We start from the raw sequence: 55,864 nt of genomic DNA on the forward strand, positions 1-55,864 counted from the left end.
GGTGGGCACGGCCAGGGCGTCCAGGGAGTTGAAGACGGGGTCCCGGGTCGCGGCCCGGACGCCGAAGTACGTCGGCAGTGCGCCGAGCACCAGCAGGCTCGCCAGCAGCAGGGCGATGGTCCGCAACCGACGTTGCTCGCGGATCTGGTTACGCAGCTCCGACCGGGTACCCGGCACCGGCTCCGACGCGTCGGACGTGCTGCCGGACCGATCCTCGGGATGACCGGGCTCGTCCGGCCGCCCGACACTTGGCCCGGTCCGCGGCTCGACAGCGTCCGGTCGGGCGACCCCGGCCACCGGGCCGGGGCCGCCCGACGGAGATTCGCCCGGCGGTACGGCCACACCGGCCCGTGCCGGAGCACCCGGCGGCGGTACCGCCACACCCCCGCGCGCCGGAGCACCCGGCGGCGGTACGGCCGCACCGGCCCGTGCCAGAGCACCCGGCGGCACGGCGGCGCCCCTGGCGGCCGTGGCCGGACCGGGCCGGTCCGACGGCAACGGCGGTTGCGGTGGCCCGACCTGACCCGGTGCCTGCCGGGACTCGGGCCCGGGACGGCCACCTTCCCCCGGTGCTCCCGTGGGCTGTCCGGAAACCGGGCGGGCCCGGCCCGGAGTCATCGGCGCCCGGGCCGCGGCGGCGGGACGGCCAGCCTCCACCGGACCGGTCGGACCGTCAGGACCGCCAGGCCAGGGACCCGCCCCATGCGGAGTGGGCGGAACCGGTGCGGCGCCCGCTCGTACCCCACCGACCGGCGGCGGCCCGTCGACTCGCGGTCCGGCGTCCGCCGGGGTCACCTCCCCCTGTCGGCCCGGCACCACCGGCAGTCCGCCACTGTGCCGGCCGACCGGACCGGGGCCGGCCGGACGGAGGACGGACGGGGGTTCGGCACCGGGCCGGACCCGCGGGCCCCGAGGTGGCGCGACGGCGCCGTCACCCGGCGACGCCTCGTGCCGCCCGCCGCCGTGTCGGATGCCCGGTCGTTCCGCGTCGAGCCCCGGAGCAGCCGTCGACGCATGGGTCGCCGGCGGCACCCCCGGCTCCTGGCTCGCCGGAATGACACCGGTTGCCGGATCACCGAGCGGCGATCCGGGCGGGCCGGCGACACCGGGACCGAAGCCACCGGCCGGAACGATCGGTCGGCCGCGCTCCGGCCGCCCCGCCGGCCGGAACCGGTCCGCCAGTGAAGCGGCGTGGCCAGGTCGGGTCTCGTCAGCGGCACCGGCGGGCCGTAGCGGCGGCGCACCGGGTACGACACCGGACGCTCGGACACCGGGTACGGCCTGCGCGCCCGGTGTCACGGGCGCACCGGGACCAGGCGTGACGCCGGACGGCTGGACACCCGACCTGGGCATGCCTGCCGGGTCGGCCGGCCCTGGGCCGCCGGCGGCCGGGCGGGCGACGCCGGGCCGGGCCGGCGCCGCCGGCGGGCCCGAGACGCCGGGCAGCGGCGGCGCGTTGCCCGACGCGGGGACGACAACGTCGCCGGGCGACGGCGGTTGGCTGTGCCGCCCTCCCCCGGTCGGCGTCGCCGCGGGCGTCGGAGGGTCGTGTCGACCACCGGACCGGTCCTCGGGCCGGGTTCCCGCCGACCGGGGTCCCGGTGGTGGCTCAACCGGTCCGGCCCCGTGGCGGGGCTGGTGGATCCCGCCGGTCGGCGGCTCGGCACCCGGGTCGGTACCCGGTCGACCGTCGGGTCGGGGGCCGGTCGGCGCGGTCCGCTGGTCCGCCGTGCCCCGCTCCACCGGGACCCCCGGCCACGGGCCGGGGCGCACCGGGCCGGCGGAAGGTGGCACGGCCGCCGACGGGGCGCCCGTGATGCCCCCCGGAGGAGGGCCGGCCGGCGGACCGCCCGGGCGGTCCGGATGCTCGGCGGGGCCGATCGGGGAGCCCGGAGGCGCCGGTGGGAAGACCGGGGCGGTCCGGCCACCCGGGGTGGCCGGATCCGACGGCTCCATCCGGCCCGGCGGAGGTTCGGTCCCGCCGGCCGCCGGCTCCACCCGACCGGGCGACGGGTCCGAGAGTTCCGCCAGGGCACGGTCCCGGGCACTGTTCGACAACCCCTCCGGCGGCGCGGCGGGGATCCCGTCACCCGGGCCGATCGCCGAACGCTGTTCCTTGGCGGTACGCAGGTCGGCGATCCAGCCGAGCTCCTCGCCGCTCACCTCGGGCTGCTCGGGCGCCTCCTCCGACTTGCCCCGGCCCCAGCGGCGCCCCTTGCCCCGTGGGTCCCGCCGCTCGTCGTGGCCGTCCTCGCCCGGGTCCGAACCGCGCGATCTCACTGGTCTGCCTCCCCGACCGACGTTCCGCCGTTGTCCTGCGCCACTCTGTCGTCCCCGATCCCGTCCACCGGCCGGCCGTTCGAGGTGGTGTCCCCGGTACGCCCGTTCTGGTCCGTCCTCGTCGCGGCCGCATCCGGTCCGCCTGCCGTACCGCCGCCGTTGCCGGGCGCCGGGCCGCCCCCGGATGTCGGACCGCCCCCGCCGCCGTTGCCGGGCGCCGGGCCGCCGGAGGGTGGCGCGGCCTGACCCCGGACGATCCGGCGGAGCAACGGCAGCCGGGTGCTCACCGCGCGCTCGGCACCGTGTCCGGTCGGTTGGTAGTAGTCCACCCCGACCAGGTCGTCCGGCGCGTACTGCTGGGTCACCACACCCCGGTGGTCGTCGTGCGGATAGCGGTAGCCGATGCCGTGCCCGAGCCCCCGCGAACCCGAGTAGTGCGCGTCGCGCAACGCCCGGGGCACCGAACCACCACGGCCGGCCCGTACGTCGGCGATCGCGGCCCCGATCGCGGTGGTCGTCGAGTTCGACTTGGGTGCGGTGGCCATGTGGATCACCGCCTGGGCGAGGTTGAGCTGCGCCTCGGGCAGGCCGACGTACTCCACCGCGTGGGCGGCCGCGGTCGCCACACTCAACGCGCTCGGATCGGCCATGCCGACGTCCTCACTGGCGAAGATCACGATCCGGCGGGCGATGAACCGGGGATCCTCCCCGGCCACCAGCATCCGGGCCAGCCAGTGCACCGCGGCATCCACATCGGAGCCCCGCATGCTCTTGATGAACGCGCTGGTGACGTCGTAGTGGGCGTCGCCGTCCCGGTCGTAGCGCACCGCCGCCACGTCGACCGCCTGTTCGGCGGTGGCCAGGTCGATCACCGTACCGCCGAGTGCCGTCGCCGAGCCCGCGGCCGCCTCCAGCGCGGTCAACGCCTTGCGTACGTCACCGCCGGCCAGGCGTACCAGGTGGTCCTCGGCGTCCGGTGCCAGGGTGAGCGCGCCGGCGAGGCCGCGCTCGTCGGCGGTCGCGCGGCGCAGCAGGCCGCGGACGGCGTCGTCGGTGAGCGGTTGCAGGGTGAGCAGCACACAGCGGGACAACAGCGGCGAGATGACCGAGAAGTACGGGTTCTCGGTGGTGGCCGCCAACAGGGTCACCGTCCGGTCCTCGACCGCCGCCAGCAGCGAGTCCTGCTGGGTCTTGCTGAACCGGTGCACCTCGTCGATGAAGAGCACGGTCGGCGGGCCGCCGGCCCGGCGCTCCCGGCGAGCCGTGTCGATCACCGCACGGACGTCCTTCACCCCGGCGGAGAGCGCGGACATCGCCACGAAACGCCGCTCGGTGGCCCCGGCGACCAGGTGCGCGATCGTCGTCTTGCCGCTGCCCGGCGGCCCCCAGAGAATCACCGACATCGGCGCCGCGCCGGTGACCAGTTGACGCAGCGGCGAACCCGGCGCCAGCAGATGGTCCTGCCCGACCAGCTCGTCGAGGCTGGTCGGACGCATCCGGACCGGCAACGGCGCGTCGACGGCCGGTACGGTGAATCCAGCGACGCCGGTCCCGGTCGACGCGGCAGACCCGCCACCGGGATCGACAAGCGAGAATAGGCCGTCGGACTCCATCACGAAGACACTACCGGCCCGGTTTCCGGTGCCGGAAATGCACCGATGACCGGGCCGGTCGTCACGGGGTACGGATCAGCCGCGACCAGGACGGCGGCCCCGGTACCACCGTCCGCCACCGCCCGCGGCGCCCGGACCCCGGCCCACCCCGGCCAGGTAGAGCGCGAGACAGAGCAGGCCGATCACCAGCAGGGTGTGGACGTTGAACAGGTCCGGCGCGCCGAGGTCGGAGTCGAGAAGGTCGAGCAGCAGGGCAAAGCCGAAGACGCCGGCGGCGACGTAGGCGAGCATGTTTTCCTCCCGGTGGGGGTCCCAGTAGGTCGGCCAGGTTGTACCCACCGCCGTCACCGGCCAATCCCGGCCGGGGGTCAACCGGCCGGACCTGGCGCAACCGCCGGCGTGGGTGTCGAAACGCCGTCCGGGTCGGCAGAGTCGGCGGACCGTCGTCCGGCCAGCCAGGCGGGCAGGTAGAGCGGCGCGGCGACCGCGAGCACCACGGCACCGACCACCATCGCGGTACCGACCGAGGTCGCCGCGGCGAGGGCGGTCAGCAGCACCCCGCCGAGCGCGGCCGCGGGCTGGGCCATCATCGAGTTCAGCGAGATGGCGCTGTTGCGGTACGGTCCGTCCACCTGGCGGTGCAGCAGTCCCATGTGCAGCGGGTTCGACGCCCCGTGGATCGCGTAACAGAGCAGGTAGGCGGCGATGATTCCGGCCGGGCCGGCGAGCAGCGCCATGCCGACCACGGTGGCGCCCTGCAGGACCCGCAGCAGTCCCGCGGCCAACGGCGCCCCCAGCCAGCGGGCGACATAGGTGATCAGTGCCGCCCCGCCGGCCGAGGCCAGCCAGGCCGCCGAACCGGTGGGGCCGAGCAGCGCCGCCGCCCGGTCCGGGTCACCGACCACCTCGGAGAGCCGTACCGGCAGCAGTGTCTCGAAGGTGACCATGCCGAATCCCCAGAACAGTTCCACCGCGACCAGGGCGAGGACGATCCGGGACCGGCGCAGCAGTCCGAACGCGCCGCCGATCGCCGTCGGCACGGCACGTACCGAGGTGCGCAGCGTGGCGGCGCCACCCGGTGGGCGTACCTCGACCAGGAGCAGCAGCAGGGCGACCAGTGCGACGACCTCCAGCAGCACGGCCACCAGCACCGGCACGGTGAGGGCACTGAACGGGCCGATCGGGCCGAGGGCCACCAGGCCACCGGCGAGCAGCGCTCCGGCCGCGATGCAGACGCCGAGCACCACTCCCCCGGCGTGGAGGCCGCGCTCGTACTCGGTCTCCGGATCGGCGGCCAGCATGGCGTCGACGTACCAGGATTCGAGCGGACCACTGTCCAACGCCCGGAAGATCCCCTGCAGTACGAAGAGCAGGAAGAACAGGACGAAGGAGTCGGCGAGGACGAGGAGCACCAGCGAGCCGAGGTTGATCAGGGTCGCGGTGACCAGTACCGGTTTGCGCCCCAGCGCGTCGGCGAAGCCACCGGTCGGCAACTCCAGGGCCAGCACCACCAGGCCCTGGGCGGCGGCGACCAGCCCGACCTGCGGCAGGGTGAGGCCCCGTTCGAGCAGCAGCAGGGTGATCACCGGGATCAGCAGGCCGATCGGCAGCCAGCGCAGGCCGTGCAGAATCAGGTAGCGGCGCCTGACCTGGACGGCGGTCAAGGTGCTCACGGCGCCTCCTCCTCGGCGTGGTGGCCGTCGGGTCGGGGTGCGGTGAGTGGCATCGGGCCACGGACCGGGAAGGCGTGCAGATAGAGCAGTACGCGCTCGGTCCCGTTCGGTTCCCCGGTCCCGTCCTTCTCCGCGAGGTTGTCCGGGTCCATCGAGACGAGGCTGTGCCGGTAGCGGTCCAGGACGGCGTGCAACTCGTCGGAGAGTTGCCGGAACTGCCCAGGGGTGAGCCGGAACAGGAAGTCCGAGAAGCCGGCTGTGTCCCGCCACTCGGTCGGGAAGTCGTGCTGGTTTTCCAGCCAGCGCTCGGTTTGGTCGGCGTGGACCCGCAGGGCGTACCGGAACAGCCAGTCGGCCGCCGCACGGGCGTCCGGATGCTGGTCGAAGTCGCTGTTCCGCCAGTGGCTGACCTGGTGCGCCGCCCGCCACCACCGCTGCCGGCCGGTGCCCCGCTCGGCCTCCTCCTCGACGAGCCCGGCGTCGGCGAGCTGGCGGAGGTGGTAGCTGGTGGCGCCGGTGTTCGTGCCGAGCTCCTGGGCGAGCCGGGTCGCGGTGGCCGGGCCCTCGCTGCGCAACGTGGCGAGGAGTCGGGCCCGGAGCGGATGAGCCAGCACCCGGATCTGGGCGGTGTCGAGGTGGACCTGGGACGGTTCAGGGTCGAGGGGCGGCGGGGAGGCGGACATATGATGCACAGTAATTGTGCACAGAGCTTGTGCACAAGTTCTGTGCAGAGAAATTATGCGAGCGGCTCCCGTGCCGCAGGGCAGCAAAGAGCCCGCCCCGGCCGCACGCGGCGGTCGGGGCGGGCTCGGTGTTCGCTGTGTCCTGGAGCGAACCGGCGCCGGGGCGCGGCGGTCAGCCGGGGAAGTCGCCCGGGTCCACGTCGCTGGTACGGGCGTTGCCGCCCGCCGTCGGTGTCAGCGTGATCGTCCAGATCGTGTACTGCGAGGAGGTGGTACTGAACTTGAAACTGTCCTCGAAGCGCTGGAAGTTGCAGTCCCGCCCGAACGCCTTGGCCTTGCCGTCCCAGTCCTTGCCACCGGTCATGTAGATCCGGTACGTGCCGTCACGGACACCGCCGACCGTGATCTTGCCCTTGGCCCGGACGTAGACGCTGATCGCCGCGCTCTTGGACCCGTTCCGGACGACGTTGATGACCGCGTCGGTGCTGCCACCGTTCTCGATCTTCAGCTCGCCGAGCCCGCTCCGGTTCCGCTTGAGGAACTTGCCGTTGCTGAGCCGCCGGTTGGTGTCCGAGGTCTTCTTCGGTACGAACTTCCCCACCTGGTACGCCTGCGCCGGATCCGCGGTCGCGAGCGCCTGCTGCGCGGCGCGCACGTCCTCCGCGGCGGCCTCACGGCTGAGCCGGGCAAGCGCTGAGTAGCCGAGGCACACCTCACCGGCCCCGGCCGCCGACCCGGTCTCGGCCAGCGAGTCGCTCAGGCCCTCCAGCCCGCTGAGCAGGTCGGCGTGCGCGGTGGCGACGTTCGGCGGCGGCACGACCCGGCTCAACGCCTCGATCTGCTGCTCGATGGCGGACTCGATGCCGTCGACCGCCGACCCGACCGCCTTGGGGTTCTTCGCCCCACCGAGCTTGCCGAAGGCGTCGCCGACCGACTTGTCGACCGACGCCAGCAGGGCCTGGTACTCCGGTGGGCTCATCGGTGCGGCACTGGGCGACGCCCCGCCGGCCGGACCCGAACCCGCCGTGTTCTTGGGGTCGCCGGAGTCACGGTTCAACCAGAGCAGCACCGGCACCGCCAGGACGACCAGCAGCACGACCGCGACCGCCCCGCCGACGATGGCGAGAATCTTCCCCCTGCCCGAGCCGCCCGACGGCGCCGGTACGGGCGGGTACGGCCCGAACGGGGCGGGGCCCATCGGCGGACCGGACGCCGGCGGACCCGACATCGGCGGCCCACCGTACGCCCCAGCCGGCGGACCCGACATCGGCGGCGCGCCATACGGTCCAGCCGGCGGACCCGACATCGGCGGCGCGCCATACGGTCCAGCCGGCGGACCCGACATCGGCGCACCATACGGTCCGGCTGGCGGACCGGACGCCGGCGGAGCCGACATCGGCGGCGCGCCATACGGTCCGGCCGGCGGGCCGGACGCCGGCGGCACCGCGCCGAACGGGGTGGTCGGTGGCACCGGGGTCGGCGGCACCGCACCGGCGGCCCCGGGGACGAGCCGGACCTGGAGGTAGGCGTCCCGCGGCGACTCGCCGGGCGCCGTCACCGGGCCGAGCCCCGGCAGCTGCAGAACCGCCCCGTCGGTCATGCCGGCCGGAATCCGGACCGGCACACTCTGTCCCGACCACGGCAGGGTGACGGTCCGGACGGTCTCGGACCCCACCTCACTCGGATCTATATCAATGATCAAATCAGGAGTCGGCGCCATGCTCCGAGTATGCGTGGCGGTGGCAACCCCATTCCCGATGGGTCCCCGGCGATATTCGGCCGGAGACCCATCGGGTGTCGAATCAGTGGAAACCGACCCGAACCACCGGTCAGGAGGGTTCGACCGGAGCCGCGACCCCGGCGGTGCCGCCATGTGCCGGAGCCGTCGGCTTCGGCTTGGCGTCGATCCCGGCCTCGGCCCGCTGCTGCCCGGTGATCGGGGTCGGGGCACCGGTCAGCGGGTCGAAGCCGCCCCGGGTCTTCGGGAACGCGATCACCTCACGGATCGACTCCGCACCGGCGAGCAGCATGCAGACCCGGTCCCAGCCGAAGGCGATACCGCCGTGCGGCGGCGGGCCGTACTTGAACGCCTCCAACAGGAAGCCGAACTTGTCCGTCGCCTCGTCCGGGGTGATCCCGAGCAGGTCGAAGACCCGCCGCTGCACGTCGCCCCGGTGGATACGGATCGAGCCGCCGCCGATCTCGTTCCCGTTGCAGACGATGTCGTACGCGTAGGCGAGCGCCCGGTCCGGCGCCTCCTCGAACCGGTCCACCCACTCGGCGTTCGGTGAGGTGAACGGGTGGTGCACGGCGGTCCAGCCGCCTTCGTCCGTCTTCTCGAACATCGGCGCGTCGACCACCCAGCAGAACGCCCAGGCGCTCTCGTCGACCAGGTCGGCCCGCTTGGCGATCTCGATCCGGGCCGCGCCGAGCAGTTCCTGCGCCTCCCGGGTGTTGGCGCTGGCGGCGAAGAAGATCGCGTCACCGGGCTTGGCCCCGACCACGTCGGCCAGCCCGCCCAGGTGCTCCGCCGACAGGTTCTTCGCCACCGGTCCCCGGGCCTCGCCGGTCTCGGCGTCGAGCACCACGTACGCCAGACCGCGGGCGCCGCGCGCCTTGGCCCAGTCCTGCCAGCCGTCGAGTTCCTTACGGCTCTGCACGGCCCCGCCCGGCATCACCACCGCGCCGACATAGCCGCCGGCGTCGATCGCCCCGGCGAAGACCCGGAACTCGGTGCCGCGCAGGTAGTCGGTCAGCTCGGTCAGCTCGACCCCGTACCGCAGGTCGGGCTTGTCGGAGCCGTACCGGGCCATCGCGTCGTGCCAGGTGATCCGGGGAATCGGCCGGCTGATCTCGTGTCCGGCGAGCTCGCGCCAGAGGGTGGCGACGATCTCCTCACCGAGGTCGATCACGTCGTCCTGGGTGACGAACGACATCTCGATGTCGAGCTGGGTGAACTCCGGCTGCCGGTCGGCCCGGAAGTCCTCGTCCCGGTAGCAGCGGGCGATCTGGTAGTACCGCTCCATGCCGCCGACCATCAGCAACTGCTTGAACAGCTGCGGCGACTGCGGCAGGGCGTACCAGGTGCCGGGCTGCAGACGTACCGGGACCAGGAAGTCGCGGGCACCCTCCGGCGTCGACCGGGTCAGGGTCGGGGTCTCGATCTCGAGGAAGTCGCGGTCGTGCAGCACGGTCCGGGCGAGCTGGTTGGCCTTCGACCGCAGCCGCATCGCCTTCGCCGGCCCGCTGCGCCGCAGGTCCAGGTAGCGGTACTTGAGTCGGACGTCGTCACCGGCCTCGACCTGGTCGTCGACCGGCAGCGGCAGCGGGGCCGCCTCGGAGAGGATCTCCAGTCGGTCGACCGTCACCTCGATCTCGCCGGTGACCAGCTCGGGGTTGTCGTTGCCCTCGGGGCGACGGGTCACCTCACCGGTGACCTGGACGCAGTATTCGTTGCGCAGCGCGTGCGCCGCCGCCATCCCCTCGCGGAACACCACCTGGACCACGCCCGAGGAGTCGCGCAGGTCGACGAAGATCACGCCGCCGTGGTCCCGCCGCCGGGCTACCCAGCCGGCGAGGGTCACCGTGCTGCCGGCATGCGTCGCGCGCAGGGTGCCGGCGTCATGGGTACGGATCACGACAAGTGTCTCCTCACGTGGTACGGGCGTCCGGGAACCGGGCGGTCTGCCCCGACATTCTGTCAGGGCCACCCGATGCTCCCGGCAGCCCACCCGGCCCGCCCTCGGGTGGAGCAGGCCGGCACGGCCGCGCCGGGCCCCCGGCGGTTCGGCCCGGCACGGCCGGGTGGGACGGTTCAACCGGCCCGGCGCGGCGGCACCGGCCGACTCCGCGTCAACGTGCCGGCAAGCACGGTCGCCACCAGCGGTGGAACGACCAGGATCAGCAGCAACGACAGCCACGGGGTACGCCAGTGCGCGCCGGTGTGGAACGCGACGTACCCGGCGGCCGGGCCGAGACCGGCGAGCAGCCCGAGCGGCGTACCGAGGCCGACGACCACCGCGGCCTGCGCGGCGGTGATCCCGCGCCGTACCCGGGGACCGGCACCGACCGCGGTCATCGTGGCGAGATCGTCGCGCAGCTCGGACATGGTGAGTCCGACGGCAACCCCGCTCGCCAGCACCGTCACCATCCCACTGACCACCCCGAGCAGCCAAAACATGGTCCGGCTCTCGGTCGGCCCGGTCCGGACCCGGGCCGGCTCGACCAGCATCGGGGTCGCCGGGACCGGTTCGGCGGCGAGCTGCGCGCGGAGCAGCGCGGTGGTCGCGGCGGCGACTTCGTCCGGTCGGGGCATCCGGGTGGTGTCCACCAGCAGGTCTCCGGGCGTCACGGTGAGCCCGGCCCGTCGTGCGGTGGCCTCGGAGACGAGCACCCCGGGCAGGTCCCGGAAGTACTCGCCGCGCACCGCCACCACCGCCGGTACGGTGACCGGCCCCGGTACGCCCAGCGCGATCGCCACCCGTCCGTCGGCGGCGAGGACGTCGTTGAAGAGCACCGCTCCCCCGCCGCCCAGCGCGTCGAGTTCGGCGGGGCTCGGCTCCCGGCCGGTGACCGCCCGGATCGTCTCGGCGCCGCCGACCGCGATCCGGATCTGGTCGCCGGCCACCCCCATCGGCGTCAACCCGGGCAGGGGGTTGAAGACGCTGCCCGGTGGGACGTCCGGGTCGCTGGCCACCCGAAGCGCGACGGCGCTCCGGGTGGGCAGGGTGGCGGCGAGGCGCGCGATCCCGTCCGCGCCGAGTACGGTCGCGGCCTCGGCGGGCAGCAGCACCTGTCCGTCCCGGGCGTCGCGCCAGACCGCCGCCGCCTCGCCGCGGGCGGCGCCGACCAGTCCCAGGGCCACGCTCCCGGCGACCGCGGCACCGACCGCCGCCACCGCCGCCCCGGTGCGCAACCGGTGCCGGGCGGCGTGCCGGAGCGCGAGCCGCCCGGCGACCGGCAGCAGCGGTGCGACCCGACCGACCACCCGGACCAACGCGGGTGCGGCGGCGGCGACCCCGAGCGGCAACAGCAGACCGCCGACCGCGATCAGTTCGCTCCGTCCGTCCGGGTGCGCCGACCGGAGCAGGATCACCGCGCCGACGCCGAGCAGTACCAGGCCGACCGCCAGCCAGCCCAGATCTGCCCGGGACCGGTCCCGTTGACCGCCGAGTTCGGCCCGGACCGGGTTCCGGGAGACGGACCTGGCCGGCAGGTACGCGGCGGCCATGCCGACCAGGATGGTCACCGCCGCCACCCCGACCACAGACCAGACCGGTACGACAATGTTCCGCAGCGGATGGTCGGAGATCCGCTCGATGACCGGCGCGGCCACCAGCAGGGTGCCCAGCCCGAGCAGCGTGGCGGTCCCGGCCGCGACCGTCCCGAGCAGCAACCCGCCGGCCAGCACGACCCGGCCCACCTGTCGGGGGCTGGCGCCGGCCGCCGCGATCAGGGCGAGTTCCCGGCGCTGCCGTCGGGCGCCGACCAGGAACGCCGCGCCGACGAGCAGCCCCACCTGTGTCGCGGCGAAGCTGACCACCAGTGTCGCGGCGGTCGCCTGGATCGCCAGGTACTCCGCGGTCGGTGTCCGGGTGGCGCGGTCGATGATGCTGAACTCGATGCCGAGCGGGACGATCTCCCCGTCCGGCCCGATCTCGTGCCGCGCTCCGGGCGGCGGCCCCGGCCAGCCCACCCCGTCGGGCAGGTCGACCAGCAGGCTCCGGGTGACCCCGCCGGACAGCGGCGCGTCGGCCGGTACGACCAGCGCGGGCAGCCGCAGTGACCGACTCAGGTCGACGATGCCGACCACGGTCAGCGGACGCAGCGGCAGTCCTGCCTCGATCCGGTCGCCGACCGTGACGTCGAGCTGCTCCGCGAGGGTGCGGGTCAGCGCCACCTCGGTGGCCGCCCGGGGCGCGACGCCGGCTCGGACGACGTACCTGCCGTGGTTGAGCGGGTCGGTCGGATCCGTCGCCTCGTACTCGTAGCTGGTCAGTGCACCGTCGGGAGCGGCGACCACGGTCCGGCCGGTGCCGTGCGGGGCGGTCCGGCCACCGGCGGGTACGAGGTCGGCCAGCGTCTCCAGGTCCGGCTGACCCGCCGACAGCACGAGGTCGGCGGTACCCATCTTGAAGCCGGCGTCCCGGTCCAGGGTGCCCAGGTTGGCCCAGCAGGCCAGCAACACGGTCGCGGCGTAGGCGGGCAGGAACAGCATCGACAGGATCAGTACGCTGCGCCCACGGTGGCGGCGTGCCGACCGTCCGGCGATCCGCAGCGCGGTACGCCACGAGCCGGTGAACTCGCCGGTCATGCCCGTCCGCCCGGTCATGCCCGTCCGCCGAGGAGTTGGTCCGGGGTGGCCCGGGGACCGGTGGAGTCGATCAGCCGACCGTCGCGGAGGAAGATGGTGCGGTCGGCCCAGCCGGCGTACCGGGGCTCGTGGGTGACCAGCACTCCGGCGGCGCCCGCGTCGACGTGGGCCCGGAGCACCTCGAGCACCGCCTCACCGGTTTCCGAGTCGAGCGCGCCGGTCGGCTCGTCGGCGAGGACGAGCCGCCGCTGGCCGATCAGTGCCCGGGCGATCGCGATCCGCTGCTGCTGTCCACCGGAGAGCTGGTCGGGAAAACGGTGGGCCAGTTCGCCGAGGCCGACCCGGGCCAGCGCGGCGATCGCCTCCCGACGGGCAGCCCGGGGGCGTACTCCGGCGAGTTCGCGGGGCAGTGCGACGTTCTCGGCGGCGGTGAGGTCGTTGACCAGGTTGTAGTCCTGGAAGACGTAGCCGATGCGGTCCCGGCGCAGTCGGGCCAGCGCGACGGCGGCCAGATCGGTGAGCGCGGTCCCCTCGACCTCCACGGCGCCCCGGGTGGGAGTGTCGAGACCGCCGGCCAGGGCCAGCAGGGTTGACTTGCCGGAGCCGGATGGTCCCATCACCGCGACCAGTTCGCCCGCCTCGACGTCGAAACTCACCCCGTCCAGCGCCCGTACGTCGGAGTCGCCGGAGCGGTAGGTCCGGCTCACTCCGGTGAACCGCAGCACGACGTCGGTCATCGGACCGGCTCGGTTCCGTCGGTGGCGGGCGTTCGGTGCTCGGCGGACGCGGCGCCGCCACCGGTGACCGCCCCGCCGACGGAGCCGGTGGCGGGACCGGTGGCGTCGGGCGTGGCCGGCCGGGCTGCCCTGCCGGCCGTCCGCGTGCGTCGCTGCCGGCGCAGCATGGTGGCCTCCACGTGGTCGAGCCAGCGGATCTCGCTCTCCAGTCCGAAGACCAGGTGGTCGAGTAGGAGCAACCAGGCGATGTCGTCGCCGTCCCGGTCGGCGTTGCGCCGCAGGTCGGTGAAGTCCCGCATCTGCCGCATCGACTCGGTGCGCTGCGCCTGGACGACGGCGGCCACGTCGACGTCCGGGGTGGCCGCCGCCATGGCGAGTTTGATCGCCAGTTCGCTGCGCGGCCGGTCGGTGTCGGTGACCGGGGTGGCGAACCATTCCGCCAGCGCGCTCCGGCCGGCGTCGGTCATGGCGTAGACGGTGCGCCCCTCGTCGTTGGTGCCCACCTCGGCGACCAGGCCGTCCCGGTCGAGCCGTTCGAGGGTGGTGTAGAGCTGGCCGACGTTCAGCGCCCAGGTGCCGCCGGTCCGCGCGTCGAACTCGGTTCTCAGTTGGTAGCCGTACTTGGGACCGTCGGCGAAGAGGGCGAGCAGTCCCCAGCGCACTGCGTTTCGTTGCATGCCGAGGAACTTACTCGACAAGTACTTACTGAGTAAATAACCACCGCCGACGACACAAAAATTCGAACTGGCGTTCGATCACGGGTTAGGATGGCGGGCATGCCACAGGCCGCCTACCAGCCCTCGATGCTGGACTTCGGGGCCGGGGCCGGGGCTGGCGTCGCGGGCGACGGCGCCGCCCTCGGGCCGCTCGCCGGACGGGTCCGCCGCCACGAGCTCACCCGGGGCGCCTGGGTCGACCACCTGCCCGGCTGGGTCCAGGGCTCGGACGCCGTGCTGACCACACTGCTCACCGAGGTCGACTGGCAGGCCGAACGCCGCCGGATGTACGACGACGTGGTCGACGTACCCCGGCTGCTCCGCTGGTACGGCGCCGGGGAGCCGCTGCCGCATCCGCTGCTGACCGCCGCCCGTACGGCCCTGACCCGGCACTACGCCGCCGAGTTGGGTGAGCCGTTCGTCACCGCCGGCATGTGTCTCTACCGCGACGGGCGGGACAGTGTCGCCTGGCACGGTGACACCCTCGGCCGCTCGGCCACCGTCGACACGATGGTCGCGATCGTCTCCTTCGGGTCGCCACGACCGCTGCTGCTCCGGCCACGCGGCGGCGGGTCGAGTCTGCGCTTCCCCCTCGGTCACGGCGATCTGGTGGTGATGGGTGGCTCGTGCCAACGCACCTGGGAGCACACGATCCCGAAGACCTCCCGGCCGGTCGGCCCCCGGGTCAGCGTGCAGTTCCGGCCCGTCGGCGTCGCCTGAGCCCCGGCATCCTCAGCGCGGCCGGGGAACGTCGTCCGCCCACGGCCCGTCGCCAGGCGTGCGCTCCGGCGCGCTGCTGCTGGAGACGAGGACCCGAAGCTGGTCGATGGTCGCGGACGGGGCGAGGATGGCCGCCCGCCACCGTCGGATCATCGCGGTGGCCTCGCGGACCACCGACCGGAGTTCGCTGATCTCCCGGGTCGCCGCCTCGACCTGGCGACGCGCGCGGACCGTCTCCGCCTCCAGCTCGGCGACCCGCGCCTTCAACGGTTGGACCAGGATCAACGCGGTGTCGGTCAGGACGTCGGCGGCGTCGGCCTTGAACTTGCGGCGTTGCACCAGCACGGTGGCGACGGCCGTGATTCCCCCCGCACCGCCGAGCACGCCGATGACGGAAACCAGGATCTCGACCCAGGGCGGACCGGACGGAGGAGGTGGGCTGGGCGTGGTCACGGTGGATCTCTTTCTACGAGTTCTACGAGCACCGGTACGTCGACCGGGACGTCCGCCTGGTCGGGCCGGGCGAGCCGGCCGAGGTCACGGATGATCTGCACGCCGCGCCACCAGGCGGCGACGGCGACGGCGGCGGTGAAGCTGGCCGCGACGATCCCTGGCGTGCCGACGGTGACCGCCAGGGCGATCGCGTACATGCCGGTGACCGCCCCGAGGCCGACGAGCCCGCCGAGTTCCACGCCGAGCGCGGTGCCGAGTCGTCCCGGCCAACCGAGGCCGAGCAGCCCGACGATCCCCACGGCGACGAGTCCGAACTCCCAGAGCGGTTCCAGGTCACCGGGGATGACGGCGGAGACCGACGGCGGGCTGCCCTCGATGACCGCGAGGACGATCCCGCAGAGCAGCGCGGAAGCCAGGGCCATCACCTCGAACGGATGCCGCGCCGGGCCGATCCGGCCAGGCCGGTCCCGCCCCGGACCGGCGCCGACCAGGAACCGGTTCATGGCAGCACCGGTCGACCGGTGTCGCACCAGACGTTGCTGCCGTGCCAGAGGACGCCAGGCTGCGTCGACCGGAGGACAACTCCGAAGCGGTGGCTCCGACCGAAGACGTTGCGCCTGAAGACCACGTTGGACGCGACCAGCCCGGGACGGAACGTGACCGTGTACGCGCCCCCGTCGCAGTAGTTCTCCTCGAACCGCAGGTGGTGTACCGCGCCACCCACCGACAGACAGGAGTTCACCGACGCCCCCGTACCCGGTTGGTAGCGGCCCAGCCGGTTGTGCCGGACCAGGATGTCGGTCGCGTCGGTGACCTGCAGGCAGTCGTTGTGTGAGCCGGCCGCTCCCACCAGGTCATGGATCCAGCAGTCGACCACGCTGGTCCGCGAGCCGAGCCGGAGCCCGTCCTGGACGTGGTGGATGTTGACCCGCCGGAGGGTGTAGTCGTCGAGGTGGAGGCCGGCGGGCGCCCGGCCCCGCCCATCGATCTCGACATCCTCGACCAGCAGGTTGGCTGCGGAGCCGAGGGTACGGATCGCGAAGCCGGGCCCGTTCGACGTGATCTTCGAGCGGCGGATGACAACGTTCCGGGCGTACACGTTGATGTGGCCGGTGACGTGCAGGTTAGTCACCACCTGGCCGTCCTGCTTGAGCTCGAGGGGTCCCGACGGGGTCAGCACACTGCCGGGTGGTACGCCGGTGCTGGTCGGGCCGGGCCACTGGGTGAGTGGAACGAGTGGTGTGGGCATGGGCTCTCCCGTGAAGACCGTGACGGGCAGGGCATGTGCCGGGCGATTGCCCAACGCCGCTCCGCCCGCCCACTGGTCTTCCGGGGCGCCGCCCCGGGGGCCACTGGCCGGTCCGCCAGGCCGATGATCAAGGATCCCGTCTCCCCGGATACCCCAAGTGTTACAGATGTACCGAGTGCGAGACGTGTGTCGATCAGACGGATCCCGGACAGATCAGTGGCCCCACCCGCTCAGCTCACCGGCGAATAGCCGGGCGGGTGGCCGCCGGGGGCGGACATCCGCGGCGACCGACCGCCGCACCGGCCCGCTGCCGTGTCCGAGCCGCTGCCACGCCGGCCCGCCGCCGTGCCGAACCGCCGCGAACCCCGCGTAACCTCATCGAAATATCTGACTGACACGATCCGTTCAGTTCGTCGCCGTCACGGAGGTGTTGATGTTCCTCACCCGTCACGAGCAGGAACGGCTGATGGTCCACGTGGCGGCCGATCTGGCGTGGCGCAGGCGCGAGCGTGGGCTCCGGCTCAACCATCCCGAGGCGGTCGCCGTGATCACGGCGTTCCTGCTGGAGAGCGCCCGGGACGGGCGTACCGTCGCCGAGCTGATGGAGGCGGGACGGACCGTGCTCGGCCGCGACGACGTACTCGACGGGGTGCCGGAGATGATCGCGGAGGTCCAGGTGGAGGCGACCTTCCCCGACGGCACGAAGCTGGTCACCGTGCACGAGCCGATCCCGTGACCGGGGCGGGCATGATCCCCGGCGAGGTGCTGCCCGGATCGGGCGAGGTGGTTCTCAACCCCGGCCGTCCGGTTCGGACCCTCGCCGTGGTCAACACCGGTGACCGGCCGGTCCAGGTCGGCTCGCACTACCACTTCGCCGAGGCCAACCTTGCGCTGCGCTTCGACCGGGCCGCCGCCTGGGGGCACCGGCTCGCGGTGCCGGCCGGCACCTCCGTACGCTTCGAGCCCGGCATCCATCGTGATGTCGACCTGGTGCCGCTCGGCGGCGCCCGGGTGGTCCCCGGGCTACGCGGCGAGTGCGCCGGCCCGCTCGACGGCGCCGACCCGTCCGGCGACCCCGGGGAGCCGGCGTGACCAGTATCGACCGGCGCCGGTACGCGGCGCTCTACGGTCCCACCGTCGGTGACCGGGTCCGGCTCGCCGACACCAACCTGCTGATCGAGGTCGAGCAGGACCACTGCGGGTACGGCGACGAGGCGGTCTTCGGCGGCGGCAAGGTGATCCGCGAGTCGATGGGGCAGTCCCTGGTCACCCGGGCGGACGGCGCTCCCGACACGGTGATCACCGGTGCGCTGGTGCTGGACCACTGGGGTGTGGTCAAGGCCGACGTCGGGATCCGGGACGGCCGGATCGCCGCACTCGGCAAGGCCGGCAACCCGGACACCATGGACGGGGTCCACCCCGACCTGGTGATCGGGCCGGGGACGGAGATCATCTCCGGAAACGGGAAGATCCTGACCGCCGGGGCGGTCGACAGCCACGTGCACCTGATCTGCCCGCAGCTGCTGGAGACCGCACTGGCCAGCGGAATCACCACGATCATCGGCGGTGGCACCGGGCCTGCCGAGGGGACCAAGGCGACCACCGTCACCCCGAACCCGTGGTACCTCGGCCGGATGCTGGAGGCGCTCGACCCCTGGCCGGTCAACGTCCTGCTGCTCGGCAAGGGCAACACGGTCAGCGAGGACTCGCTCTGGGAGCAGCTGCGTGGCGGGGCCGGCGGCTTCAAGCTGCACGAGGACTGGGGCACCACCCCGGCGGCGATCGACGCCTGCCTGCGGGTCGCCGACGCCTCCGGGGTGCAGGTGGCGATCCACACCGACACGCTGAACGAGGCCGGTTTTGTCGAGGACACCCTGCGGGCGATCGGCGGGCGGTCGATCCACGCGTACCACACCGAGGGGGCGGGCGGTGGGCACGCGCCGGACATCATCACCGTCGCCGCCGAACCGAACGTGCTGCCGTCGTCGACGAACCCGACCCGGCCGTACACCCGCAACACCCTGGACGAGCACCTCGACATGCTGATGGTCTGCCACCATCTGAACCCGACGGTGCCGGAGGACCTGGCGTTCGCGGAGAGCCGGATCCGGCCCAGCACGATGGCGGCCGAGGACGTCCTGCACGACCTCGGGGCGATCTCGATGATCGGCTCGGACTCGCAGGCGATGGGCCGGATCGGCGAGGTGATCATCCGTACCTGGCAGACCGCGCACGTGATGAAGGCCCACCGGGGGGCGCTGCCCGGCGACGGTGCCGCCGACAACCTGCGGGCCCGCCGGTACGTCGCCAAGTACACGATCTGCCCGGCGGTCGCGCACGGCATCGACGGCGAGGTCGGCTCGGTCGAGCCGGGCAAGCTCGCCGACCTTGTCCTCTGGGACCCGGCGTTCTTCGGGGTACGCCCGCACCTGGTGCTCAAGGGCGGCATGATCGCGTGGGCGCAGCTGGGGGACGCGAACGCCTCGATCCCGACCCCGCAGCCGATGCTGCCCCGGCCGATGTTCGGGGCGTACGGCGTGGTGCCGGCCGCGACCAGCCTCGCCTTCGTGGCCCCGGCCGCGATCGACGCGCTGCTCGCCGACCGGATCGGGCTGCGGCGGGCGCTGGCCCCGGTCGCCGACACCCGGTCCCGGGGCAAGGCCGACCTGCCGTTGAACGACGCACTGCCCCGGATCGAGGTCGAGCCGGACACCTTCACGGTCCGGATCGACGGCGAGGTCGTCGCACCGGAGCCGGTCACCGAGCTGCCGATGGCCCAGCGCTACTTCCTGTTCTGAGGCATCGTGACCACCCCTACCGGGTCGCCCGCCCTGGCCACCCTGCTCGTCCTCGCCGACGGGCGGCTGCCGGCCGGCGGGCACGCCCACTCGGGTGGCCTGGAGGCGGCGGTCACCAGCGGCCGGCTCACCGACCTGCCCGGACTCGCCGGGTTCCTGCACGGCCGGCTCGACACCACCGGCCGGATCGGCGCCGTCTTCGCCGCCGCCGCCTGCACCGCAGCCGTGCCGGGCGGCGCCGTGGCGGGTGCCGTCGACCGGCGTCGGCTGGACGAGTTGGACGACGGGTTGGACGCCCGCACCCCGTCCCCGGCACTGCGCCGGGCGTCCCGGGTGCAGGGTCGGGCACTGCTCCGGGCCGGTCGGGCGATCTGGTCGGTCGACCCGGCACACCGGGACCGGCACCATCCGGTCGCGCTCGGCATCGTGGCGGCGGCGGCCGGGCTCACCCCGGTCGAGGCGGCGGTCACCGCGGCGTACGGCTCGGTCAGTGGTCCGGCCAGTGCCGCCGTACGCCTGCTCGGCCTCGACCCGTACGCGGTGCACGCGTTGCTCGCCGTACTGGCCGGTGACTGTGACCGGCTCGCCGTCGAGGCGGTCGCCCGGGCCACCGAACCGGTCGACCTGCTGCCCGCCGACTCCGCGCCGCTGCTGGAGATCGGTGCCGAGATCCACGCCAGCTGGGAGGTGCGTCTCTTTGCGTCCTGAACCGCACGAGCACGAGCACGGGTCGGCCGCGCCGCCCGGCCATCCCGGGGACGAGGTGCCGCACTCGCATCCGGATCCCGGAGTCGACCCACATCCGCCGTTGGCTCCGACGGCGTCCGACGGCCTCCGGCCGCTGCGGGTCGGCATCGGTGGCCCGGTCGGTTCCGGCAAGACCGCGCTGGTCGCGGCGCTGTGCCGGGCGCTCGCCGACGAGCTGCGGCTCGCCGTGGTCACCAACGACATCTACACCACCGAGGACGCCGACTTCCTGCTCCGCAACGGCGTCCTGCCCGCCGACCGGATCCGGGCGGTGGAGACCGGCTGCTGCCCGCACACCGCGATCCGGGACGACATCTCGGCGAACCTGGACGCGGTCGAGGAGTTGGAGGCGACTCTCGGTCCGCTCGACCTGGTGCTGGTGGAGAGCGGCGGCGACAACCTGACCGCGACGTTCAGCCGGGGCCTGGTCGATCGGCAGATCTTCGTTGTCGACGTCGCCGGTGGGGACAAGGTGCCACGCAAGGGCGGCCCCGGGGTCACCTCGGCCGACCTGCTGGTGGTCAACAAGACCGACCTGGCGCCGCTGGTCGGCGCCGACCTGTCGGTGATGGCCCGGGACGCCGCCGCCCGGCGTGGTGAGCTGCCCACCGTCTTCCTCTCCCTGGTCGGGGACCCGACCGCGACCGAGGTCGCCCGGTGGATCCGGGGACTGGTGGCCGGCCGGCCCGGTGCCCCCGCGAAGCTGCCGGGCTGATGCGGGCCCGGGCCCGGATCGTGGTCGTCGCCGACCCGTCCCGGGGCAGCCGGCTGGCGACGGTCCGGGGCGAGCCGCCGCTGCTGCCGCGCCGTACCCTCTCCGCCGACCCGGCGGATGGGGTGCAGCTGCATCTGGTCGGCGGGGCGGCCGGGCCGCTCGGCGGCGACGACCTGGGGTTGGAGATCGAGGTCGGTCCGGGTGCCCGGCTCTGCGTACGCGGTGTCGCGGCGTCGCTGGCGCTGCCCGGGAAAGCCGGTGGTGCGTCCCGCCTGCACGTGACGGCCCGGGTGGCGGCCGGCGGTGTGCTGCGCTGGCTGCCCGAGCCGCTGATCGGGGCGGCCGGCTGTGACCACGTCACGGTCACCGAGGTCGACTGTGCCGAGGGCGCCGCCCTGTGCTGGCGGGAGGAACTGGTCTGCGGCCGGTACGCGGAGCCGGGCGGCGACGTACGGATCTCGACGACGCTGCGGTACGGCGGCCGTACCCTGCTCCGCAACGATCTCGCGGTCGGGCCGCGGGCGCCGGGCTGGTCGGGCCCGGCGGTGCTCGGCGGTGCCCGGGTGGTCGGCTCGGTCCTGGTGGTCGACCCCGCCTGGGCGCGGACCGGCCTGCCACCCGCCGCCGGCTGTCCGCCGACGGCCCGGCCGGGTGTCGTCTCGGCGGCCCGGCCCGACGGTGTCCCGGCCGACCTGCCCACCGACGTCTCGGCAGCGGTGCTGCCGCTGGCCGGTGGTCCGGCGGTGCTGGTCAGCGCGGTCGGCTCCGATCCCCGGGCGGTACGCGCGCAGCTCGACCGCCTGTCCAGGCTCGGGAAGCCGGACAGGTCGGCGGCACTGGCGTAGCGGGAGCCAGCCGCCCGACAGGAGACCCGGATGTTTCTACCATCCGGATGTTGGGAGTATCTTGGCCCGGTGACCGTCCTGACCGACCAGCGGTGGCTGGTGCTGCACGCCCTCCGGTGCATCGGGTTCGCCAACCTCACCCGGCTCGCCACGGCGACCGGGCTCGACGCGGCCGACGTGGAGTCGGAGCTGATCGACCTCGCCGTCGCCGGACTCGTCCGACACGAGGCCGGCGACTTCGGTGGCTGGGGGCTGACCGGGGCCGGCCGGGACGCCGACACCACCCGGACCGCCGACGAGCTGCGGACCACGGGCACCCGGGCCGCCGTCACCGAGGCGTACGACCGCTTCCTGCCGCTCAACACCGAACTGCTCGACCTCTGCACGGCGTGGCAGACCCGACTGATCGACGGCATCGTGACGGTCAACGACCACCACGATCCCGGGTACGACGCCCGGGTGTTGGACCTGTTCGTCGCCTTCGACCGACGGGCCGAACCGGTCTGCGCCGCCCTGTCGACCGTCCTGCCCCGGTACGGCCGCTACCGCGTCCGCCTCGCCGACGCCCTCGCCCGGGTGGCGGCGGGCGAACGGGAGTACCTGACAGACCACCTGGAGGCGTACCACACCGTCTGGTTCCAACTGCACGAGGACCTGCTGGCCACCCTCGGCATCCCCCGATGAGCTGGATCCGTCCACTCTCGACGGAGGTCGACGAGCCGGCCGACGTACTCGGGGCCAAGGCCGCCGGCCTGGTGCTGCTCCGGCGACTCGGGTTGCCCGTACCGCCGGGTTTTGTCGTCACCACCTCGGCGTACCGGGCGTTCCGGCAGGCCGGGCGACTGCCTGACGGGTTGGACGGTGAACTCGCCACCGCGATCGCCGACCTCGAACGCACCACCGGACGCACCTTCGGTGGACCCGGGCGGCCACTGGTGGTCTCGGTACGCTCCGGCGGCGAGGTGTCGATGCCCGGCATGATGTCGACCGTCCTCAACGTCGGCCTCACCACCGGAGCCACCGCCGGGCTGGCGGCCGAGACCGGCGATCCGCGGTTCGCCCTCGACTCGCGGCTGAGCCTGCTCACCAGCTTCGCCGCCGCGATCGCGGAACAGGGCGGCCCGCCGCTGCCCGACGAGGCGGTCGGGCAGCTCAGGCTGGCGGTGACGGCGGTGCTGGACTCCTGGGACACGCCCCGGGCCCGTACCTACCGGCAGCTGCACGACGTCCCAGACGATCTCGGCACCGCCGTGGTCGTGCAGGCGATGGTGTTCGGCAACCGCGACCCGGACAGCGGGACCGGGGTCGCGTTCAGCCGCGACCCGGACACCGGCGAACCGATGCCGTTCGGCGAGGTCCTGTTCGGACGGCAGGGCGACGAGGTCGTCTCGGGACGGTCACTGACCCGGCCGCTGGCCGACCTCGCCGAACGGCTCCCGGCGGTGTGGGCCGCTCTCCGGCAGGCGATGGAGCGAATCGAGCGGCACTACCGCGACGCCTGCTACCTGGAGTTCACCGTCGAGGCCGGGCAACTGTGGCTGTTGCAGGTCCGTCCCGCGCGGTTCGTCGGCGCCGCCGCCGTCCGGCTCGCGGTCGACCTCGCCGACCAGGGCATCATCGGACGGAACGCGGCACTGCTGCGGATCTCCCCCGGGCAGCTCCGCCAGCCGCGTACGCCCCGGCTGGCGACGGTCGACGAGGCCGACGTGCTCGGCCGTGGTCGGGGCGCCGGTCCGGGTGTCGCCGTCGGTCGGGTCGCCACCACCGCCGACCGGGCCGCGCGGATGGCGGCGACCGGCCCGGTGATCCTGGTACGCCCGGAGACCTCCCCGCTCGACCTGCACGGGCTCGCGGCGGCGGTCGGGGTCGTCACCGCACGCGGCGGCCCGGCCAGCCACGCCGCCGTGGTGGCCCGGGCGATGGGCAAGGCCGCCGTGGTCGGGGTCGCCGACCTCGTCGTCACCGACGACACCATCCGGATCGGGGGGCGGACCATCGCCGAGGGCACGGTGATCGCCGTCGACGGCAGCGCCGGGATCGTCGTCCTGGGCGATCCTCCGATCACCGGGACCGGGGACGATCTACACCTGCGTCAACTGCTCGACTGGGCCGACGCCGTGTCGGGCGATTCCTCGGACCGGCCCGGAGACGTACGCCTCGAGGCGGCTCACGCCGTCCTCGCCCGTCGCCAGTCAGCATCGTCCGGTCGCCGGGCCCACTGAGCCTCGGCGGACCCGTCAAGTTGTCGGTTCAGCCGGCCTGGGTCAGCACGTCGTTGAGGATCTTCAACACGTCGTCGCGGCTCTCGGCCGGAGACGACACGTAGACGCCGACCTGCCAGTGCTTCGACCCGCCGCCCGGATCGCGGAAGAAGTGGCTGGCCACCACCTCGTACAGGCCCTGCGGGTTGCGCTTCGTCTCGACGTAGTAGGTGCGCTCCCGCACCACGGTGGCCCGGTCCGGCTGCTTCATCCAGGCCTCGTTCATCGCCTGGCGTTCGGTTGCCGTACAGGTGGTCTCGCACGGGCGCAGCAGCAGTTTGGCCTGCTGCCGGCTGCCGGGGTTCCCCTCGTCGACGCAGACCCATCCCTTGCTGTCCGGGATCTCCGACCGGCCGCCCAGACAGCCCCAGGTCTCCGGGGTACGAAACGCGAACGGCCAGTCCGGGAACGTCATCGTGTACGTCGGCTCGCCCGGGGCGTAGGACGGGCCGAGCACCCTGACCGGCGGTACGTCGCGCAGACTCGGCTCCCCCGGCGCGGCAGACGGCTCCCCCGTCGTGGGCGGCTCTCCCGGGGTGGCGGAACCCTGCCCCGGCCCGGCGGAGGGTTCACCCGTTCCCGGCGCCCCGGCCGGTTCCGTCGGCGCCGGAACCGTCGTCGGCCCGGCGACCGGCTTCGGGTCCGGCCCCGGAAGCAGACTGACGACGGCGAACACCCCGGCCACGACCACCAGGAGCAGAACCACACCGCCGGCGATCAGCGCCGTCTTCGCACCGGTGGAGATGCCACCCGACGGGCCGGGCGCGGGCGGATGACCCGGACTGGGCGGCTGACCGGGCCCGGACGCCCAGCCCGGGATGCCACCCGGCACTCCCGGGCTCGGAGGTCCGGCCGTCGGCGGTACGGCGAACGGCGCGCCGTGCGGTGGCATGGCCAGCGGTGTGCCGGGCAGGGGCGCGGCGAAGGACGGGGAGCCCGGGACCGAGCCGCCCGGCAGCCCGGACAGCAGCCGTTCGGCGCCGGGTTGATCCGGTCGCTGGAGCACCGCCGCCCACGGTCGCGCCCCCGACAGGTCGGCCGCGTGCACCGGCAGGTCACCGGCGTACGGGGCATAACTGCTGCCACCGACCGCCGCCAGGAACCCGGCCCGTACCTGCGGGTCGGCCGCCGCCGTCCCGGTCAGCACCGCGACGCTCACCGGGACGCCGGAGCGGTCACGTCCCACGTACAGCTCGGCGACGGCGTTCCGGCCCACCAGTCGCAGGCCGGTGAAGTGGACGGAGAGGATGCCGAGGGCGTCGGAGCCGGAAGGATGGGCCACGATCGGTGACCCTATCGCCGCCAGTCAATCCGCGGCGTCCGCGCGCGCGGCGCGATCATCAACCTGCGGGACGCCAGGCCTGGACCGACGTTCCTCCCGTGCACGAGAACCACTATCTGAGGCAGGTATGGAAATGACCGCAGGTGACGCCGCGGACCGTTGCTCGGACCCGTTTTGGCGTTAACCTGCGTCACAACCCACGAGTAGGGCATGGCACGTGATCTAGCCTGACCAGGGCCGGGTCGAGCGCGCTCGTGGGCTGTTCCGCCCACGTTCCCGTGTCCGCCCGACAAGCACAGCACGGGGAGATGTCGATGATCAAGATCAAGGTGTCACGGATCCGTCCGGGCAAGGTTGACCAGCTCAGGGCGTGGCTTGCCGAGGGCATGCGCCGCGCCGACGAGATCCGGGAGACGTTTGTCAACGAGGGCGTCACCCACGAACAGGGCTTCATTCTCGAAACCGCGGACGGTCCACTTTTTGTCTATGTCGTGGAGTCGGCCGACTACGACGCGGCGGTGCGCGCCTTCCAGGAATCGCCGTACCCGATCGACGCCGAACACAAGGCGGTGCTGGCCGAGGTCCTCGACGGCGAGGTGCCGGTGCCACTTCTCCTCGACATCCATATCTGATCGGTCGGCCACGTCACCGACCGCCGCTGGCGCCTTGTGGCGCACGCCTACGGTTGCGGTATGGCGGATGTGTCGCTGGTCGAGGTGATCGCCCTGCTCGCCCATGACGTCGACGGGGTCGCCCGGGGCACCGGTACGCACCTCGACCACGGCCTGACCGGCGCGCTCCTCATGGATCTCGCCCTGGCCGGACGCATCGACGTGATCGGCGGGCACGTGGTCGTGACCAATCCGGCGGCGACCGACCATCCGCTGACCGATGCCGCACTCGCCCGCATCCAACAGGAGCGAAGAGCGCGCGAACCGCGGGACTGGATCGTGCGTCTCAGCGGGGACGTACGGTCTGCGGTCCTGTCCCGGCTCGTCGAGACCGGGCTGCTCCGCCGGGAGACTGACCGGCTGTTGAAGCTCTTTCCCCGTACCCGCTATCCGGCCCCGGACGGCCTGGAGTCACTGGTCGAGACGGACGCCCGCGAGCGGATGCGCGGGGCGGTCACCGGACCAGGGCCCGTCGAGCCGGGCACCGCCGTGCTCTGCGGTCTGGTGAGCGCGATGGGCTGGGCCCGACGGGTCCTGCCCGACCTGCCACCACAGCAGGTCGAGACCCGTTTCGACGAGTTTCGGCGGACGGTCTGGGCGGCGAACGCCGTCAAGCAGATCATCGACGACGCCGAGTCGATCCGACGGGCCGCGACGGTCGCCGCCGCCACCGGGTAACCTCCGGCGGCGACCGGGCCAGAGCCACCTCGGCGTCAGGCGTCGACGGCCGGCTTCAGCACGTCGACGCACCACTGGTGGAACGTGGTCGGGGTGCTGGATTCCGGCGTACGCGTGACGCCGTTGTCCAGGCCGTTGTTCTTGGCGACAGCCATGTCGAGCAGGGCCTGGGCCATCGGCTCGGAGTACCCGGCCCGCATCATGTTCGCCTTGTACACCTCGCCTGGAATCTGCTGGTAGCGCACCTGCCGACCGAGCACGTCGGAGATGATCGCGGCCATCTCGTCGTAGGTGAGGTCCTGCGGGCCGAGCACCGGCACCTCCGCGAACCCGGTCCAGGTGTCGTCGCGTAGCAGCCGGGCGGCGACCGCGGCGATGTCCCGGGTGGCGACCAGCGGCGCGGACAGGTCGGGCAGGGACGGGCCGTAGAGGACACCCTGGGCCGCGATCGGGCCGACCTGCCACACCGTGTTGTCCATGAAGGACGGCATGGTCAGGGCCCGGTACGGCACGCCGGTGTCGACGATCAGGTCGTCCATGGCCAGGGTCGCGGTGACGTGCCCGGCGCGCCCGGCCACCGGTGTGCCCCGACCCAAAGCCGAGATGCCGACCACCCGCCCGACGCCGGGTGCCATGAACGCTTCGATCACCGGGCGGGTGAAGCCCGAGAACGCGGCGTCGACGCTCTCCGCACGGTGGTCGGCCGCCACGAGCCAGAAGACGGCGTCGGCACCGGCGAACGCCTCGGTCACGACGGCCGGGTCGCGGTGGGAGCCGCGCACGATCTCGACCCGCTCGGCGACGCCCGGCGCGAGCCGCGCCGGATCCCGGACCACAACGCGGACCGGCGCGCCGGCGTCGAGCAGATTCTGCACCAGCCGGCTGCCGATGTTGCCGGTCGGAGCGGTAACCACGATCATTTTTCCTCGATTCGGTGACGAACGTGACGAGGTCCAGTGAACGCGGGCCAGACGCTGGACAGAAGGATCATCTCCGTCCCGATTGATACTCTGGCGGTATGAGTAACCTGGAGACGCGGCAGCTGCGGTACTTCGTGGCGGTGGCCGAGGAGCGGCACTTCGGGCGGGCCGCCGAGCGGCTGGGCATGGCGCAGCCGCCGCTGTCCCGGGCAATCCGTGATCTGGAGCGACAGCTCGGCGTGCAGCTGCTGATCCGCACGACGCGCCAGGTCACGCTCACGTCGGCCGGCGAGACGCTGCTGGCCGACGCCCGGGTGGCGCTGGACGCGGTCGCCGCGGCGGAGCACCGGGCCCGCAACGCCGGGCGGCCGGTGCCGACGCTACGGCTGGCCCTGAAGGCCGACTACGACGCCGGACTGCTGCCGAAGATCATGGACGCGTACCGGACCCCGCCGGTGGAGCTGCTGCTCGGCGGGCACGGCGAACAGGTTCCGGCGCTGCGTGACGGGCGCGCCGACGTGGCACTGCTGCCGACCCCGTTCGACGAGCGCGGACTGGACACGGAACCGCTGGTCACGGGCCCACGCCTGGTGGCGCTGGCGGCCGCCGACCCGCTGGCCGCGCGGACCACCGTACGGCTGTCCGACCTGACCGGGCGGCGACTCCCGGACGGTACGCCGGCCGAGGCGGGCGGCCCGCAGCCGCCCGCGGACCGGCGGAGCAGACTCGACCTCTCCCAGATCTTCAACCTGGTCGAAGTGGGCAACATCGTCTGGTTCCTGCCCGACTGGGTGGCCCGGCGCTTCCCACGGCCGAACATCGCCTATCGACCGGTGGACGGACTCGAGCCGACGACCCTGGCGGTGGCCTGGCCGGCCGAGTCGCGGTCAGCTGCGGTGGCGACCTTCGTCCGTACCGTCAGGGAGCTCGCCGAAGCCACCTTCGACGACGAGTCGCCGACGCCGCTGACCAGCCCGGTGTGACGGAGGGCCTTACTCGACGTTCGTCGGTCGCTGTGCCTCGAAGTGCTCTTTCATCGCCGGGTAGTAGTCGTCGAAGTTCGGTGCGGGCTGGCCGTCGCGCGAGGCGACCAGCGCGTCCAGGTAGTACTCCCAGCCCGGTCCGACCTCACCGACAACCTCCGTGCCGGTCAGGTGTTGGGTGAACCGGAGTTCGGTCACGCCCGCACTCTCGACCAGCGTCAGGTCCAGGTGCCAGCTGCCGTACTCGTCCACGGCGGAGAGCGCCAGCCGGCGCGGCGGTTCGCACGCCTCGATGGTCATGTCCATCCAGGGCTGGTCCTCCTCCTGCGCCATCTGGACCTTGATCGTGTTTCCGGGCGCCGCGTCGCCCTGCCACGGGCCGAACCACCGGGCCGTACGCTCCGAATCGGTGAGGCTCGCCCAGACGTCGTCGATCGGCGCGCGGAACGTACGGGTCAGCACGAGGTCGTCGCCGAACAGTCGGCCTGTGGGTGTCGGGCTCATGCAATCTCCTTCTGTGATGGGCGCCGCCCGGCGGCCGTCTGCCGCTCGCGGCGGGTGCGGTAGACCTCGGTCTCCAGCGCGTCGAGGCGGTGCTGCCAGTCGGAGGGGCGCATCAGTCGCCCCAGCCAGCCGACCAGTTCGTCGAGCGGCGCGGTGACGAGTGTGTAGACCCGCCGGCGCCCGTCAGCCGTGTCACGTACCAGGCCGGCTTCCCGCAACACCCGCAGATGACGGCTGATCGCCGGTCGGCTGATCTCGAACCGGTCGGCGATCTGCCCGGCCGAGAGCGGTTCGTCGCGCAGCATCAGCAGGATCTCCCGCCGTACCGGATCGGCGATCGCTCCCGCCACCTCGTCCACATCAGAAAGCGTAACCTATAGGTTACGCTTTTGGCGACGTCGGCTTCTGAGCGGCCGTGCCCGCTCTCCGATACCGGAAGCCGGTAGAGCGTGTCCCGCTCCGAGCGGAAGCGTGGCCAGGTTGATCACGGGTTCGACGAATCGTCACAGCCGACCTCGTCGCAGTCAAAGACCGCAACGTCGTGTGGATGGCCCTCCGCCGTCGAGGTCGGGGCGGGAAGCCGTACGACGCCGGAATCCCGAACGGGTACCAGTCACGTACCAGAGAGCCGCGCCACACGAGGTCAGCAACGCCGGCTGCTGCGGCGCCTCTACGGCGCGATCGAGGACGATCCCGAACTCGCTCAGACCTACCAGAGTCAGTTCGGCAGGCACCGCGACCACACCCGGCGAGACGTGCTCACCAGGGCCCGCGAAGCGGGACAACTGCCCGAGGACACCGACATCAACATCCTGCTCGACCTACTTACCGGCGCGGTCTGGCAGCACCTGGCCGTGTACCCGGATACCAGCACGCCAACCGAGGTCGAGCGGTTCCTGCGCGCCGCACTCCACCAGGCCGGTTACCGACCAGAAGGCGGGCCAGCCGAACGCCACAACCCCACAGACACGGAGCGATCATGACAATCACAAGCATCGAGGCACAGCAACGCACCCGCGCGTTCGCCCGTGTCATCGGCCCCTACGTCGCGGTCTTCACCACTGTCCTCGCGATCCGCCTGCCCGACCTGGGAAAGCTGGTTGGCAACCTGTTCGACCAGCCGTCCATGGTCTGGATGCTCGGCGCGTCAATGCTCGGGGGAGGCCTGATCATCATCGGCGTACACCGCAACTGGCGCGGTCCGCTGGCGATCACCGTGTCGCTGTTCGGTTGGTTCGTGGCCATCCGAGGATTTCTGCTGATCGCTGTTCCTTCGACGGTCCAGTCCAGTGCGGACGCCACTCTGCAGTCGCCGACCGCGACGCTGCTCTTTCGGCTCTTCTTCGGCACCCTGGCCGTGGCCGGCCTGGTGCTCACCTACGCCGGCTGGTTCAGCCGGGCCGACAGGTGCCGCGTTGGCGTCGCGTCGCGCCGGTGACAGCAACGTCGATGATCCCGATCGTGACCACTACCACGCGTGTCGAACTCGGGTCAGGGTTTGAACCGGTTCGAGGAATCCTCGTGGGCCGGAGGTCGTGATGTGGCGAGGTCTCCGGTAGATGGTTCAGCGACCCAGCAAACCCCTGAACCGGAGACCTCGTGGACACCCCGGCGGTGCCGGGCGGTTCGACCTGACCGACGCCCAGTGGGCAACGCTGGGGCCGTTGCTGCCCACGCCGAAGCGGCCAGGTCGACCGTCATTGTCGAACAGACGCCAGTTGATCGGGGGAATCCGGCGGGCCGAAGGCTGCTCTCCGCTGTGGAGCACGAGCCTGACACAAGACGTCGAGGCGTCGACTACCGCGACTTGACGGCGCGGACAAAGGACCGCCAGGCGGTCGGGTCGAAGGTCAGGGCCGGGCCGGTCGGATCCTTGCTGTCCCGTACGCCGACCACTCCGGTCAGGTTGTCGGCCACCTCGACACAATCGCCGGCGTTGGCGTTGCTGCGGCTGCTCTTGCGCCAGACCGCGCCGGTCATTTCCACGACTCCGCCGCCTTCACAATCAGCTCGATGGACTGCTGGTAGGACAGTGCCTCTCCGCGGATCGTATCCCAGATCCGGACCGCCGCCACCACGTCGACCTCGCGCTCGACCAGCCGACCGTCAAGCTGGTCGTCGAGGAACACGAGCTGACCACTGCTGGGCAGGGTCGCCATCACGAAGGGTCCGTTCAGCCCGGCGTACGCCCCGACGCTGGTCGGCACCACCTGGACCCGGATCCGGGGATGTTCCGAGCAGAGCTTGGCGATGTGCAGGAGCTGTTCCCGCATCACCGCCGGCCCGCCGACCGGCTGGTGCAGCACCCGCTCGTCGATCACGGCGGTGTACAGCGGCGGCTTGTCCCGGGTCAGGATCTCCTGCCTGGCCAGCCGGGTCGCCACGTGCTGCTCCACCTCCTCGGGGGTGAAGAGTCGACCGCCGGTGAGCAGCGCCCGGGCGTACGCCTCGGTCTGTAGCAGGCCGGGGATCACCGACAGCTGGAAGGTCCGCAGCTCGACCGCCTCCTGCTCGTTGACCGCCCACTGCCGGAACCACGGCATCACCGGCCCCGGACCCAACACCTGCTGGATTCGTGCGAGCAGTCCGTCGGCGTCCAGCACCAGGTCGCAGCGCTTGGCGAAGTCCAGGGTCGGTCGCCGCTGACACAGCTCGACCTTGGCGACCAGCGCGGCCGAGAAGTTGATCCGCTGGGCCAGTCCCTCCTGCGACAGATTGGCGAGGCCCCGGAGCCGGCGTAACTCGCCGGCGAAGAGGCTGAGGGTGGACGGCTGCTCGGTCACGGACAGGCTCCTTACCTCGGGCGTACCGGCCCCGGACATCGACGGGACATCGGCCCGGGTCGCCGCGCGAACACTTCCGACCGTAGCGCTTTCCTCACCAGACTGTGGACCGGGAAACGCGCCAACCCGGACCCGAACGGTCGGCGCGCACCGGGTCTCCCCTCGACCCGGTGGCCCGCCCCGGGGACCGCTCCCCCACTCGCCCACCGAGCCGGTCCCCGGGGCTCCCCGTCCCCAACCCACCACGTCCGTCGAGCAGGAGTTCCCATGTGGTCACCCTGGCGACCCCGGGTCCAGCCGATCCGGTACGCCCCACAGCACCGTCGCGACGGACGCCGCGATGAACCAGCCGCCGACCGGTCGCGCGGCCCTCCACCTACCGCTGCGTCCGCTCTGGCTCTGCCGGCGGCGTTCCTCGGCTGGGCCCGGCAAAACGCGTTGTCGCCCCGACGGCCTGTATCTACTGTCGGGTGATGCCCTCTCGACTGCTGGCACTGACCCTCGACGCGCACGACCCGGATCGCCTGGCGCGGTTCTGGGCCGACCTGCTCGGCAGGAAGGTCGTCGAGGACGGCGGCGGCGCCCTGCTGCCCGGCGACGACACCCAGGTCGGCCTCCGGTTCGTCCGAAGCGCCACGGAGAAGGTGGGGCTCGACCGCGTGCACCTGCACCTGACCAGCGACCGCGACGACGACCAGGAGCGCACGGTGGCGAGGGTGCTGGAGCTCGGCGGCGCCCACCTCGACGTCGGGCAGCTCCCCGAGGAGGGGCACATCGTCCTGGCCGACCCCGAGGGCAACGAGCTCTGTGTGATCGAGGCGGGCAACAACTACCTCGCCGGGTGCGGCTTCCTCGGGGAACTCGCCTGCGACGGTACCCGGGCGGTCGGCCTCTTCTGGAGTGAGGCGCTGGGCTGGCCGCTGGTGTGGGAGCACGACGAGGAGACCGCGATCCAGTCGCCGCACGGCGGCACGAAGGTCGCCTGGGGAGGCCCGCCAGTGGCGCCGAAGACCGGACGGAACCGGCAGCGCTTCGACCTCGTTCCGGACGGCGGCGACCAGCGGGCCGAGGTCGACCGCCTGGTGTCCCTCGGGGCCACCCGGCTCGAGGTCGACGAGGACGGCACGATCGTGCTCGCCGACCCCGACGGCAACGAGTTCTCCGTGCGGCGGGCCTGACCGCGACCCGAGAGTTAATCGGTTGCAGGTGGACCGGACCGGCACGTAGGTTTCGCGGCCGTACAGATCATCACGGCCGAACACAAGAAAGGAGGGCTGGGCCATGTACGCCACGCACACCGCGTCCACGTCCTCCCGGGGCAGTCAGCAGAGCTGAACCCCGGCACGGACAGGTCGCCCTCCTCCGGAGAATGCCTTGACGACTCAGCACCACACCGACCTGACCCTGCGCCCGATCACCGGGCCCGACGAGCTTGACCTGTTCAACAGCCTGCCGTACGTCCTCAACAAGGAAATCGCCAAAGACCTGGCGGAGGGTCGACGCCGCCCGGAATGGCTGTGGCTCGCCCTGCGCGGCGACCGTCTCGTGGCCCGGGCCGCCTGGTGGTCCCGCCCGAACGACGAGCACCCGCTGGTGCTGGACATCCTCGACATCGTCGACAACACCGACGACGGCGTACGGCTGCTCAGTGCGGCGCTGCCCACGGTGGTACCCGCCGGGGCGACACCACCGGAGTACACCCGTTTCGTCCCGCCGGACTGGCGTGACGACAACACCAGTCGCCGGATCGTCCAGGACCGGATGGAGGTCCTGGAGCGGACGGGTGCCAAGCTCTTCGTCGAACGGCTGCGCCTGGAGTGGCGACCCGGGACCCCGATTCCCGAGCCCACCGGCCGGCTGGTCTTCCGACCGGTCCGCGAGCCCGGGGAACTCGTCGACCTGATGACCCTGGTGATGGACGGCAGCCTCGACGCGCACAGCCGGGACGAGCTGACCCGGATGTCCGCCCGGCAGGCCGCCGAGGAGCAGTATCAGACCGAGCTGCTGCGCTATCCCAGCCCCCGTGACTGGTGGCGGATCGCGACGCTGCCGGACGGCGAGCCGGTCGGCTTTGTCATCCCCGCGCACAACGGCTACAACCCGATCATCGCCTACATCGGGGTGGTGCCGGCGCACCGCGGCCACGGCTACATCGACGAGGTGCTGGCGGCGGGGACGCGGCTGCTCGCCGAGCAGGACGTACCGTGGATCCGGGCGGCGACCGACGTCGGCAACGTACCGATGGCGAAGGCCTTCGCCCGGGCCGGTTACGTCACCTTCGAACGCCAGATCGACATGACCTGGAGCTGAGACCGCAGGCGTCGGGTCCGGGCCGCCGGCGGTCCGGACCCGACGCCGACCACAACCTGGCCGACCATCCACGGTGGTGCGTCGCTCCGGTCCCCGCTCGGCCGGCTTGCCGATGTTCGGTGCCAATTTCCGGTCACAGCGAGGTATACCTTGGAATCGGTACGGCCGACATCGCTTGTCGGAGATGTCTCCGCAACCTGACAACTGCTAGCCTCGCTGCCGTGAGCAGCGCTACCGATCGATCCGGACGGCTCCGGACCTTCGTCGTCCGCGAGCTGAAATGGTTTCTGCCGACGCTCCTGATCGGTCTGATCGCCGCCGTTCTGTACACGCTCGGCGAGGAGCGGGCAGGCTGGCTGATCGAGATTCTGGCGCTGATCGCCGCAATCGTCACGCCGTTTCTGGTCGAACATCTCCGGCCCCTCATCGGCTCCCGGACCGGCCGGAGGGGTGGACCATCCGACGAGGCGACAACCCCGCAGGACCAGGTCCACCAGGCCGGCGACCTCGGCCGGGCCCGGTGGATCCGGGGAACCCTGGCGCTGGCGTCCCTCCTCCTGCTCGTCGTACTGCTGAACGCCGTGCAGTGGTGGCACGACAACCGATCCGACCTGCACGTCGAGTTCGGTACGCCCACCCGGCTGAGCCCGGAAGGATCCGCGGCCCTGGTTCCCGTCATCGACGGCGAGCCGCTACGAGGATCGCTGACGTTCACCCCCGAGATCAGGGCGCTCAGCACTGCCGGCAACTGCGTCGTCCCGGCGGTGCTGGACATCAGACCGGTCGTCGACGGCAGGCCCGGCGGGCTCGTCCGGGCTCGACACGACCAGTTTGTCGAGATACCGGTCGGCTCCGACGTACGGAGCGTGGAACTGGAGATCACGTATCGGGGCGTCGTCGATCCGAGCTGTCTCATCGAGGTGACGCTCGCCGACGGCCACCTCGACCGTTGAGTCGTACACCCGAACAGAGGTGGCCGCCATGAAGATCAGCTCCATCCTTCCCCGTCCGGTCCGCCGGCCAGTCTCGGCGGCGCTGGTCGGCGTCCTGGTGACGGGGGCCGCTGTCGCCTGCTCCATCGGAGGCACCGCCCCCGAACCGAACCCGGACGACCCGGCGCGCTACCTCAGCGGCACGGTGGCGATCGGCATCAACCCCGAACAGCCCGGGTTGAGCGAGTACGACAACGGGACGTGGACCGGGTTCGACGTGGCCTTCGCACACTGGCTGGAAAGGGAGATCGGCTTCGAGGCCAGCTTCGTTTCGATACCGCTGGACCAGCGCGAGTCGAGGCTGGTCAACAAGAACGTCAAACTGGTGATTTCGACGTTCTCGATCACAGACACGCGGCGCGAGCAGATCGACTTCGCCGGACCGTACTTCCTGGACAGCCAGGGCATCCTCACCCAGGGAGATCAGGAAATCGAGGACTTCGACAGTCTGCGAGGAAAGAGCGTCTGCGTCCCGAGCGGTTCGACGTCCGCGGAGCGGCTCAGGGAAATGGGAATCGCGCCGGCGGAGGAACCGAGCCTGGAACGCTGTGTGCAACGCGTCGTCGACGGCGAGGTCCTGGCGGTGTCCACCGACCGCGTGGTGCTGGAGGGGGCGGCGGCGGCCCCGCAGTGGGCGGGCTACGACCTCCAGGTGCCGAAGAACTTCCGGTACGGTCGCGACGCGTACGGCATCGGACTGCCGAACAACTTCCCGAAGACCTGCGCCTTCCTCACCGAGAAGATCAAAAAGTTCATCCTCGACGAGTGGCAGCCGAAGTTCGACCAGAACCTCAAATTCGCCTCGGCCGACGATCGTATGCCCGACGTCAACGGCCTCGATCCCTGCGAGCAACCGACGGGTGCGGCCGGGGCCAGCACCCCGAGGTGAGCCATGCCCGCGTCGCCACCGCGCACGTGGTCGCGGCGCCCGGCGGGAAACGGATTCCCACCGGGCGCCCGCCATCCGTGGCTGCCTGACGACGCTGGTTCAGCGGCGTCCGCTACCCGGAGACCTTCGCCAGCCGGGTGTCGTCGGCCGGAGAGTCGGCCGACGGCTCCGCGTCGTCGGCCGACTCGTCCTCGTCCAGCATGGTCGCCTCGTCGAACGGTCGCTGCCCGGCGAGTACGGCCCGCGCCTGCCCCCGGTCGAACTCCCCGGTCCAGGTGCCGATCAGCACCGTCGCCACCGCGTTGCCGGCGAAGTTGGTCAGCGCCCGGGCCTCGGACATGAACCGGTCGATGCCGACGATCAGGCCGACGCCGTCGACCAGGTCGGGGCGGTGGCTCTGCAGACCGCCGGCCAGGGTGGCCAGTCCGGCACCGGTGATCCCGGCGGCACCCTTCGAGGCGATGATCATGAAGACCAGCAGTGAGATCTGCTCGCCGATGGCCAGCGGCTTACCCAGGGCCTCGGCGACGAAGAGCGAGGCCATGGTCAGGTAGATCGCGGTGCCGTCGAGGTTGAACGAGTAGCCGGTCGGAACGGTGATGCCGACGACCGGCTTGCTCACCCCGAAGTGCTCCATCTTGGCGATCAGCCGGGGCAGCGCCGACTCGGAGGAGGAGGTGGAGAGGATCAGCAGGAACTCCCGACCCAGGTACTTCAGCAGGGAGAAGATCGAGATCCGGGCGATCAGCCAGAGCAGCAGACCCAGGAAGACGATCACGAAGATGGCGCAGGTGACATAGAAGCCGACCATGATCTGGGCCAGGCTCTTCAACGCGTCGACACCGGTCGCGCCGACCACCGCCGCGATCGCCCCGAAGGCGCCGATCGGGGCCAACCACATCACCATCGCCAGAATCTTGAAGACCAGCCGCTGCGCCACGCCGACGGCACGCAACACCGGCTCGCCCCGGCGGCCCATCGCCTGCACGGCGAAGCCGACCAGGAGCGCGACCAGCAGGGTCTGCAGCACCTCACCCTCGGTGAGCGCCGAGAAGAGCGACGTCGGGATGATCCCGAGCAGGAAGTCGACGGTCCCCTCGCTGTCCCCGCTGACCTGGGCCTGACCGGCGGCGGCCTGGGCGGCGCCGAGGTGCAGGCCGGAGCCGGGGTGCACGATGTTGCCGACGACCAGGCCGATGGCGAGCGCCACCGTCGACATGATCAGGAAGTAGCCGAGGGCCAGGCCACCGACCTTGCCGACCTTCGCGGCCTGGCGGACCGACCCGACCCCGAGCACGATCGTGCAGAAGATGACCGGGCTGATCATCATCTTGATCAGCGCGACGAAGCCGGTGCCGATCGGCTTCAGTTCCTTGGCGGCGTCGGGCGCGACGAACCCGACGACGATGCCGGCGACAACGGCGATGATGACGGCGAGATACAGGAAACGGGTCCGGTCCCGTCGCGGCCGGATGCTGGTGGGGGTGTGCATGGGGTCACAGTGACCCGCGACCCGTCCCGAGGCAGCCTTGCGTTCATTGTGTTCACCGGCCAGACTCCGAACGGCCCCCCAATCCGGCCGTGACCTCGTACAACGGCCAGCCGCGCACCCCGGAGAGAGCAGAGCACCGCAGCCCATGTCCAGACGGTGGAGCATCGCCGGGCAACTCTTTGCCCTGCAGGTCCTTGTCGTCACCCTGCTGGTCGTGGCCGGCATGGTCGGCGCGGTGCTGCTCGCCCGCACCGACGTACGGACCGCGGCGCGGGAACGGGTCCTCGCCGTGGCCGAGGCGGTCGCGCACTCCCCCGACGTGGCGACCGCACTGCGCTCCGCCAGCCCGGCCAGCCGCCTCCAGCCGTACGCGGAGGCCACCCGGCAGGCCACCGGGACCGACTTCGTGGTGGTGATGGCGCCGGACCGGACCCGCTACTCGCACCCGAACCCGGACCGGATCGGCCAGCCCTTCGTCGGCGAGATCGGCCCGGCGCTCGCCGGTCGGGCGTTCACCACGGTCAACGTCGGCACCCTCGGCGAGTCGGTGCGGGCGGTGGCGCCGGTACGGGACGCGGACGGCGAGGTCGTCGGCCTGGTCTCGGTCGGCATCACCACCGAGGCGATCAACCGGAAGCTGCTGGCGCAGGCACCGGCGCTGCTCGCCGCCACCGCCGCCGCGCTCGCCCTGGCCGCCGCCGGCTCGTGGCTGCTCAGCCGCCGCCTGCGCCGCCAGACGCACGGCCTGGGACCGGCCCAGATCACCCGGATGTACGAGTACTACGACGCCGTCCTGCACTCGGTCCGGGAAGGGCTGGTGGTGCTGACCCCGGACCGCCGGGTCGCCCTGGTCAACGACGAGGCCCGACGGCTGCTCGGGCTGGCCGGGACCAGCCTCGCCCAGGACCGGCGGGTGACCGAGCTCGGGCTGCCGCCGGCGGTCACCGAACTGATCGTCTCCGGTCGCCCGGCCCACGACGAACCGGTCATCGCCGGTGATCGCATGCTGGTGGCCAACCAGCGGGAGACCACCTTCCACGGCCGGGCCGCCGGGACCGTGCTGACCCTGCGCGACCACACCGAGCTGCGGACGCTGGCCAGTGAACTCGACTCGGTACGCGGACTCACCGAGGCGTTGCAGGCCCAGGCACACGAGTCGGCGAACCGGCTGCACACCGTACTGACCATGGTCGAGTTGGGGCGTACCGAGGAGGCGGTCCGGCTGGCCACCGCCGAGCTGAGTCTGGCCCAGCAGCTCACCGACCGGGTCGTCGGCGCGGTCACCGAACCGGCACTGGCCGCCCTGCTGCTCGGCAAGTCCGCCCGGGCCGGCGAACGTGGCGTGGACCTGACCGTCGACCCCGGTTCCCGGCTCGACGGGCACCCGCTGCCCATCGGCGACCTGCTCACCGTCGTCGGCAACCTGGTCGACAACGCCCTGGAGGCGGTCGCCGGCACCACGCCGCCCCGCCGGGTCCGGGTCCACCTCGGGGCGACGGAGGCGGAGGTGACGGTCCAGGTCACCGACAACGGGCCCGGGCTCGACCCGAGCCAGGTCACCGAGGCGTTCCGCCGGGGCTGGTCGACGAAGAGCCCCGGACGCGGGCTCGGCCTGGCCCTGGTCGGCCAGGTGGTCGCCCGGTACGGCGGCACCGTCGAGGTGACCCGTCCCGCCGAGGGCGGCACCCTGTTCAGCGTCCGGCTGCCGATCCCCGGCCGGTCCACCGTTCCCGGACAGCCGGCGGACCAGGGACAGGCGGCGGACCAGGGACAGGCGGCGGAACCGGGCGACCCGACCGGCCCGGAGCAGGCTGCCGCCGCACCGGAGGTCGGCCGGTGAACGCCATCCGGGTGCTCGTCGTCGAGGACGAGCCGCTGCTCGCCGACGCGCACCGGGCGTACACCGAACGGGTGCCCGGGTTCCGTGTGGTCGGCGTCGCGCACACCGCCCGGGAGGCGATGGCGGCGCTGCGCGCCGACGGCGGGGCGGGCGTGGACCTCGTACTCCTGGATTTCCGGCTGCCCGACCTGCACGGCCTGGACGTCTGCCGGGCGTTGCGGGCCGCCGGCAGCGTCACCGACGTGCTCGCGGTGACCTCGGCCCGGGACCTCGCCGTGGTGCGGGCCGCGGTCGCCCTCGGGGTGACCCACTACCTGCTGAAACCCTTCACCTTCGCGGCGTTCCGCGACAAGCTGGAACGGTACGCCGAGTACCGTCGGCAGGCGTTGGTCGACGGTACGGTCGACGCCCAGCACGAGGTGGACCGGATGTTCGCCACGCTGCGCGGCGCGGACGCCGACACCCTGCCGAAGGGTCTCGGCACCCAGACCCTGGACGCGGTACTCGCCGCACTGCGGGCCGAACCGGGGCTGTCCGCCACCGAGGTCTCGGCCCGGACCGGCATCTCCCGGGTGACCGCCCGGCGCTACCTGGAACACCTGGTCGACGTCGGTCGGGTGGCCCGCAGCCCCCGGTACGGCGCACCGGGCCGACCGGAGATGGAGTACCGGCCGACCTGACCTGTCGCGACCAGCTGGACACGTAGGGTCAGGTCATGCCTGTGGTGCCCTGGTGGGGGGTGCTCTCCGCGGTGGCCGCCCCGGCGCTCCTGGCCGTCGGGTGGACCCTGGCGGCGGTCCGCGAGCCGGACGGCTACGACCCGGTCGCCGACACCATCAGTCTGCTCTCCTCCTACGGGCCGGTCGACAAGCTGATCCTGGTCACCTGCCTGGCCGGGCTCGGGCTGGCGCACCTGGTGACCGCGGTCGGCCTGCGTTTCGTGTCGCTCGCCGGACGGCTGGTGTACGGGCTCGGCGGCGTCGCGACCATCGTGGTGGCGGCGGTACCGAAGGTCGACTCGGTCACCCCGCCCGCGCACGGGATCGCGGCGGTGGTCGCCTTCGTCGCGCTGGCCGCCTGGCCGGCGGTGGCCGCCCTGACACCCGGCCCCCGCCGCACCGCCCCGTCCCCCGGCTCCCGACGCACCGACCGGTCGGACCGCCCGTGGGTGCTCCGCCGGCCGGCGGGGCTCGTCGCGAGCGGGGTGATGCTCGGGGCCGGACTGTGGCTGGCGCGACAACTGCCGGACGGGCCGACGGCCGGCCTCGCCGAGCGGGTGGCCGCCGGGACGGAGGCGGTCTGGCCCCTCGTCGTGGTGCTGGTCGGTCTGCGCTGGTACCGCCACCGTCGAGCAAACCGGGCCGCCGTCCCGGACGGGGACGGCGGCCCGGTCAGGGGACGCGCGGTTCAGTAGACGCTGACGCCGTACGCGTTGAGCGCCTCGACGACCGGCTGGAAGAAGGTGACCCCGCCGGTGGAGCAGTTGCCGCTGCCGCCGGAGGTCAGCCCGAGCGCGGTGGTGCCGGCGAAGAGCGGACCGCCGCTGTCACCCGGCTGGGCGCAGACGGTGGTCCGGATCAGGCCCGAGACCGTACCGCTGCCCTGGTAGGTGACGGTGGCGTTGAGCGCGGTCACCCGGCCGCTGCGCACCTGGGTGGTGCTGCCGCTGCGCTGCACCGACTGGTTGACGCTCGGGTTCGCCGCCCCGGTGATGTCCCGGAAGCTGCCGTTGTAGAGCGTGACGTCGCCGGGCTGCTGGGCGACGCCGCTGGCGTACCGGACGATGCCGTAGTCGTTGCCCGGGAAGCTGCTGCCGGCCCGGGTGCCGATCACCGAACCGCCGGAACTGGCCGACCAGTTCGCCCCGGCGTTGGTGCAGTGCCCGGCGGTCAGGAAGTAGTAGGTGTTGCCGCTGCGGACGTTGAAGCCGAGCGAGCAGCGGCTGCCGCCGGTGTAGATCGCGTTGCCGCCGGAGATGGTGGTGCTCAGCGTGCCGGGGATCGCCTGGACCCGTACCGCGCCGCCGAACGGGGCGACGACCGATTTGATCTTCGCCAGTTTGGCGCCGGTGACGGTGCTGTCCACGTCGACGACCACCTGGTTGCTGACCGGGTCGACGTACCACGCGGTGCCGGGGATCCGGGCCGACCGGTCCAGTTCGGCGGTCACGCCGGCGAGTTCGGCGGCACCGCGGGCGACGATCCGGGGGGTGGCTCCGGAGGCCCGGACCTCACGGGCGGCTGCCTCGTCGGTGACGGTGACGATCATCTTTCCGGTGGCCTCGTCCAGGTACGTGCCGGCCGAACGGGCGCCGAGCCGGTCGGAGAGCGCCGTCGCGGCGTCCGGAGACGCGGGGGCCACCGGCGCGGCGGCGTACGCCGGCGCACCGGACATCATCCCGGCGACAAGGGCGCCGGCGCTGAGGACGACCGCGGCACGACGGATCGGGGACCTCGTGGGTCGCATGGAGCCTCCCAAGGGGGGTTTGGAGGGTTCTGCGCCGCCTTGCGGCACATCTCCCACGAGTATTCAGACATATAAGATCATGAACAAGACTCGTAACATATCGACTACAGCAGGACGTACGCCTTATGGATGAGCCTTGGCAACCGGCCGGTAACCACCGTTGTCCACACTGAGGTCTGTCTATATGCTCTGGCGCACCCCCACTGGCCCAGGCACCGTGATCCGGAGGCCGTCGATGTCCCGTACCACCGCCCCCCGCCCGATCCGGAAGACCCGCTCCCCGATCCGGAGAGCCCGTTCCGTCCTACTCGCCGCCGCCGCGCTCGTCACCGCCGCCAGCCTCGGCGCCGCCAGCCTCGCCGTCCCGGCGAGCGCCGACCCCGGACCCCCGCCCGCCTCGATGGCCAGCATGGGTGACTCGATCACCCGCGGCTTCAACGCCTGCGGCTGGTACGTCGACTGCCCGTCCCGCTCGTTCAGCACCGGCACCGACTCCTCGGTCAACAGCCACTACCTGCGGATCCGTACGACGAATCCGGCGATCAACGGCAACAACCACAACGTCTCGGAGTCCGGGGCGGAGTCCGCGGACATGCCCGGCCAGGCCGACGCCGCCGTCGCCCGCACCGTCGGGTACGTCACCATGCTGATCGGCGCCAACGACGCCTGCGCCAGCTCGGAGTCGGGGATGACCCCGGTGGCCACCTTCCGGGCCAACATCGACACCGCGCTGGGCCGGTTGAAGGCCGGACTGCCGAACGCCCGGGTGTTCGTGATCAGCATCCCGGACATCCAGCGACTCTGGTCGGTCGGACGCGGTGACCTCGCCGCCCGGACCGCCTGGTCGCTGTTCGGCATCTGCCAGTCGATGCTGGCCAGCCCGACCTCCAACGCCCAGGCCGACGTCGACCGCCGCACCCGGGTGCGGCAACGGGTGATCGACTACAACACCCAGCTCGCCCAGGCCTGTTCGGCGTACGGCGCCAACTGCGCCTTCGACGGCAACGCGATCTTCAACTACCCGTTCAGCCTCAACCAGCTGTCCGGCTGGGACTACTTCCACCCGAACACCGCTGGCCAGCAGGTCCTCGCGAACGTCTCGTACAACGCCGGTTTCGGCTGGTAGCGGCGCCCGCGACGGCACCGGGTCCGGGCGTCAGCCGGCGATGTCCCGTCGGCGGGCGCCCGGGCCCGGACGCGGCACGACCTCCCGGGGGTTGGTCACCTCGTGGCCGGCCGCGCAGTGCAGCACCGCCCGCACCTCGGCTCCGCAGTCCCGGTGCACCGTGGTCAGCGGTGAGCCCTCGGGGTCGGCCAGGTGGCGGTCACCCCACTCCAGGATCGCCACCAGCACCGGCCACAGCTCCAGCCCCATCGTGGTGAGCCGGTACTCGTGACGCACCCGGGCGCCCGGTTCCCGGTACGGCTCCCGCCGCAGCACGCCCCGCTGCACCAGCATCGCCAGCCGGGCGGTGAGCACCTGGCGGGGGATGCCGGTCCGCTTGCGCATGTCGTCGAAGCGCCGGATGCCGCTGAAGACCTCCCGCAGCACCACCAGGGTCCACCGTTCGCCGAGCACCGACATGGCCCGGGCGATCGTGCAGTTCTCCACGGACCAGTCGAGCGCCTCGGGTGCTGTTGTCATGCCGCCAGGCTAAGTCTCATTGACAGACCCAGCAAGCGCCTGCCAGGCTGCATCCATGACCCAGACGCAGCCCGTCACGCGCCATCGCTCGTTCTCCTGGTCCGACCCTGCCGAGAGCGCCGCCCAACTCGGCCGACGTGACGGGCTCGGCCTGCTCCGCGCGATGATCGCCGGTGAGGTGCCGGCACCGCCGGTGATGCAGATGGTCGGGCTGGACCGGATCACCGCCGACCCCGGCCGGGTGACGCTGGAGATGACCGCCCAGGAGTTCCACTACAACCCGCTGGGCAGCGTGCACGGCGGGGTGCTCTCCATCCTGCTGGACACCGCCGCCGCGTGCGCCGTACACAGCACGCTGCCGGCCGGGACCGGTTACACGTCACTGGACCTCAACGTGAAGTTCCTCCGGCCGGCCACCGTCGCCACCGGCGTGCTGCGCTGTGAGGGCACGGTCATCCAGCGGGGACGCCGCACCGCGCTCGCCGAGGCGAAACTCACCGACGACCAGGGCCGGCTGATCGCGTACGCCACCTCGTCGTGCCTGCTCTTCGACTCCGAGGCGAGCCTCGCCGAGCGGCCGTCCGCCCGATCCGCGCCCGCCTGACCGCCCGCGCGCTAGCCTGGGCCGGGTGGATCAACTGGACCTGGCCGACTGGCGCGAGCAGGTTGCCCGCCTCTACCTCGGCCCGGGCGACCTGGCCGCATTCCGGGCCGCCCGCGACGACCTGTTCGCCCGACACCCGCAGTCACCCATCCCGGTCGAGCGGCGGGCCGGGTTCACCGGGCTGCGTTACTTCCCGCCGAACCCGGACGCCGTGGTCGAGGTGCCGGTGGAGCCAGCCGAGGGCGATCACCAGATCGACACCGGCGGCCCGGACGGGGTGCTCCGGTACCGGCGGGTCGGCATCGCCCGTACGCCCTGGGGTCCGCTGACCCTGTGGTGGCTGAACGCCTACGGCGGCGGGCTGTTCCTGCCGTACCGGGACGGCTCCTGCGGGCCCGAGTCCTACGGTGGTGGCCGTTATCTCACCGACACGGTGAAGGGCACCTTCGGACGTGGCGTGACCGTCCTGCCCGGCAACCGGCTGCGACTCGACTTCAACTACGGCTACAACCCCTCCTGCGCGTACGACGACCGCTGGGCCTGTCCCCTGGCCCCCCAGGAGAACCGGGTCGCCGAGCCGATCCGGGCCGGAGAACTGCGGTACGAGCCGTAGACCGGCGCCCGGCACCCGCCGGAGTCAGCCTCGTAGCGGGCCGGGGACGCCCAACCGGTAGCCGACCAGGCCGTCTGCGGTCGCCACGACCAGCGCCTCCGGCAGCGCCAGCAGGTCGGCCACCGGCGTGCCGAGCCCGGTCGTGCGCCGAGGTGTGTCGTCGTCGCCGAGGGAGGTCCAGAGCAGCGTCGCACCGTCGGCCGCCACCAGCCACGACCGCGTACCTGACCGGACCACCGCGAGCGACCGCACGGGTCCGGTCGCGGTCAGCACGACGACCGGTTCGGGCAACCCCGGCCCCACCCCGCCGTCCGGCCCCACATCCTCCGGTGCCCGGTCCGGTGGCCGCACCGCGGCCAGTTCCGCCTGGACCAAACCGGTCACGTCGACGCTGCGGACCGCTCCGCTCCGGTCAGCGCCGAACAGCAGTGTCCGCCCGTCGACGGTCGCCGCCGTCACGGCGGAGGCGGTCCCGCCGTGGCCGGTCAGCACGACGCCGAGACCTCGCCCGGAGCGCAGGCTCCAGAGGCGTACGGTGTCGTCCCCGGCGACGGTCAGCGCGACCGGCAGATCGGCCAGTTCGGCGGTGACCACCGTGTGCACCGGTCCGGAGTGCCCGGTCCACGACCCGACGACGGCCCCGGTCGCGCCGTCGACGACGAGCACCTGCTCCCCCACCGCCACCAGCAGAGTCCACACCCCGCCCAGCAGTGTCGAGGCGAGCGGCGGATCGGGCGGCCCCGGGGCCCCGGGCGGGCGGGGCACGGTCCCGACCCGGTCCCCCGTCGCCGGCTCCCGGAGGGTGAGCCCGTCCGGTCCGACCTCGGCGAGTACCGGCCGGTCGCCCGGCACCAGCAGCGGGACCGCCCCGCGCCCGTCGACCGGCACCTCCACCTCGCTCCCGTCCGTCGGGTCCACCGCCCGGACCGCCCGACCGGGTTGTCCCACCAGTACGACCGGCCGGCCCGCGAACTCCACGGTGGCCAACCGGACCGGACCGGGCCCGCCGGGTGGCTCGTCCCGTCCCGACGGCGCCGCACCACGTCGGAAGGGGTACGGCCACTCCGGCTCCCACACCCACACCATGCCGGCGGTGTCCCCGCTGACCACCATCGGCCGTCGGTTGATCCGCACCACGGTCAGGCTGGTGAGGGCCGCCTCGTACGGGTACCGGAAAGGCTCGCCCAGTTGCTCACCGGTCTCCGGGAGCCACGCCCGGACGGCCACGTTGTCGCTGCTCCAGATCGCCGGCCGGGCCTCGAACCGACCCGACGCGACCGAGTTGACCGGGCCGGCGTGCCCGACGAACGACGGCCCGAGCGGCTCGCCGCCGACCGCGTCCCAGACCCGGGCCAGCCGGCCGGCCGCGCCGAGCAACACCTGCCGTCCCCGCCAGGTCGCGAACCGCAGGAAGCTCACCAGGCCCGGTTCCTCGAACCGGAACTCACCCACCGGCTCGACCCGCACCCGGCCGGGGGCGACACCGGTCAGCCGCCAGGTGGTGACGCGGCCAGCGGTACCGCCGAGGGCCACCAGGACGTCGTCGTGCCGCTCCGCCGCGGCCAGCGCGGCGATCCGACCGCCGTCCACCCGTACCGTCGCCAGCCGTTCCCCCTGTTCGGCCGCGAGCGACCAGACCTGCAGCGGGGACGACCCGCCGGCCAGCACCGCGACCGGGTGTCCACCGAGCACGGCGGTGGCCAGCACCCGCACGTCACCGCACCACCGCCGCCACCGCAGGCGTCCGCTGGCCAGGTCGCTCACCTGCAGGTGACCGGTCCCGCCGCCGGACACGATCACGGGTTCGCCGTCGATCCGGACAAGCGCGCAGACGCTCGCGTAGGGCCGGTCCTCCGGCGGGCCGATCAGCCGCCCGTCCGCGAGGTCGAGGAGGGCACGCGTTCCGGCATAGCTGGTGACCAGCACCCGGGGCCGGCCGTCGCGTTCGTCGGAGTGGTCGACCAGCCCGGTCACCCAGGCCGGCACCGGGTGGTGCGGTCCGAGTCTGGTCGGCGACGCCCCGAGTCGTCCCTGGGACCACGCGGGCCGCCACCCCCGGTCACCCAGCTCATCGAACCTCGTCGCATCGACGGCCATGTCCAGCCATGCTAGTCGGGGTCATTCCCGCCGCGGTGCCCTCGGCAAGGAGCGGCATCCGTTACCTCTCTCAGTGCGCTTTGGTGGGCGCACGGTTGGTAGTCCCGCCTTGCGGTGGGACGGTCCCGGTCTGACCCGTTGACACGGTGCCGGGTTCACGTTTCACTGCCACCTGCCCGCCGGGGCGGGTCTTCTGGTCGGCTCCACGTGCTGCCACCGGGCCACTCCCGGCGGTGTCACACTCGGCCGCGAGGGCGGCCAGGTTCACGGCGGCGTTGCGGTCGCGGTCGATGACCAGACCGCACGCCTCGCACTCGTACACACGCTCGGACAGGGCGAGCTTGGTTTTCACCGTGCCGCAGCCCGAGCAGGTCTTCGAGGACGGATACCAGCGGTCGGCCACGAGCAGCCGGCCGCCGTTCCACACCGTCTTGTACGCCAGTTGGCGGTGGATCTCGGCGAACCCGGCGTCGGCGATGTGCTGGGCCAGCCGTCGATTACGCAGCATGCCGGTGACGTTGAGGTCTTCGACCACGACGGTGCCGTGCTCGCGGGCGAGGCGGGTGGTGAGCTTGTGTAGCCCGTAACGGCGCAGGTTCGCCACCCGGGCGTGCGCCCGGCCGAGGCGGGCCGCTGCCCGCTCCCAGCGTTTCGACGCACGCTGGCCGGTCCGTCGGTCCGGTCCGGTCTTACCCGACAGTGCCCGGCCGAGTGCCCGCATGCGTTGCCGCGCGGCGGTCAGGTGGCGCGGGTTGTCGACCAGCTCGCCGGTGGACAGTACGGCGAGGTGCGTGATCCCGACATCGACGCCGACCACCGACTGCGGCCGGGTCGGGCGACGTTCGACCCGCGAGATCTCGACGGTGAACGCTACGTGCCAGCGTCCGCCGTCGCGGCGCACGGTGGCGGACATGATCCGCGCCGTGCCCGCCTCCAGACGCCGGGCCAGTTTGCGGGCGGACTCGTGCAGCTTCAACCGGCCCAGCCGGGGCAGCACCACATGCATTCGGTCAGGCTCGACCCGGATCGCCCCGGTCGTGAACCGCACCCTGGGCGTGGTACGGCGGCGAAACTTGAACCGGGAGAAACCGACCGCCCTACCGGCACGTTTCCCGGTGCGGCAGTCGGCCCAGTTCCTCAACCCGCGCGCGAGTGCGTCCAGGCCGATGTTGAACGCCTCCTTGGACACCTCGCCCCACCACGGCGCAACCTTGGATGACGGTCGTCAGACCGACAACAGGGTGTGCACCGACGGGTCCTGCAGTTCGGTCCGGTCGCCGGAGCGGACCACCTCACCGGCGTCCAGGATCACGAACCGGTCCGCCAGCCTCAGCGCCAGCTCCAGGTACTGCTCGACAAGCAGGATCGCCAGGCCGAGGTCACGGTGCAACCGCTGCACCGCCTCCTCGATCTCCAGGATGATCGACGGTTGGATGCCCTCGGTCGGCTCGTCCAGCAGCAGCATCTTCGGTCGGCTGACCAGGGCGCGGGCGATGGCGAGCTGCTGTTGCTGGCCGCCGGAGAGGAAACCGGCCCGGCGTCGCAGCAGGCCACGCAGCGCCGGGAAGAGGTCGAGCGACTCGTCGACCGCTCCCCGGCTGGCCGGGCCCGCCGCCTCGGCCGCCACCTGCAGGTTCTCCGCCACGGTGAGCTGCGGGAAGGTCGGATGTCCGGGCGGCACGTAGCCGAGACCGAGGCTGACCCGTTGGTGGGTCTTCAGTGTGGTGATGTCGCGGCCGTTGAACAGCACCCGGCCGGACCGGACCGGCAGCACACCCATGATCGCCTTGAGCAGGGTCGTCTTGCCGACCCCGTTGCGGCCCATCACGCAGACCAGGTCGCCGGCCGGGGCCACCAGGTCGACCCCGAAGAGCACCTGCGCCCGGCCGTACGCCACGTCGAGGTTCCGCACCGTCAACATCTAGGACGCCTCCTTGACCAGTTCGGCGGTCTCCCTGCGGGTCCGACCGAGGTACACCTCCTGCACCCGGGGGTCGGCCTGCACCTGCGCGACCGTCCCCTCACAGAGCAGCCGCCCCTCGTGCAGCACGGTGACGGTGCTGGCGAACCGGCGAAGGAAGTCCATGTCGTGTTCGACCACGATCACGGTGTGGTCCCGGGCCACCTGGCGCAGCAGTTCGCCGGTCCGGGCCCGTTCGTCGCGGCTCATCCCGGCCACCGGTTCGTCGAGCAGCAGCAGCCGGGGCTGCTGGGCCAGCAGCATGCCGATCTCCAACCACTGCCGCTGGCCGTGCGAGAGCACCCCCGCCTGCCGGTACGCCAGGTCTGCGAGCCCGGTGGTCTCCAGTGCGGCGGCGACCTGGTCCGAGACGTCCCGACGGCGGCGAAGTCGGGCGGCGAGCGGTCGGCGGAAACTCGCCGCCAGGTCCAGGTTCTCCAGCACGGTCAACTGCTCGAAGACGACCGAGGTCTGGAAGGTGCGGCCGATGCCCAGCCGCACGATCCGGTGTTCCCGCCGGCCGACGAGTTCCTCGCCGGCGAACCGTACCGACCCGGAGGTGGGCCGGGTCAGGCCGGTGATCACGTCGATCAGGGTGGTCTTGCCGGCACCGTTCGGACCGATCAGGAACCGCAGTTCTCCGGCGGCGACGGTGAGGTCGAGGTCGGTGATGGCCCGGAAGCCGGAGAAGGCGACGTTCAGGCCGCGGATCTGGAGCAGCCCGGTCACGCCCGTACCTCCTCGCGTTGCGCCCCGGCCGGCGGCGGGTCGGTCGCTGACGGGTCGGCGGCCGGCGTGGCGTCGGTCGGCCGGGTGGCCGCCGGTGCCGGGCGGGGTCGCCACCGGTGCCCCAGCGCGGCCCGGACGTCGGTGAACACCCCGGCGAGGCCCCGGGGCGCCCAGAGCATCACCACCACGAACATCGCGCCCTGCAGGTAGACCCAGTTGTCGGCGGACTGCTCGCTGAAGATGGTCTTGGCGTAGTTGACCAGCAGCGCCCCGCCGACCGCGCCGGCCAGCGAGAACCGACCGCCGACCGCCACCCCGATCAGCAGCTCCAGCGAGGCGACGATGCCGAGGTTGGCCGGGCTGAGCAGGCCGACCATCGGCACGAAGAGCGCACCGGCGATCCCGGCCATTCCGGCGGAGACGGCGAACGCGATGGTCTTGACCACGGCCGGGTCGTAGCCGAGGAACCGTACCCGGTCCTCGCCGTCCCGGACCGCGACCAGCAGCTGGCCGAAGCGGCTGCGGGCGAGCTGCCAGGCGACCAGGAAGACGACCCCGAGCACCCCGGCCACGACCAGGTACAGGATCCGTTTGTCGCCCGGCTGGTAGAGGTCGAGCCCGAAGAACGTCTGGAAGTTGGTCAGGCCGTTGGTGCCGCCGGTCAGCCCCTGCTGGCCGACCAGCAGGATGACGAACGCGGCGGCGAGCGCCTGGGAGAGCACCGCGAAGTAGGCGCCCCGGACCCGCTGCCGGAAGACCAGCAGGCCGAGCAGGACGGCCACGGTCACCGGCAGCAGCACCACCATGGCCAGCGCGAAGACCGGGTTGGCGAACGGTCGCCACAGCGCCGGCAGGCTCTCCACCCCGCTCCAGACCATGAAGTCCGGCAGCCCGCCGGGCCCGGCCTCGCGGAGCTTGAGGTGCATGCCCATCGCGTAGCCGCCGAGGCCGAAGAAGACGCCCTGGCCGAGGGTGAGCATGCCGCCCCGGCCCCAGGCCAGGCCGATGCCGACGGCGACGATGGCGAAGCAGAGGTACTTGCCGAGCAGGTCGAGCCGGAACGGCGAGAGCACCGCCGGCGCGATCAGCAGCAGCACCGCCGCACCGGTGAAGAGCGCCGGCCCGGCCAGCCGCCACCGCCGTGCCGCGCCGGCCCCCTTTCCGGGTACGTCCACGGCGGCGCTCACGACAGCGCCCGGGTACGGACGACGAACATGCCCTGCGGACGGAGCTGGAGGAATCCGATGATCACGGCGAACACCACCACCTTGGCGAAACTGGCTCCGTTGTCGACCCAGAACTCGACGAAGCTGTTCAGGATGCCGAGGGCGAAGGCGGCGATGACCGCGCCCCGTAGCTGTCCGAGACCGCCGGCGACCACCACCAGGAAGGCGTCGACGATGTAGTTGGTGCCCAGGGTCGGACCGACCGGGCCGATCAGGGTGAGCGCCACCCCGGCCACCCCGGCCAGCCCCGACCCGATGAAGAAGGTGAGCTGGTCGACCCGTTCGGTGGCGACCCCGCTGGCCGCGGCGAGCTGCCGGTTCTGCATCACCGCGCGCATCCGGCGGCCGTGCTTGAGCCGGGTCAGGTAGACCCAGATCGCCAGCACGCAGCCGACCGCGAGCAGCATGATGAAGATCCGGTTGTACGGCAGTCGTACACCGCCGAGGTCGAGTCCGCCGGTCAGCCAGCCCGGCGCCCGGACCTGCACGTTCGGCGCGCCGAAGATGTCCCGGGCGACCTGTTGCAGGATGAGGCTGATCCCCCAGGTGAGCAGCAGGGTGTCCAGTGGTCGACCGTAGAAGTGCCGGATGGCCAGCCGTTCGAGGATCAGGCCGAGCAGTCCGGCGACGCCGAAGGCGATGGGCAGGGCGACCAGCACCGACTGGCTGCCGACCAGCGGCTGCAGCAGGTACGCGGTGTACGCCCCGGCCATGATGAACTCGCCGTGGGCCATGTTGATCACGCCCATCTGACCGAACGTGAAGGTCAGCCCGAGCGCGATCAGGAGCAGCACCGCTCCGATGCTCGCGCCGATGACCAGTTGGTTGAGCGTCGCCATGCCCGCCTCACCTCCGTCCGGCGCCGGTCAGGACAGGCCGGTGGCCCACGGGTACCCCTTGAGGTACGGGTCCGGCTTGATCGGCTGGCCGGAGTTCCAGACCTCCTTGATCTGGCCGTCCGGCTGGACGAGGCCGATCCTGGCGGTCTTGTAGACGTGCTGGTTCTCACCGTCGATGATGACGGTCCCCTCGGGTGCCTCCAGGGTGATGCCGCCGGCCGCCTTCTTCACCGCCTCGACCTCCACGGTGCCGGCCTTCCTGACGGCCGCCGCCCAGAGGTGGACCGCGTTGTAGCCGGCCTCCATCGGGTCGGAGGTGACCTTTGTGGTGCCGTACTTGGCCTTGAAGGCCTTCACGAAGGCGTCGTTACGGGCGCCGGTGGTGGTCTGGTAGTAGTTCCAGGCGACCAGGTGGCCGGCGACGTTCTCCGGGCCGATGCCGACGACCTCCTCCTCGGCGACGCTGACCGAGACGGTCGGCATCAGCTCGGCGGTGATTCCGCTGCTGCGCAACTGCTTGAAGAAGGCGACGTTGCTGTCCCCGTTGAGGGTGTTGAAGACCGCGTCGGGCTGGGCCTGCTGGAGCTTGTTCACCACGGTGCTGTACTCGGTGTGGCCGAGTGGGGTGTACTCCTCGCCGAGGATGGTCATGCCGTTCGCCGCCGCGTACGCCTTGATGATTTTGTTTGCGGTACGCGGGAAGACGTAGTCGCTGCCGACCAGGAAGAGGCTCTTCGCGCCCTGCTGCTTGAGGTAGTCCAGACCGGGCACGATCTGCTGGTTCGTGGTCGCCCCGGTGTAGAAGATGTACGGCGAGCTCTCCAGCCCCTCGTACTGCACCGGGTACCAGAGCAGCGCCTTGTTGCGTTCGAAGACCGGCAGCATCGCCTTGCGGCTGGCCGAGGTCCACCCGCCGAAGACGGTGGCGACCCGGTCGGCGGAGATGAGCTTCTGCGCCTTCTCGGCGAAGGTGGGCCAGTCGGAGGCGCCGTCCTCGACCACCGGTTCGATCTGCTTGCCGAGCAGTCCGCCGGCCGCGTTGATCTCCTCGATGGCGAGCAGTTCGGCGTCTCGTACCGTGACCTCGCTGATCGCCATGGTGCCGCTCAGTGAGTGCAGGATGCCGACCTTGATGGTGTCCCCGCCGCCCGCACCCGACGCCGCCGTCGGATCCTTGGCACAGCCGCCGGTAGCCAGCAGCACCGCCGCCGCCGCGGCCAGCATGACCGACCGTCTTCTCGCGCCTCGTGGCATCCAACTACCCCTTTCGACGAGGGCCGCTGCGTAGTGCCACGAACCGTAGGAATGAAGGATTTCATGAATCTGAGTTCCTCGATGTCTGTCGTGTTAACGAAACCTCACAGATAGATCGATCTCCATCAACTACACACCCCAGCTATACACGCCATGTATACGCGTCATGTAGAGTCCGATTCATGGCGATCGGACAGACTTTCCTGGGCCTGCTCGAGAGCAGCCCCCGGCACGGCTACGAGCTGAAACGGCTCTACGACGAACGCTTCGGCCAGTCCCGGCCACTGCACTACGGGCAGGTCTACTCGACCCTCGCCCGGCTGCTGCGCGGCGGCCTGGTCGAGGTCGACGGGGTCGAGCCGGGCGCCGGCCCGGAGCGCAAGCGCTACGCGATCACCACCGCCGGGGTGACCGACGTCGAACGCTGGCTGGCCCAGCCGGAGAAACCGGACACCTACCTGCAGAACACCCTCTACACCAAGGTGGTGCTCGGCCTGCTGACCGGCCGCGACGCCGCCGACATCCTCGACATCCAACGCACCGAGCACCTGCGGGTGATGCGCGAACTGACCCGGCGAAAGGCCGACGGCGACCTCGCCGACCACCTGATCTGCGACTTCGCCCTCTTCCACCTCGAGGCCGACCTGCGGTGGCTGGAACTGACCGCCGCCCGGCTCGACCAGCTTGCCGCGACGCTGCGGATCCCGGCGCCCCGGCTCGACAGGAGCACGCCATGACCAACACCCCCGGCCCCGACGACCGTCCGCTGCTCTCGGCGGTCGACCTGCACAAAACGTACGGGACGACCTCGGCGCTCGACGGCGCCAGCCTGCACGTCCGGGCCGGTGAGATCGTCGCGGTGATGGGCTCCTCCGGCTCCGGAAAGTCGACCCTGCTGCACTGCATGGCCGGCATCGTCCGGGCCGACGCCGGCCAGGTGCGCTACCGCGACCGGGACCTCACCACCATGTCCGACGCCGAACGCAGCGCGCTGCGCCGCAGCGACTTCGGGTTCGTCTTCCAGTTCGGCCAACTCGTACCGGAGCTGACCTGCCTGGAGAACGTCGCGCTGCCGCTGCGGCTCGGCGGCGTCCGGCGCCGCGAGGCGGAACGCCGGGCCGTCGAGTGGCTGGGCCGGCTCGAGGTCACCGACGTGTCGGGCCAGCGTCCCGGCGAGGTCTCCGGCGGGCAGGGACAGCGGGTCGCGGTGGCCCGGGCCCTGGTCACCGCCCCCCGGGTGGTCTTCGCCGACGAGCCGACCGGCGCCCTCGACTCGCTCAACGGCGAACAGGTGATGCGGCTGCTGACCGAGGCGGCCCGGCACACCGGCGCGGCGGTGGTACTCGTCACCCACGAGGCCCGGGTCGCCGCGTACGCCGACCGGGAGGTCGTGGTGCGCGACGGCCGCACCCGCGAGACCGTCCTGGCACAGCGGTGAGCGCCGCTCGGCGCGGCCCGGGCTGGGCCGCGGACCTCGCCCTCGGCGCCCGGCTGGTCTTCGCCGGCGGGCGCAACGGGCTGCTCCGGACCCTGATGACCGCGCTCGGCGTCGGTCTCGGCGTGGCCCTGCTGCTGACCAGCTCCTCGATCTCCACCATGCTCGACGGGCGCTCGGAGCGGACCGCCGCCCGCGACGACCAGTTCTTCGGCGGCGGGCAGCCGCCGCCCGGCGACCAGACCCTGCTGGTCACCTCGGCCGACACGGCCTATCGCGGCATCCAGATCCGGGGTCGGCTGCTCCAGCCGGACGGGGCACACCCGCCGGTGCCACCAGGCCTGACCCGGGTACCCGGCACCGGCCAGATGGTGGTCTCCCCCGCCCTGGCCGACCTGCTCGCCTCCCCGGAGGGAGCACTGCTCCGACCCCGGCTCGACCACCCGGTCGTCGATACCATCGCCGACCAGGGTCTCTCCGGCCCGGGCGAGTACGCCTACTACCTCGGCACCGACCAGCTCCGTCCGGGTGGCGGTACGTTCCGGATCGACCACTTCGGCAGTGAGTCGACAAGCGAGGGCCTCGACCCGGTGCTGATGCTGCTCGTACTGATCATCTTTGTGGTGTTGCTGCTGCCGATCGCTGTTTTCATCGCCGCCGCGGTCCGGTTCGGCGGCGAGGCCCGGGACCGGCGACTCGCCGCGCTGCGGCTGGTCGGCGCGGACGCGGTGACGACCCGCCGGGTCGCGGCCGGTGAGGCGCTGGTCGGCGCGCTGTTCGGCCTGCTCGCCGGCGCGGTCTTCTTCCTCGTCGGTCGGCAACTCGTCGAACTGGTCACGCTGCAGGGAATCAGCGTCTTCGCCTCCGACGTCAAGCCCAGCCCGGTGCTCGCGATACTGATCGCGCTGGCGGTGCCGGCGGTCGCGGTCGCCGTCGCCCAACTCGCGCTCCGCCGCATCGTCGTCGAACCGCTCGGCGTGGTCCGCCGCTCCGCCGCCCGTCGACGCCGCCTCTGGTGGCGGCTGGTCCTGCCGGTCGTCGGCGCCCTGCTGCTCGCCCCGCTGCTCGGCGGAATCGACCAGACCAGCGGCGCCTTCAACCAGGTCCAGGTGATCATCGGGGTGATGCTGCTGCTGATCGGGGTCGCCGCGCTGCTGCCCTGGGTGGTCGAGGCGGTGGTCCGACGGCTGCGCGGCGGCACGGTCTCCTGGCAGCTCGCCATCCGCCGGCTCCAGCTCGACACCGAGTCGTCGGCCCGGATGGTCGGCGGCGTCGCGGTCGCGGTCGCCGGCGGCATCGCCCTGCAGATGCTCTTCGCCGGCGTGCAGCACAACTACGTGCAGTCCACCGGCCAGGACGTGAGCCGGGCCCAGGCGATGGTGCTGGTCCACGACAACCTCGCCGGAGCCGCCCTCGGACCGCTGACCGAGCGGTTCCGCGCCGTACCCGGGGTCGACGGCGTGATCACCACCCTCGACGTCAGCATGACCGCCGCCGACTCGAAACCCGACGAGTACGGCGAACGCCCCGCCGTCCTGCTCCGGATCGGCGACTGCGCCGCGCTGCGAGAACTCGCCACCCTGGACCGGTGCGCGGACGGTGACGTCTTCCGGGCCGTCGACCAGGACTTCCCGGACCAGACCACACCGAACCTGCCCGACCCGGGACAGCGGATGGAAGTCGGTTTCCGGGATCCGGCCACCGCCACCCGGTGGGCCCTGCCGACCGACCTGCCGACGGTACCGGTCCGCGACGACCCCGGAGCGGGTCGGGTGACCGGTGTCCTCGCCACCCCTGGCGCCGTCGACCTGGCCGCGCTGCGCGGGCTGGACGGTCGGGTCTTCCTCAC

At 72.2% G+C, this 55,864-nt stretch carries 55 protein-coding genes and 1 pseudogene (2 of these 56 only partly in view); 27 read left to right on the plus strand and 29 right to left on the minus strand.

The window, feature by feature from the left end; translation table 11 throughout:
* The 10 genes from ABGB05_RS20625 to ABGB05_RS20670 all read right to left on the minus strand — a co-directional run.
* Positions 1–177, minus strand: partial view of a hypothetical protein gene (locus ABGB05_RS20625; protein WP_347655079.1) — the start only. It extends 501 nt beyond the left edge of the window; only the first 177 of its 678 coding nucleotides appear in the window; its start codon is at positions 175–177; its stop codon lies beyond the left edge, outside the window.
* Between the two features lie 2,099 nt (positions 178–2,276).
* The gene (locus ABGB05_RS20630; RefSeq protein WP_347655080.1) at positions 2,277–3,893 is read right to left on the minus strand and encodes a replication-associated recombination protein A; all 1,617 of its coding nucleotides are present in this window, start codon (positions 3,891–3,893) and stop codon (positions 2,277–2,279) included.
* Between the two features lie 75 nt (positions 3,894–3,968).
* The gene (locus ABGB05_RS20635) at positions 3,969–4,184 is read right to left on the minus strand and encodes a hypothetical protein (protein ID WP_347655135.1); all 216 of its coding nucleotides are present in this window, start codon (positions 4,182–4,184) and stop codon (positions 3,969–3,971) included.
* A 77-nt stretch (positions 4,185–4,261) separates the two neighbouring features.
* The gene (locus tag ABGB05_RS20640) at positions 4,262–5,566 is read right to left on the minus strand and encodes an MFS transporter (protein WP_347655081.1); all 1,305 of its coding nucleotides are present in this window, start codon (positions 5,564–5,566) and stop codon (positions 4,262–4,264) included.
* Positions 5,563–6,249, minus strand: a complete 687-nt coding sequence (locus ABGB05_RS20645; protein WP_347655082.1) for a helix-turn-helix domain-containing protein — start codon at positions 6,247–6,249, stop codon at positions 5,563–5,565. The genes ABGB05_RS20640 and ABGB05_RS20645 overlap by 4 nt, the downstream gene beginning before the upstream one ends.
* Positions 6,250–6,421: 172 nt before the next feature.
* The gene (locus ABGB05_RS20650) at positions 6,422–7,447 is read right to left on the minus strand and encodes a hypothetical protein (RefSeq protein WP_347655083.1); all 1,026 of its coding nucleotides are present in this window, start codon (positions 7,445–7,447) and stop codon (positions 6,422–6,424) included.
* 631 nt (positions 7,448–8,078) lie between these two features.
* A complete protein-coding gene (gene aspS, locus ABGB05_RS20655; RefSeq protein ID WP_347655084.1) occupies positions 8,079–9,887 on the minus strand; it encodes an aspartate--tRNA ligase in 1,809 nt (602 codons plus the stop codon).
* Between the two features lie 176 nt (positions 9,888–10,063).
* The gene (locus ABGB05_RS20660) at positions 10,064–12,580 is read right to left on the minus strand and encodes an ABC transporter permease (RefSeq protein ID WP_347655085.1); all 2,517 of its coding nucleotides are present in this window, start codon (positions 12,578–12,580) and stop codon (positions 10,064–10,066) included.
* Positions 12,577–13,299 (minus strand): ABC transporter ATP-binding protein, encoded by a 723-nt coding sequence (locus ABGB05_RS20665; RefSeq protein WP_347655086.1) that lies wholly within the window; start codon positions 13,297–13,299, stop codon positions 12,577–12,579. Before ABGB05_RS20665 ends, ABGB05_RS20660 begins: the two co-directional genes overlap by 4 nt.
* The gene (locus tag ABGB05_RS20670) at positions 13,296–13,976 is read right to left on the minus strand and encodes a PadR family transcriptional regulator (RefSeq protein WP_347655087.1); all 681 of its coding nucleotides are present in this window, start codon (positions 13,974–13,976) and stop codon (positions 13,296–13,298) included. Before ABGB05_RS20670 ends, ABGB05_RS20665 begins: the two co-directional genes overlap by 4 nt.
* A gap of 99 nt (positions 13,977–14,075) precedes the next feature.
* On the opposite strand from ABGB05_RS20670, the gene ABGB05_RS20675 reads away from it, so the two are divergent.
* Complete coding sequence (locus tag ABGB05_RS20675; protein ID WP_347655088.1) at positions 14,076–14,735, plus strand: alpha-ketoglutarate-dependent dioxygenase AlkB; 660 nt, start codon at positions 14,076–14,078, stop codon at positions 14,733–14,735.
* A gap of 12 nt (positions 14,736–14,747) precedes the next feature.
* On the opposite strand, the gene ABGB05_RS20680 is transcribed toward ABGB05_RS20675, so the two are convergent.
* From ABGB05_RS20680 to ABGB05_RS20690, 3 genes are read right to left on the minus strand one after another with little or no spacing between them, the layout of a single operon-like run.
* Positions 14,748–15,188 carry a hypothetical protein gene (locus ABGB05_RS20680; RefSeq protein ID WP_347655089.1) on the minus strand — a complete coding sequence of 147 codons (441 nt, stop codon included), beginning with the start codon at positions 15,186–15,188 and terminating at the stop codon, positions 14,748–14,750.
* The gene (locus ABGB05_RS20685; RefSeq protein ID WP_347655090.1) at positions 15,185–15,691 is read right to left on the minus strand and encodes a hypothetical protein; all 507 of its coding nucleotides are present in this window, start codon (positions 15,689–15,691) and stop codon (positions 15,185–15,187) included. Before ABGB05_RS20685 ends, ABGB05_RS20680 begins: the two co-directional genes overlap by 4 nt.
* Positions 15,688–16,437, minus strand: a complete 750-nt coding sequence (locus ABGB05_RS20690; protein WP_347655091.1) for a hypothetical protein — start codon at positions 16,435–16,437, stop codon at positions 15,688–15,690. Before ABGB05_RS20690 ends, ABGB05_RS20685 begins: the two co-directional genes overlap by 4 nt.
* A gap of 433 nt (positions 16,438–16,870) precedes the next feature.
* On the opposite strand from ABGB05_RS20690, the gene ABGB05_RS20695 reads away from it, so the two are divergent.
* The 8 genes from ABGB05_RS20695 (at position 16,871) to ABGB05_RS20730 (ending at position 23,764) form a co-directional block, all read left to right on the plus strand.
* Positions 16,871–17,173, plus strand: coding sequence for an urease subunit gamma (locus ABGB05_RS20695; protein WP_278062759.1), 303 nt, complete (start codon positions 16,871–16,873; stop codon positions 17,171–17,173).
* A gap of 11 nt (positions 17,174–17,184) precedes the next feature.
* Positions 17,185–17,529, plus strand: a complete 345-nt coding sequence (locus tag ABGB05_RS20700; RefSeq protein ID WP_347655136.1) for an urease subunit beta — start codon at positions 17,185–17,187, stop codon at positions 17,527–17,529.
* The gene (locus ABGB05_RS20705; protein ID WP_347655092.1) at positions 17,526–19,235 is read left to right on the plus strand and encodes an urease subunit alpha; all 1,710 of its coding nucleotides are present in this window, start codon (positions 17,526–17,528) and stop codon (positions 19,233–19,235) included. Before ABGB05_RS20700 ends, ABGB05_RS20705 begins: the two co-directional genes overlap by 4 nt.
* A gap of 6 nt (positions 19,236–19,241) precedes the next feature.
* Positions 19,242–19,943 (plus strand): urease accessory UreF family protein, encoded by a 702-nt coding sequence (locus tag ABGB05_RS20710; RefSeq protein WP_347655093.1) that lies wholly within the window; start codon positions 19,242–19,244, stop codon positions 19,941–19,943.
* The gene (gene ureG, locus ABGB05_RS20715) at positions 19,933–20,697 is read left to right on the plus strand and encodes an urease accessory protein UreG (RefSeq protein WP_347655094.1); all 765 of its coding nucleotides are present in this window, start codon (positions 19,933–19,935) and stop codon (positions 20,695–20,697) included. The genes ABGB05_RS20710 and ureG overlap by 11 nt, the downstream gene beginning before the upstream one ends.
* Entirely contained in the window at positions 20,697–21,542 is an 846-nt protein-coding gene (locus ABGB05_RS20720; RefSeq protein WP_347655095.1) for an urease accessory protein UreD, read from the plus strand. Before ureG ends, ABGB05_RS20720 begins: the two co-directional genes overlap by 1 nt.
* A 69-nt stretch (positions 21,543–21,611) precedes the next feature.
* Positions 21,612–22,226 (plus strand): transcriptional regulator, encoded by a 615-nt coding sequence (locus ABGB05_RS20725; protein ID WP_347655096.1) that lies wholly within the window; start codon positions 21,612–21,614, stop codon positions 22,224–22,226.
* A complete protein-coding gene (locus ABGB05_RS20730) occupies positions 22,223–23,764 on the plus strand; it encodes a pyruvate, phosphate dikinase (protein ID WP_347655097.1) in 1,542 nt (513 codons plus the stop codon). Before ABGB05_RS20725 ends, ABGB05_RS20730 begins: the two co-directional genes overlap by 4 nt.
* 28 nt (positions 23,765–23,792) lie before the next feature.
* Here the strand turns inward: ABGB05_RS20730 and ABGB05_RS20735 are convergent, their stop codons facing one another.
* Positions 23,793–25,085: a hypothetical protein gene (locus tag ABGB05_RS20735; protein ID WP_347655098.1), complete on the minus strand. Its 1,293-nt coding sequence runs from the start codon at positions 25,083–25,085 to the stop codon at positions 23,793–23,795.
* Positions 25,086–25,399: 314 nt separating this feature from the next.
* On the opposite strand from ABGB05_RS20735, the gene ABGB05_RS20740 reads away from it, so the two are divergent.
* Positions 25,400–25,717: a DUF6176 family protein gene (locus ABGB05_RS20740; protein WP_347655099.1), complete on the plus strand. Its 318-nt coding sequence runs from the start codon at positions 25,400–25,402 to the stop codon at positions 25,715–25,717.
* Between the two features lie 60 nt (positions 25,718–25,777).
* Positions 25,778–26,434, plus strand: a complete 657-nt coding sequence (locus ABGB05_RS20745; RefSeq protein WP_347655100.1) for a GPP34 family phosphoprotein — start codon at positions 25,778–25,780, stop codon at positions 26,432–26,434.
* 35 nt (positions 26,435–26,469) lie between these two features.
* Here ABGB05_RS20745 and ABGB05_RS20750 read toward each other — a convergent pair whose 3' ends face one another.
* Entirely contained in the window at positions 26,470–27,354 is an 885-nt protein-coding gene (locus ABGB05_RS20750; protein ID WP_347655101.1) for an NAD(P)H-binding protein, read from the minus strand.
* 98 nt (positions 27,355–27,452) lie between these two features.
* Between ABGB05_RS20750 and ABGB05_RS20755 the strand changes: the two genes are divergently transcribed.
* The gene (locus ABGB05_RS20755; protein WP_347655102.1) at positions 27,453–28,337 is read left to right on the plus strand and encodes a LysR family transcriptional regulator; all 885 of its coding nucleotides are present in this window, start codon (positions 27,453–27,455) and stop codon (positions 28,335–28,337) included.
* Positions 28,338–28,346: 9 nt separating this feature from the next.
* On the opposite strand, the gene ABGB05_RS20760 is transcribed toward ABGB05_RS20755, so the two are convergent.
* Together ABGB05_RS20760 and ABGB05_RS20765 are read right to left on the minus strand one after the other, a co-directional pair.
* The gene (locus ABGB05_RS20760) at positions 28,347–28,841 is read right to left on the minus strand and encodes an SRPBCC family protein (RefSeq protein WP_347655103.1); all 495 of its coding nucleotides are present in this window, start codon (positions 28,839–28,841) and stop codon (positions 28,347–28,349) included.
* Complete coding sequence (locus ABGB05_RS20765; RefSeq protein ID WP_347655104.1) at positions 28,838–29,200, minus strand: metalloregulator ArsR/SmtB family transcription factor; 363 nt, start codon at positions 29,198–29,200, stop codon at positions 28,838–28,840. The genes ABGB05_RS20760 and ABGB05_RS20765 overlap by 4 nt, the downstream gene beginning before the upstream one ends.
* Before the next feature lie 90 nt (positions 29,201–29,290).
* Here ABGB05_RS20765 and ABGB05_RS20770 point away from each other — a divergent pair, with 90 nt between their 5' ends.
* Entirely contained in the window at positions 29,291–29,824 is a 534-nt protein-coding gene (locus tag ABGB05_RS20770) for a TetR-like C-terminal domain-containing protein (RefSeq protein WP_347655105.1), read from the plus strand.
* Positions 29,821–30,279 carry a hypothetical protein gene (locus ABGB05_RS20775; RefSeq protein WP_347655106.1) on the plus strand — a complete coding sequence of 153 codons (459 nt, stop codon included), beginning with the start codon at positions 29,821–29,823 and terminating at the stop codon, positions 30,277–30,279. The genes ABGB05_RS20770 and ABGB05_RS20775 overlap by 4 nt, the downstream gene beginning before the upstream one ends.
* 359 nt (positions 30,280–30,638) lie before the next feature.
* Here the strand turns inward: ABGB05_RS20775 and ABGB05_RS20780 are convergent, their stop codons facing one another.
* Entirely contained in the window at positions 30,639–30,821 is a 183-nt protein-coding gene (locus ABGB05_RS20780) for a DUF397 domain-containing protein (protein ID WP_347655107.1), read from the minus strand.
* Positions 30,818–31,624: a helix-turn-helix transcriptional regulator gene (locus ABGB05_RS20785; protein ID WP_347655108.1), complete on the minus strand. Its 807-nt coding sequence runs from the start codon at positions 31,622–31,624 to the stop codon at positions 30,818–30,820. Before ABGB05_RS20785 ends, ABGB05_RS20780 begins: the two co-directional genes overlap by 4 nt.
* A gap of 473 nt (positions 31,625–32,097) precedes the next feature.
* Here ABGB05_RS20785 and ABGB05_RS20790 point away from each other — a divergent pair, with 473 nt between their 5' ends.
* The 4 genes from ABGB05_RS20790 (at position 32,098) to ABGB05_RS20805 (ending at position 35,815) form a co-directional block, all read left to right on the plus strand.
* Positions 32,098–32,802 carry a VOC family protein gene (locus tag ABGB05_RS20790; protein ID WP_347655109.1) on the plus strand — a complete coding sequence of 235 codons (705 nt, stop codon included), beginning with the start codon at positions 32,098–32,100 and terminating at the stop codon, positions 32,800–32,802.
* A gap of 196 nt (positions 32,803–32,998) precedes the next feature.
* On the plus strand, positions 32,999–33,934 hold the full coding sequence (locus tag ABGB05_RS20795) for a GNAT family N-acetyltransferase (RefSeq protein ID WP_347655110.1): 936 nt from the start codon (positions 32,999–33,001) through the stop codon (positions 33,932–33,934).
* 119 nt (positions 33,935–34,053) lie between these two features.
* The gene (locus ABGB05_RS20800) at positions 34,054–34,887 is read left to right on the plus strand and encodes a hypothetical protein (protein WP_347655111.1); all 834 of its coding nucleotides are present in this window, start codon (positions 34,054–34,056) and stop codon (positions 34,885–34,887) included.
* A gap of 28 nt (positions 34,888–34,915) precedes the next feature.
* Positions 34,916–35,815 carry a transporter substrate-binding domain-containing protein gene (locus ABGB05_RS20805; RefSeq protein ID WP_347655112.1) on the plus strand — a complete coding sequence of 300 codons (900 nt, stop codon included), beginning with the start codon at positions 34,916–34,918 and terminating at the stop codon, positions 35,813–35,815.
* A 112-nt stretch (positions 35,816–35,927) separates the two neighbouring features.
* Here ABGB05_RS20805 and ABGB05_RS20810 read toward each other — a convergent pair whose 3' ends face one another.
* On the minus strand, positions 35,928–37,307 hold the full coding sequence (locus tag ABGB05_RS20810; RefSeq protein ID WP_347655113.1) for a cation:dicarboxylase symporter family transporter: 1,380 nt from the start codon (positions 37,305–37,307) through the stop codon (positions 35,928–35,930).
* A 145-nt stretch (positions 37,308–37,452) separates the two neighbouring features.
* Here ABGB05_RS20810 and ABGB05_RS20815 point away from each other — a divergent pair, with 145 nt between their 5' ends.
* Genes ABGB05_RS20815 through ABGB05_RS20825 form a run of 3 tightly spaced genes read left to right on the plus strand, consistent with a single transcriptional unit; the run spans position 37,453 to position 40,561 of the window.
* Entirely contained in the window at positions 37,453–39,147 is a 1,695-nt protein-coding gene (locus tag ABGB05_RS20815; RefSeq protein ID WP_347655114.1) for a sensor histidine kinase, read from the plus strand.
* The gene (locus tag ABGB05_RS20820; protein ID WP_347655115.1) at positions 39,144–39,827 is read left to right on the plus strand and encodes a response regulator; all 684 of its coding nucleotides are present in this window, start codon (positions 39,144–39,146) and stop codon (positions 39,825–39,827) included. Before ABGB05_RS20815 ends, ABGB05_RS20820 begins: the two co-directional genes overlap by 4 nt.
* A 35-nt stretch (positions 39,828–39,862) precedes the next feature.
* Positions 39,863–40,561, plus strand: a complete 699-nt coding sequence (locus ABGB05_RS20825; RefSeq protein ID WP_347655116.1) for a DUF998 domain-containing protein — start codon at positions 39,863–39,865, stop codon at positions 40,559–40,561.
* Here ABGB05_RS20825 and ABGB05_RS20830 read toward each other — a convergent pair.
* Positions 40,555–41,613, minus strand: a complete 1,059-nt coding sequence (locus ABGB05_RS20830) for a S1 family peptidase (RefSeq protein ID WP_347655117.1) — start codon at positions 41,611–41,613, stop codon at positions 40,555–40,557. The genes ABGB05_RS20825 and ABGB05_RS20830 overlap by 7 nt on opposite strands.
* Positions 41,614–41,848: 235 nt before the next feature.
* Here ABGB05_RS20830 and ABGB05_RS20835 point away from each other — a divergent pair, with 235 nt between their 5' ends.
* Positions 41,849–42,739, plus strand: a complete 891-nt coding sequence (locus tag ABGB05_RS20835; protein ID WP_347655118.1) for an SGNH/GDSL hydrolase family protein — start codon at positions 41,849–41,851, stop codon at positions 42,737–42,739.
* A gap of 30 nt (positions 42,740–42,769) precedes the next feature.
* Here ABGB05_RS20835 and ABGB05_RS20840 read toward each other — a convergent pair whose 3' ends face one another.
* Positions 42,770–43,258 (minus strand): helix-turn-helix domain-containing protein, encoded by a 489-nt coding sequence (locus ABGB05_RS20840; RefSeq protein WP_347655119.1) that lies wholly within the window; start codon positions 43,256–43,258, stop codon positions 42,770–42,772.
* Positions 43,259–43,313: 55 nt separating this feature from the next.
* On the opposite strand from ABGB05_RS20840, the gene ABGB05_RS20845 reads away from it, so the two are divergent.
* Both ABGB05_RS20845 and ABGB05_RS20850 read left to right on the plus strand, forming a co-directional pair.
* Positions 43,314–43,862 carry a PaaI family thioesterase gene (locus ABGB05_RS20845; RefSeq protein WP_347655120.1) on the plus strand — a complete coding sequence of 183 codons (549 nt, stop codon included), beginning with the start codon at positions 43,314–43,316 and terminating at the stop codon, positions 43,860–43,862.
* Between the two features lie 25 nt (positions 43,863–43,887).
* A complete protein-coding gene (locus ABGB05_RS20850) occupies positions 43,888–44,475 on the plus strand; it encodes a DUF1684 domain-containing protein (protein ID WP_347655121.1) in 588 nt (195 codons plus the stop codon).
* Positions 44,476–44,499: 24 nt separating this feature from the next.
* Here ABGB05_RS20850 and ABGB05_RS20855 read toward each other — a convergent pair whose 3' ends face one another.
* The 7 genes and pseudogenes from ABGB05_RS20855 to urtA all read right to left on the minus strand — a co-directional run bounded on the left by ABGB05_RS20855 (position 44,500) and on the right by urtA (position 52,550).
* Positions 44,500–46,572 (minus strand): hypothetical protein, encoded by a 2,073-nt coding sequence (locus tag ABGB05_RS20855; RefSeq protein ID WP_347655122.1) that lies wholly within the window; start codon positions 46,570–46,572, stop codon positions 44,500–44,502.
* 70 nt (positions 46,573–46,642) lie between these two features.
* Positions 46,643–47,776 (minus strand): annotated as a pseudogene (gene tnpB / locus ABGB05_RS20860) (IS607 family element RNA-guided endonuclease TnpB); the annotation flags it as partial.
* A 21-nt stretch (positions 47,777–47,797) separates the two neighbouring features.
* Positions 47,798–48,493 (minus strand): urea ABC transporter ATP-binding subunit UrtE, encoded by a 696-nt coding sequence (gene urtE / locus ABGB05_RS20865; protein ID WP_347655123.1) that lies wholly within the window; start codon positions 48,491–48,493, stop codon positions 47,798–47,800.
* The gene (urtD, locus tag ABGB05_RS20870; RefSeq protein WP_347655124.1) at positions 48,494–49,261 is read right to left on the minus strand and encodes an urea ABC transporter ATP-binding protein UrtD; all 768 of its coding nucleotides are present in this window, start codon (positions 49,259–49,261) and stop codon (positions 48,494–48,496) included.
* Positions 49,258–50,448, minus strand: coding sequence for an urea ABC transporter permease subunit UrtC (gene urtC, locus ABGB05_RS20875; protein ID WP_347655125.1), 1,191 nt, complete (start codon positions 50,446–50,448; stop codon positions 49,258–49,260). The genes urtD and urtC overlap by 4 nt, the downstream gene beginning before the upstream one ends.
* Positions 50,445–51,326 carry an urea ABC transporter permease subunit UrtB gene (urtB, locus tag ABGB05_RS20880; protein WP_347655126.1) on the minus strand — a complete coding sequence of 294 codons (882 nt, stop codon included), beginning with the start codon at positions 51,324–51,326 and terminating at the stop codon, positions 50,445–50,447. The genes urtC and urtB overlap by 4 nt, the downstream gene beginning before the upstream one ends.
* A gap of 27 nt (positions 51,327–51,353) precedes the next feature.
* Complete coding sequence (gene urtA / locus ABGB05_RS20885; RefSeq protein WP_347655127.1) at positions 51,354–52,550, minus strand: urea ABC transporter substrate-binding protein; 1,197 nt, start codon at positions 52,548–52,550, stop codon at positions 51,354–51,356.
* 212 nt (positions 52,551–52,762) lie between these two features.
* On the opposite strand from urtA, the gene ABGB05_RS20890 reads away from it, so the two are divergent.
* The 3 genes in view from ABGB05_RS20890 to ABGB05_RS20900 are tightly spaced (each overlapping or abutting the next) and all read left to right on the plus strand, a layout consistent with a single transcriptional unit that may run on beyond the window.
* On the plus strand, positions 52,763–53,317 hold the full coding sequence (locus tag ABGB05_RS20890) for a PadR family transcriptional regulator (protein WP_347655128.1): 555 nt from the start codon (positions 52,763–52,765) through the stop codon (positions 53,315–53,317).
* Positions 53,314–54,018 carry an ABC transporter ATP-binding protein gene (locus ABGB05_RS20895; protein ID WP_347655129.1) on the plus strand — a complete coding sequence of 235 codons (705 nt, stop codon included), beginning with the start codon at positions 53,314–53,316 and terminating at the stop codon, positions 54,016–54,018. The genes ABGB05_RS20890 and ABGB05_RS20895 overlap by 4 nt, the downstream gene beginning before the upstream one ends.
* Positions 54,015–55,864, plus strand: the 5' portion of a protein-coding gene (locus tag ABGB05_RS20900) for an ABC transporter permease (RefSeq protein WP_347655130.1). Its footprint extends 502 nt past the window's final position; the window shows 1,850 of its 2,352 coding nt (coding positions 1–1,850); its start codon is at positions 54,015–54,017; the stop codon falls past the right edge of the window. Before ABGB05_RS20895 ends, ABGB05_RS20900 begins: the two co-directional genes overlap by 4 nt.

The organism is Plantactinospora sp. B5E13, assembly GCF_039871775.1.
Classification (GTDB): domain Bacteria; phylum Actinomycetota; class Actinomycetes; order Mycobacteriales; family Micromonosporaceae; genus Plantactinospora.

What these genes read in the sequence shown, in the direction of transcription:
- ABGB05_RS20815 (WP_347655114.1), top strand. Translation starts at nt 37,453, where the DNA reads ATGTCCAGACGGTGGAGCATCGCCGGGCAACTCTTTGCCCTGCAGGTC.
- ABGB05_RS20830 (WP_347655117.1), bottom strand. Translation starts at nt 41,613, where the DNA reads ATGCGACCCACGAGGTCCCCGATCCGTCGTGCCGCGGTCGTCCTCAGC.
- ABGB05_RS20660 (WP_347655085.1), bottom strand. Translation starts at nt 12,580, where the DNA reads ATGACCGGGCGGACGGGCATGACCGGCGAGTTCACCGGCTCGTGGCGT.
- ABGB05_RS20730 (WP_347655097.1), top strand. Translation starts at nt 22,223, where the DNA reads ATGAGCTGGATCCGTCCACTCTCGACGGAGGTCGACGAGCCGGCCGAC.
- ABGB05_RS20790 (WP_347655109.1), top strand. Translation starts at nt 32,098, where the DNA reads ATGCCCTCTCGACTGCTGGCACTGACCCTCGACGCGCACGACCCGGAT.
- ABGB05_RS20895 (WP_347655129.1), top strand. Translation starts at nt 53,314, where the DNA reads ATGACCAACACCCCCGGCCCCGACGACCGTCCGCTGCTCTCGGCGGTC.
- urtE (WP_347655123.1), bottom strand. Translation starts at nt 48,493, where the DNA reads ATGTTGACGGTGCGGAACCTCGACGTGGCGTACGGCCGGGCGCAGGTG.
- ABGB05_RS20665 (WP_347655086.1), bottom strand. Translation starts at nt 13,299, where the DNA reads ATGACCGACGTCGTGCTGCGGTTCACCGGAGTGAGCCGGACCTACCGC.
- ABGB05_RS20720 (WP_347655095.1), top strand. Translation starts at nt 20,697, where the DNA reads ATGCGGGCCCGGGCCCGGATCGTGGTCGTCGCCGACCCGTCCCGGGGC.
- ABGB05_RS20740 (WP_347655099.1), top strand. Translation starts at nt 25,400, where the DNA reads ATGATCAAGATCAAGGTGTCACGGATCCGTCCGGGCAAGGTTGACCAG.
- ABGB05_RS20630 (WP_347655080.1), bottom strand. Translation starts at nt 3,893, where the DNA reads ATGGAGTCCGACGGCCTATTCTCGCTTGTCGATCCCGGTGGCGGGTCT.
- ABGB05_RS20825 (WP_347655116.1), top strand. Translation starts at nt 39,863, where the DNA reads ATGCCTGTGGTGCCCTGGTGGGGGGTGCTCTCCGCGGTGGCCGCCCCG.
- ABGB05_RS20685 (WP_347655090.1), bottom strand. Translation starts at nt 15,691, where the DNA reads ATGAACCGGTTCCTGGTCGGCGCCGGTCCGGGGCGGGACCGGCCTGGC.
- urtA (WP_347655127.1), bottom strand. Translation starts at nt 52,550, where the DNA reads ATGCTGGCCGCGGCGGCGGCGGTGCTGCTGGCTACCGGCGGCTGTGCC.
- ABGB05_RS20835 (WP_347655118.1), top strand. Translation starts at nt 41,849, where the DNA reads ATGTCCCGTACCACCGCCCCCCGCCCGATCCGGAAGACCCGCTCCCCG.
- ABGB05_RS20670 (WP_347655087.1), bottom strand. Translation starts at nt 13,976, where the DNA reads ATGCAACGAAACGCAGTGCGCTGGGGACTGCTCGCCCTCTTCGCCGAC.
- ABGB05_RS20675 (WP_347655088.1), top strand. Translation starts at nt 14,076, where the DNA reads ATGCCACAGGCCGCCTACCAGCCCTCGATGCTGGACTTCGGGGCCGGG.
- ABGB05_RS20750 (WP_347655101.1), bottom strand. Translation starts at nt 27,354, where the DNA reads ATGATCGTGGTTACCGCTCCGACCGGCAACATCGGCAGCCGGCTGGTG.
- ABGB05_RS20780 (WP_347655107.1), bottom strand. Translation starts at nt 30,821, where the DNA reads ATGACCGGCGCGGTCTGGCGCAAGAGCAGCCGCAGCAACGCCAACGCC.
- ABGB05_RS20775 (WP_347655106.1), top strand. Translation starts at nt 29,821, where the DNA reads ATGACAATCACAAGCATCGAGGCACAGCAACGCACCCGCGCGTTCGCC.
- ABGB05_RS20700 (WP_347655136.1), top strand. Translation starts at nt 17,185, where the DNA reads ATGATCCCCGGCGAGGTGCTGCCCGGATCGGGCGAGGTGGTTCTCAAC.
- ABGB05_RS20760 (WP_347655103.1), bottom strand. Translation starts at nt 28,841, where the DNA reads ATGAGCCCGACACCCACAGGCCGACTGTTCGGCGACGACCTCGTGCTG.
- ABGB05_RS20810 (WP_347655113.1), bottom strand. Translation starts at nt 37,307, where the DNA reads ATGCACACCCCCACCAGCATCCGGCCGCGACGGGACCGGACCCGTTTC.
- ABGB05_RS20645 (WP_347655082.1), bottom strand. Translation starts at nt 6,249, where the DNA reads ATGTCCGCCTCCCCGCCGCCCCTCGACCCTGAACCGTCCCAGGTCCAC.
- ABGB05_RS20840 (WP_347655119.1), bottom strand. Translation starts at nt 43,258, where the DNA reads ATGACAACAGCACCCGAGGCGCTCGACTGGTCCGTGGAGAACTGCACG.
- ABGB05_RS20695 (WP_278062759.1), top strand. Translation starts at nt 16,871, where the DNA reads ATGTTCCTCACCCGTCACGAGCAGGAACGGCTGATGGTCCACGTGGCG.
- ABGB05_RS20690 (WP_347655091.1), bottom strand. Translation starts at nt 16,437, where the DNA reads ATGCCCACACCACTCGTTCCACTCACCCAGTGGCCCGGCCCGACCAGC.
- ABGB05_RS20650 (WP_347655083.1), bottom strand. Translation starts at nt 7,447, where the DNA reads ATGGGCCCCGCCCCGTTCGGGCCGTACCCGCCCGTACCGGCGCCGTCG.
- ABGB05_RS20635 (WP_347655135.1), bottom strand. Translation starts at nt 4,184, where the DNA reads ATGCTCGCCTACGTCGCCGCCGGCGTCTTCGGCTTTGCCCTGCTGCTC.
- ABGB05_RS20755 (WP_347655102.1), top strand. Translation starts at nt 27,453, where the DNA reads ATGAGTAACCTGGAGACGCGGCAGCTGCGGTACTTCGTGGCGGTGGCC.
- ABGB05_RS20805 (WP_347655112.1), top strand. Translation starts at nt 34,916, where the DNA reads ATGAAGATCAGCTCCATCCTTCCCCGTCCGGTCCGCCGGCCAGTCTCG.
- urtB (WP_347655126.1), bottom strand. Translation starts at nt 51,326, where the DNA reads ATGGCGACGCTCAACCAACTGGTCATCGGCGCGAGCATCGGAGCGGTG.
- ABGB05_RS20745 (WP_347655100.1), top strand. Translation starts at nt 25,778, where the DNA reads ATGGCGGATGTGTCGCTGGTCGAGGTGATCGCCCTGCTCGCCCATGAC.
- ABGB05_RS20855 (WP_347655122.1), bottom strand. Translation starts at nt 46,572, where the DNA reads ATGGCCGTCGATGCGACGAGGTTCGATGAGCTGGGTGACCGGGGGTGG.
- ABGB05_RS20845 (WP_347655120.1), top strand. Translation starts at nt 43,314, where the DNA reads ATGACCCAGACGCAGCCCGTCACGCGCCATCGCTCGTTCTCCTGGTCC.
- ABGB05_RS20890 (WP_347655128.1), top strand. Translation starts at nt 52,763, where the DNA reads ATGGCGATCGGACAGACTTTCCTGGGCCTGCTCGAGAGCAGCCCCCGG.